This window comes from Streptomyces coerulescens (assembly GCF_042657965.1).
Taxonomy (GTDB): Bacteria; Actinomycetota; Actinomycetes; order Streptomycetales; family Streptomycetaceae; genus Streptomyces; species Streptomyces coerulescens.
Genome location: NZ_JBHSKM010000054.1, coordinates 1 through 55,737 on the forward strand (window position 1 = coordinate 1; position 55,737 = coordinate 55,737).

Genomic DNA, 55,737 nt, shown 5'->3' on the forward strand with positions numbered 1-55,737 from the left:
GTGAGGGTGGTGGGGGTGGGTGGTGCGTGGTGAGGGTGGTGGGGGTGGGTGGTGCGTGGTGAGGGTGGTGGGTGGTCACGGTGGTGGGCGTCGCGGTGGTGGGGGGACTGGTCGTGCGCGTGGCAGTGGTGTTCCCGGCGGAGCGCCTAGCGTGGGCGGCATGACTTCTGCTGACGTGCACGACGTACGGGATCCGGAACTGCCGGGGCGGCTGCTGGTCGTCGAGCGGGATGCGCTGGTGCCGCTGTTGCGGGGGCGGCCGGCGGCGGACTTCGCGTTGCCGACGGTGGCGTGTCCGGGGTGGTCGGTGCGGGATGTGCTGGCGCACTGCTCGGCCGCGTTGATGCGGGTGGTGGAGAGCCGGTTGGAGGAGGGTGTGTTCTCGCCCGAGGCCAACGACCGGGACATCGCCGAGCGGGCCGACTGGAGTGAGGGGCGGATCGTCGACGAGTTGGAGCGGGGGATGACCGAGGCGGGGCCGGTGATCGCCCGGGCGGGCGGGGCGCTGGACGGCATCGCGCTGGGGGAGTGGGTGCATGCCGGGGATGTGCGGGAGGTGCTGGGGGCGCCGGGGGCGTATGCGGGGGCGGGGTTGCCGGATGCGCTGCGGCTTCTGGCGTGGCTGACTCGGGATCGGCGGCATGTTCCGCTGCATGCGGATCTGGACGATGTCGATGAGCCGGTGCGGTTCGGTGACCTGGCGGCGGGGCGGCCTCCGGCCCGGTACATCGGGGATGGGGCGACGTTGGTGCGGCTGTATGCGGGGCGGTCGGTGGAGGGGGCGGCGGGGTTTGAGCTGGTGGGGGTGGGGCCGAGGGAGCTGAATATTTTCGGGTGAGGAGGGGGTCGGGGCGCGGGGGGTGGCGCCGGCACGTGTTCGTCTGCGGGTGGGTGGGGGTTGGTCGCGCAGTTCCCCGCGCCCCTGGGGGGCTGCAGGTCCGTCGGCCGATTGCTCAGGGTCGGGGGCGGCGCGGATGAGTTCTCGCTGCGGGTGGGTGGGGGTTGGTCGCGCAGTTCCCCGCGCCCCTAGGGGGTTGTCGTCCCGTGGGCTTCATTGGCTGGACTGGGTGTGGGCCGATCTTTGGTGGGCGGCGTAGGGTGGGATTGGACTAGACCTGTTTGGGCTAGACCTTTAGCGTCGTCGAATGCCGAGGAATGGGGTCCCATGAGCAAGCGTGCAGTCCTGGAGGTGATCGCCCTCGGTGTCGAGGACGCGGTCGCCGCCCAGGCCGGAGGTGCGGATCGGCTCGAACTGGTCACCGACATGGCGGCCGACGGGCTGACCCCGCCGGTGGAGACGTTCGCCGGCATCCGTGCCGCCGTCGACATCGACCTGCGCGTGATGCTGCGACTGGCGGACGGGTTCGAGGTGGGAGACGTCGAGCGAGTGGCGCGGACGGCGCGCGCGATGCGGGACGCCGGAGCCGAAGAGTTCGTGCTCGGGTTCCTCGATGCCGACGGCAGGGTCGATCTGGAGGCCGTCGAGCGGGTGGTGGCCGTGCTGGACGGGTGCCGGTGGACCTTCCACCGCGCCATCGACCGGGCCGCCGACCGGGACGCGCTGCGCAAGCAGCTGGACGGGATGCCGGGGCTGGACACCTACCTCACGGCCGGGTCGGCGGAGGGCGTGGACGACGGTCTGCCCACTCTGCTCGCCGAGGCGGAGAGGAGCGGGGAGCCGGGGTACGAGCAGCGGATTCTGGTCGGCGGAGGACTGCGCCTCGACCACGTCCCGACCCTCCTGAACGCCGGCATCAACGCCTTCCACATCGGCGGCGCGGCCAGACCGGAAGGCTGGAACGGCCCGGTATCGGTGACGGCGGTGGCGAAGTGGCGAGCAGCCCTGGACGGCGTCGCGTAGGGGGAGGGAGGAGGCCTGGTCGACCGGGCCCGCCTGCACCCCCTAAGGGGCGCGGGGAACTGCGCGACCAGCCCCCACCTACCCGCGGCCAGAACTCATCCGTGCCACCCCCAGAGCCTGAGCAATCGGCCGACGGGACGACAACCCCCTCAGGGGTGCGGGGAACTGCGCGACCAGCCCCCACTCGCCCGCAGCGAGAACTCATCCGTGCCACCCCCAGAGCCTGAGCAATCGGCCGACGGGACGACAACCCCCTCAGGGGCGCGGGGAACTGCGCGATCAGCCCCCACCTACCCGCGGCCAGAACTCATCCGCGCCACCCCCGACCTACCTACCCTCACCCCAACTGCCCCGGCAACCCCGCCGCATGCGCCACCACCAACCCCGACACCGCCCTCGTCAGCGCGACATACAACCGGCGCAATCCCGTCCGTTCGTCCGGCTCTCCGTCCACCACCGCCTGGGGCTCGTCCAGGACCACGTAGTCGTACTCCAGACCCTTCGCGAGGGACGCGGGGACCAGGGTCAGGCGGGTCTGGTGGGTCGTCTCCTCGCCGGGGGAGAGGTACGTGAGGCCCGCCTCGGTCAGGGCCTCCGACAGCGCCGGAACCCGCGCATCCGCGGCGATCAGGCCGACCGACCCCTCCCGCCGCAGCAACTCCCCGCACGCGTCGACCACTTCGGCCGCCCCCGACACCCCACGGACCTCGAAGAACCCCGGGTTCTCCCGGATCGACGCCACCGGAGCCAGCCCCGGCGCGATGTGAGGAAGGAGACGGGAGGCGTACGCGATCACGTCCGTCGGGACACGGAACCCGGCCGTCAGCTCCTCGATGACCCCCTCCGACTTGCCGAGATGCGCCAGCGCCTCGTCCCAACTGCGCGTCGCCCACGGCGTCGTACCCTGCGCCAGGTCACCGAGGACCGTCGCCGAACCGGTCGTACAGCGCCGTCCCACCGCCCGGTACTGCATGGGGGACAGGTCCTGCGCCTCGTCCAGGACGACATGCCCGAGCGAGGGCGTCCGGGAGACCAGGTCGGTCACCTCGTCGATCAGTACCGCGTCCGCCGCCGACCACTTCGCCGATTTCACCGACCGCACCGGCTTCGCCCACAGGATCGTCTTCTGCTCGTCCCCGGACAGGATCCCGGCGGCGTGTTCGGCCAGGAAGTCCGAGTCCGTCAGCAGCCGCAGCACCAGCTTCGCCGGATCCACCGGCGGCCAGATCGCCTTCACCGCCGCCTTCACCGCACTGTTGCGGGCCACCGCGTCCTGCACCCGGTCGTCCGGCGCCTCCCCCGACCGCTCCATCTGCACCAGCACGGCATGCGCGACACGCTGCGGAAGCGCCTCGCGGGCGGCGCCGTACCGGATGTCCCGGTCCAGCAACTCCCGTACGGTCTCTTCGAGTTCGTACGCCGGAACCCGCCACCGCCGCGATCCCCGTACGACGACCACCGGCTCCGTCGGCATGCTCACATGCGCATAGACCGCGCGCCGCAGCACCTCCGCCATCCTCGCGTCGCCCTTGACGATCGCGGCGGCCGCGTCGTCCGCGCCGCGCACCTCGACATGGGCGACCAGGTCGTCGACCGTGGCCTGGCGGACCGTCAACTCGCCGAGCGCCGGCAGCACCTGCTCGATGTAGTGCAGGAAGGACTTGTTCGGGCCGATGACCAGCGTGCCGGTGCGGGCGAGGCGCTCGCGGTGGGCGTAGAGGAGATAGGCGACCCGGTGGAGGCCGACAGCCGTCTTTCCGGTGCCCGGACCGCCCTGCACGCACACCGTCCCGCCGAGCCCGGACCGTACGATCTCGTCCTGCTCGGGCTGGATCGTCGCCACGATGTCGCGCATCGGGCCGACGCGCGGACGCTCGATCTCCTGCTGGAGCAGCTTGCTGGTGCGGGCCTCCCCGGCGGAGCCGGACAGTGTCACAGCCGCCGGGTCGGAGAGGTGCTCGTCCTCGTACGCCGTGAGATCGCCGCCGGTGTAGCCGAAGCGGCGGCGCAGCGCGATGTCCATCGGGTCCTTCTTGGACGCCCGGTAGAACGGCTGCGACACCGGTGCCCGCCAGTCGATGACCATCGGGTCGCCCTCGGCGTCGTGCACATGCCGGCGCCCGATGTAGAAGCGCTCGCCCTCGGCCCCTTCGGCCTGCTCGGCACCGGGTGCGTGTAGGTAGTCGAGGCGGCCGAAGAACAGCGGGGTGTCGCTGAGGTCGGCCAGCGCCTTGATGCGGTCCTCGATCTGGCGGGCCAGAACCTCGGCGTTGACCCAGTTCGCGGTGACGTCGCTGATGTCGAGGGACTCGACGTCCTCCCGCATGGCGCGCAGGGCGGCACGGGAGCCGGAGAGGTGGGAGCGCTCCCGGGAGAGCGGATCCAGGGGGTCGTCGACGGAAGTGGACAAGGGGGTGCCTCCGGAGGACCTGCGGGGGTGATCGAGAGAGCCGGCCGGTTTCCGTCCGGTCGGCAGCACTCCGTGAACGGAGGCGGGCAAGAGCGGAGATTTTAGGTGAGCGCACGAGACGGACGCCAACGAATTTTTCCCGTCACTTTCCCGCCGTGGACCTTCTCCTCCGACCCTTGGGGGATGCCGCCCTTCCCCTAGGGGACGCGGCCCTCCCCCTTGGGGGTACGCGGTCCGTCCCGAGACGTACGCGGACGGTGTGCGGCTTCGGCCCGCAGGCCGATGCGGCCTTTATGGCCGCGAACGCATCATGGAAGACATGAGCGCAGCAACCATTCACCCAGCCCCCGCGGCCCCCCGCGGAGCGACCGCGCTCCAGGGGAGCCACCGTCATCGCTTCGGCGAAGCCCTGCGCGCCGTCAGGGTGTTCGCAGGTGCGGCCTTCGACGTCATCGTCCTCGGCGAGTACGGAGAGGAAGCGGGCGTCCGCCGTAAGTGACGGCCCGCGTGCAAGTGCCGTCAGCCCGTAAGTGACCGTCCCGGGACGCCCGTCCCGCCCCGCTATCCCTCCGTGAGAATCTCGTCGGCGTCCACGATCCGGTACGCATAGCCCTGTTCCGCCAGGAAGCGCTGGCGGTGGGCGGCGAAGTCCTGGTCGATCGTGTCGCGGGCGACCACCGAGTAGAAGTGCGCCTGGTGGCCGTCGGCCTTGGGGCGCAGGACCCGGCCGAGGCGCTGTGCCTCCTCCTGGCGCGAGCCGAAGGTGCCCGAGACCTGGATGGCGACCGTGGCCTCCGGCAGGTCGATCGAGAAGTTCGCGACCTTGGACACCACGAGGACGCTGATCTCGCCCTCCCGGAACGCGTCGAAGAGCTTCTCGCGCTGCGCGTTGGACGTCTCGCCCTTGATCACGGGGGCGTTCAGATGCTCACCCAGCTCGTCGAGCTGGTCGATGTACTGGCCGATCACCAGGATCTGCTGCCCCGCGAACCGGCGGACGAGGGCCTCGGTGACCTTTCGCTTGGTGTCGGTCGTCGCGCAGAAGCGGTACTTCTCCTCCTGCTCGGCGGTGGCGTACGCCAGCCGCTCGGAGTCGGTGAGGTTGACGCGGACCTCGACGCAGTCGGCGGGCGCGATGTACCCCTGCGCCTCGATCTCCTTCCACGGCGCGTCGAACCGCTTGGGGCCGATGAGCGAGAAGACGTCGGACTCACGGCCGTCCTCACGGACCAGGGTCGCGGTCAGGCCGAGCCGGCGCCGGGCCTGGAGATCGGCGGTGAACTTGAAGACGGGCGCGGGCAGCAGGTGCACCTCGTCGTAAAGGATCAGGCCCCAGTCGCGGGAGTCGAAGAGCTCCAGGTGCGGGTAGACGCCCTTCCGCTTCGTCGTCAGTACCTGGTACGTCGCGATGGTGACGGGCCGGATCTCCTTGCGGGTGCCGCTGTACTCGCCGATCTCGTCCTCCGTCAGCGACGTCCGCTTCACCAGCTCGTGCTTCCACTGGCGGGCCGAGACGGTGTTCGTGACGAGGATGAGCGTGGTCGACTTCGCCTGCGCCATGGACCCGGCGCCGACGAGGGTCTTGCCCGCGCCGCAGGGCAGGACGACCACGCCGCTGCCGCCGTGCCAGAAGTTCTCCACGGCCTGCTTCTGGTAGGGCCGCAGCGCCCAGCCGTCCTCGTTCAGCTCGATCGGGTGCGCCTCGCCGTCGACGTACCCGGCGAGGTCCTCCGCCGGCCAGCCCAGCTTCAGCAGCGTCTGCTTGATCTGTCCGCGCTCGGAGGGGTGCACGGCCACGGTGTCCGGGTCGATCCGGGCCCCGACGAGCGGCGCGATCCGCTTCGAGCGCAGCACCTCCTCCAGCACCGGCCGGTCGGTGGTCGTCAGGACGAGGCCGTGCGTGGGGTGCTTGGAGAGCGTGAGGCGGCCGTAGCGGTCCATCGTGTCGGCGATGTCGACCAGCAGCGCGTGCGGCACGGGGTAGCGGCTGTACGTCACCAGCGCGTCCACGACCTGCTCGGCGTCGTGCCCGGCGGCGCGCGCGTTCCACAGCCCGAGCGGGGTGACCCGGTAGGTGTGGATGTGCTCGGGCGCCCGCTCCAGCTCCGCGAACGCCGCGATCGCCCGACGGCACGCGTCGGCCTGCTCGTGGTCGACCTCCAGGAGCAGGGTCTTGTCCGACTGGACGATCAGTGGTCCGTTCACGTGGGTCCGTCCTTCCGCTCACCACTCGACCAAACGTCCAGTGTGCCTGATCGTTCCCGATCGTTTCCCAAGCCCCGTAGGAGTCCTGCCGGAGTCCTAAAGGATGTCTTTTCATTCCTGTGAGTGGTGTGGTTTCACCTATACGGCGGCGGCTGCGAAGAATGCCGAGCGTGCAGGCCATCGATCGTGAACCGTCCCCGCCGACCACCACCCTCGGATACGCCCTGTTCGCCACCCGCTGGTTGCAGGCGCCGCTCTACTTCGGCCTCGTGGCCGCGCAGGGGGTGTACGTCTACAAATTCTTCAACGAACTCTGGGCCTTAATTCTCCGCTGTGTGACCGGGCAGGCCACCGAGAACTACGTCATGCTCGCCGTGCTCAAGCTCGTCGACGTCGTCATGATCGCGAACCTGCTGATCATGGTGATCGTCGGCGGCTATGAGACCTTCGTCTCCCGCATCGGCCTCCAGGGCCACCGTGACCAGCCCGAATGGCTCTCGCACGTCAACTCCAACGTGCTCAAGGTCAAGCTCGCCACCGCCATCGTGGGCATCTCCTCCGTCCATCTGCTCCAGATGTTCGTGGACGTCCACCGCACCTCGCAGCACTCGCTGCTGTGGGGCACGGTGATCCACATGGCGTTCATCGCGTCCGCGGCGATCCTGGCGTACATGTCCGGGCCGATGGCCGCGCATGCCGAGCGGGCCCATCAGCAGACGCACCACCAGGAGCCCGTCCCCGAGGCGCCCGCCGCGAAGGTCTTCGTGCCGGCGCAGTCCGGCCCGCGCGAGGACGAACCGAGCGCGGAGGAGCGGCTGCGGGCCGCCGGGTTCCCCGCCCGCAAGCTGCTGGAGGACTTCGACTCCGAGCACCCGCGCTCCTTCGACCGCGAGACCGTCGCCCGGCTCGGCAAGCTGGACTTCGTCACCGCCGGACGCAACGTGGTCTTCGTGGGACCGCCCGGCACCGGCAAGACGCATCTCGCCGTCGGGCTCGGGGTGCGGGCCTGCCAGGCCGGGCACTCGGTGCTGTTCGCGAGCGCCGCGCAGTGGGCCGCCCGGCTGGCCGCCGCCCGCGACGCCGGACGGCTCGCGCGGGAGCTGGCCGCGCTCGACGCGCACGCCCTGCTGATCGTCGACGAGGTCGGCTACACGCCCTTCGACCCGGAGACCGCCGCGCTCTTCTTCCAGCTGGTCGCGCACCGCTACGAGCGGGCCTCGCTGATCGTGACCAGCGACCGTCCGCTCGCCCGCTGGGACGAGGTCTTCGGCGGCCCCTCGGCCCTGGCGATGGCGGACCGGCTGGCCCACCACGCCGAGCTCGTACGGATCGAGGGCGAGAGCTACCGGATGCGCCGCGCTACTTCAGCGTGGGCAGACTGACGTTGTTGATCAGCGGTCCTTCGATGGTGAGTCCCTCGGTGACCAGGGACTCCCCGCCGGCCGCCGGGAGCGGCAGCGGCAGTGAAGGGGCCGCGGCGGCCGTCGGCGCGAGGACCGTGACCAGGGCCGCGGCCGCGGCCGCCGAGAGTGCGGCGACGGACAGGGCGGTACGGGTGCGGGCGGTGCGCTCGGAACGCATGGGGCCTCAGAGCCTTTCGGATGGGGGGAGGGCGGGCCGGCCCTGGTTCGCCGGGACCGGCCCCTTGCGGTGCGTCGGACCTGGGGTGCTTCAGACCTGGGGGGTCTCGACGACCAGCCCGGCGATGTCGACGCTGACCGCGGCGGCCTGCGTGGTGAAGCCGCCGATCATCAGGGCCGCGGCGGCCAGGACGGTGGCGAGACGACGCGCTGTGCGCATGGGACAACTACCTCTCTGTTGCGCTCACTTGAGCGTGATCAGGACATCGGGTGGCTGCCCTTCGCCGCGCGACGCAATGCGGAAAGATCCGGAAGGTCCCTCAAGAGTTGGAAAAGCCCGGCGTGGCGTGCATGAGTCGCCGCGTACGCCCGAACGAGTGAGACGCGGGAGGCGGCGAACCTCCGGAGCCGACAGGTCCTGGAGCGGACAGGTCCTGGAGCCGACAGGCCCTAGTCGTCCGCGAGCTCGGCGACGCCGGTGATCCGGTGCAGCGGGTACGTCCGCACCTCGTCCGCGGTGTGGTCGTACGCCGTCACGAAGCCGCCCTCGACCCGCACCGGCGCGATCACCCGCTGACTCGCGGAGCCCTCGGCGTTGACGTACCCGATCCACAGCGATTCGCCGGTCAGGACGGCGGCCTGCATGGTGGCGAGGGTCTCGGCGGACGTGGTGCGGGGCAGGTCGGTCCCGGTCCTCGCGGGGGCCGCCCCGCTCGGCTTGCGTGGTGTCGTGGAGGCGAGGTCGCCCGCGCGGATGGCGCGGATCGCGGCGGCCAGCAGGGTGGCGTCCGGCGTCGGAGGGCCGTCCGGGACCGGCTCGGGGGCGGTGCGCGGCGGGGTGCGGTGGGCGTCGGCGCGGGTGATCAGGACATCGCCCTCGGCCGACTCGGCGGCCGGCGCGAAGCCCATCGCGCGCAGGCCCTCCAGCAGCCCGGCAGGGTCCGCCTGGGCGGCCAGTACGGTCGGCGCGAGGCGGCGCAGCCGCAGTCCGGCGGCCCGCTTGTCGGCGAGGATCTCGTTCAGCACGGCGTCGTCGTCGCAGCGGACGTACGCCGACGCGGCGCCCACCCGCAGATGGCCGTGCTTACGGGCCACGTCGTCGATCAGATACGCCAGCGGCTGCGGCACCGGCGTGCGGGAGTGTTCGGCGAGGAAGGCGTGCAGGTCGGAGGCGCTGCGCCCGGCGTCAAGGGCGCGGCGCACCGAGCCGGGCGTGAACCGGTACACCGTCGCCCCGCCCTTCGACTCGACGTCCGCGAGCACCCCCAGCATGTCGGCGAGCGGCCGCCGCAACGGCCCCGGCGCCACGGCCGTGAGATCGGCCTGGAGCAGGACGTGATCCAGCGGCTCGGGCAGCAGCGGCGCGAGCAGCCGAGCGGCGGCAGCGGACGCGACGGCCTGCTCGGCGGGCGAGAGCGGCTCGGGCGGACCGGCCGGGCGGGGGTGCTCGTGATGGACGGGGAGCTTGTCGCCGGGGCCGGACGAGGTGGTGCCGGGTGGGGCGGAGTGTGTGGGGCTGGTGGTGTCGGGCGGGGGCGAGGCCGAGGGGCCGGCGGTGGACGCCGACGGTGCGCCGGGCGCGAGGGCGGTGTCGCGGGTCGCCGCGGTGGGGCCGGTGGCCGAGGGGCTGGTGGCCGGACCCTGACCGCCTGCGGCCGGGCCCTGACCTCCCGCGGCCGGGCCGGTGGCCGACGGGCCGGGCGCCCGGCCCCGGCCGCCCGCCTTCGCGGCCGACTCCGCGGTGGGTGCCCCCAGCAGCGCCCGCCCGTGCGCCGACAGCGCTCCCCGGCCCGTCACGCCCAGCAGCTCCGCCTCGGTCAGGGTCCACCGGGCGAGGCGGGTGCGCAGGTCGTCCTCGCGCTGGGGGCCGCGCAGCGGGCGCTCCCAGCGCAGCCGCGCCAGTACCGACTCGGCCGACGGGGACGCGCCCTGCGGCAGTCCGGCGAGCAGGGTGAGCACCCGGTGCCGCACCTCGGGCGCGGCGGAGCGGTCCAGGCCGGGGCCCAGCGCCGACAACGTACGGTCCTTGGCGTCCCGCCCGCCGACCACGCCCGCCGTCCGCGTCGCCGCCAGCCACGCGTCCGCCAGTCGGGCCCAGCGCTCGGCGGCGGGCTGTTCCCGCCACTCGTCGTAGGCGGGCGTCGCCGCGAACCGCTCGTCGGCCTCGCCGTCGGAGGCCAGCAGACCCGCCGCGTAGGCGAGTTCGGTCCAGAAGGCGGCGACGGGTTCGGGCACGTCGAGGGCGACGGCGGTCCGCTTCAGGTCACGCACGCTGAGGCCGCCCGCGCGCAGCACCGCGGGCCCGCCCTCGTCCCAGTCCTTCAGCAGCTCCTCGACGGTGGCCAGCGCGGTGTACGCCTGCCCGGCCGCGGTGGTGTCCACGACCCGTGGACTGTGCGTGGAGGCCGGCTCGACGGGCGGCGGCAGTGGATCGGTGGCCCGGTGGGCGCGGCCGGCCCGCAGATGCAGGGCCACTTCGCGGGGGAGTACGACCGTGCCGGGCGCCGTCGGAAGGAGGAGGCCGCGGTCGAGGAGCCAGCGCAGGCGGGCGGCCGGGTCGGCGGTGACCTGGCCGTACGGCGGCCCCCAGACCAGGCGGGCGAGGACCTCCCGGGACTCCTCAGGGGCGTCGGCGAGCAGGGCCGTCATACGCCGGCGGTCGGTGAACAGCGCGGTGAGCGCCGACACGGCGGACACCGCGTCGTGCGTCGAGGGCAGCCCGGCCGTGGTGACGATCTCCTGGATCCGGCCCGGCGACATCCCGGCCGTCGCCTCCTGCACGGTCGGCCCGAGGCCCGTCGGCGAGGGGTGCTGCGGGGACGGGGTGAGCAGCTCGCGTGCCGTGCGCACCAGGCGCAGCCGGTCGTCGGTGCCCCACACCAGGGCCTGCTCGCGCAGGGTGCCGAGCGCGTGCGGCAGCGCCGCGGTGACCGCCGCGTCGCCCTCGTCGCCGGCCATCAGGGCGAGCAGTTCGTCGTACGTCGCCGGGTCCGCCGCCACGGCCAGCGCCTCCGCCGTCTGCAGTGCGAAACGGTCCAGCCGCTCCAGGGCGCGTACCACGGAGGCCCGGGTACCGGCGCGGGTCGCCAGCTGGGTGAGGTCGGTCGGGACGGGGGTGATGAGGTCGGGCCGGCTGCGCAGAAGCACGGTCAGCGAGGCGTCGTCCCGCACGCGGAGATCCTCCGCGAGGGAACGGGGCGGTGTGGCCGGGTCGCTCATCCTGCCCACGTTAGCGGGTCGCCTCCGGCGGCCGGGCCCATGACTGCGGGGTCGGATCGGGCCCCCCGGGCGAACAGAACGTTTCGCAGATGGCCCCGGGATGAACATCGTCCGGAGGATTCCGGTGCCCCTGGCAACACCTCGCCCCCACTGGTCACCCTGGGCTCCCGGTCAACTACTTCACGGCTCAAGGGAATTGGGGGAGGCCATGAGCGAGCAGGCCGAGCAGTGGATCGCGATCCTGAGTCTGGCGTTTCCCGTCGCCGCGTTCCTGTGGGAGTTCGCCATCGTCGGCCGCAAGCGGCTCGGCTACCGGGTGCAGATGGACACGCTCGCCGCGGACGCCGCCGACAAGCCGTACGCCGATGTGCTCGGAGACATGCGGCACGACGGCCACCAGCTCAAGGATCCCTCGTTCGTCCTGCTGCGGATCGAGAACGCCGGCTCGACCAAGATCGTCTCCGACGACTACCTCGCGGACCCGGCCGACCCCTACGGCATCAAGGTCACCTTCCGCGACCGCCGCGTCGCCGCCGTGGTCCTCACCGACCCGAGCAACAACGCGCTGCGCGACTTCTTCTTCGAGGAGATGACGGAAGGCGACAGCGTCCGCACCGTCGCCAAGCCCGGCTTCCGCCGCAACAACAACGCGGGGGACCGCACCGGCGTCATCCGGCTGCCGAAGGTGACGCTGCCCCGAGGCGCCGAGTACAAGGTGCTCGTCGTGCTGGAACGCTGGCCCGAGGACATGAGTACCGACCCCTTCCCGGACCCCGTCGTCCAGGGCACCGACGGACAGGAGCGCTGGTACGACCCGCTGATGCGGCTGCTGAGGCTGAAGGCGACCAGGACCGAGAGCCATGTCTTCGCCTCCCGGCCCGCCTGGTGGGTCATCTGGATCCTGATCGCGGCCGTCGCCGTACAGGCCAACTTCACGCTCTTCGTCCGCGACGACAAGCGGCCCCCGCTGGACTGCGTCGAGGGCACCCTGCGTCTGCACGGCTCCACCGCCTTCGCCCCCGCGGTCAGGGCCGCCGCCGAGGACTACCTCAAGCGGTGCGACGGCGCCGATGTGCACATCCCGCTCGCCGACGACACCTTCAAGGGCAGCACCGACGGTGTCACCGACCTCGACAAGGCCGGCCGGGAGGCCGGGGTCCCGGTCGGCGAGGGCCTGCGCGACCACATCGCCTTCACCGACGGCCTCGCCTCCGACGGCCACCCCCGGCTGATCCCCAAACCCGTCGCGCTCTCCGTCTTCACCCTCGTCGTCAACAAGGACGCGGGCGTGGAGAACCTGAAACTCGACCAGATTCGGGACGTCTTCGCGGGCCGCGTCCAGAACTGGTCCGATGTCGGCGGCAACGACGTACCGGTCCACCTCGTCAACCGCGACCCCGGCTCGGGCACCCGCAGCACCCTCGTCGCCAAGGTCCTCGGCGGCAAGGAACCGCCCCAGTTCACCGAGACCGACTGTGCCGCCCTCGACCCGAAGCGGTACGGGCGCTGCGAGGTCACCAGCACGGACACCATGCTGAACACCACCGCCTCGACCCCCGGCGCCGTCGGCTACAGCGAGGCCACCGCCGTGGACGGCCACGGGGCCGCCGACGGGCTGGTCAAGGTCACGATCGACGGCAGGCGACCGACCGCCGAGGGCGTCGGGGACGCCAACTATCCGTACTGGCAGACCGAGTTCGCCTACACCTACCGCGAGGCCCCGGCCGGCTCCGTCGCCGCGGCCTTCCTGAACTTCCTCACCCAGCAGAGCGGCCGCGACATCCTCCGCGATCATGGCCACGGCCTGTGCTCCGAAGTGCAGAACTCGGGCGAGTGCCGCCCCGCCTGACCCACCTCACCTGTCCTGTCCTGCGCTAACGTCGTCCCACCGGGCATCCAACGCACCCACCCCGGAGGGGACTTCGTGGGGATCGAGAGCGACCAGGTCGTCTACGAGTATCTGAGCCGCGTCGGCGACGTGGCGCAGCAACGGCAGCTGCCGTCGTCCACCCGCATGCGCCTGGTGAACGAACTGCGCGGCGAGATCGACCGGCGGCGTGCCAAGGCCCCGGTCGACAGCCCCGCCGCCGTCCGCCGCATCATCGCCCGCCTCGGCACCCCGGACGAGGTCGTCACGGCCGCCGGGGGCACCGCCTCCGGGGGAGGCACCGCCCCCGTCCCGCAGGCGCCGGTGGCCCCCGTGCCCGCACAGCCCACGGGCCGGGACGCGGAGGCCGACGAGCGGCGCCGCAAGGGCCTGCGCCGGATCGTGCCGCGCCCGCGCCCCGCCGAGCCCCCGGCCCGCGACGACGCGCCCCCGCCGCCCCATCTCGCCAGTACCGCGGACCTCGGCGACAGCGCGCTCCAGCCGGACTGGTGGCGGGTCGACAGCAGCTCCTTCGGCCCCGGCGAGGACGTGCCGGGATTCGTCGGCGGCATCGAGATCCCGGAGATGCTCAGGCGCCCGCCCGCGAAGGACGAGGCGGGGCTCCGCAAGAAGAAGCCCGCCGAGGAGCCGGACCCGGCCGCGGTCGAGCAGGCCGAGGAGGAGGCCGAGCCGAAAACCCGCCGCCGCCTCGCCCTCCCCTCCGGCCGCTGGAGCAACCCCCTCCTGCTCATCGCCGCCGCCCTGCTCGTCGCCGGCGCGGTCCTCGGCAACCTCCTCGCCCTGCTCTTCGGCTGGCTCATCGCCTGGGGCTCGCGCCGGCTGACCGACACCGAGACCAAATGGGCGGTGATCATCCTCCCCGCCCTCTCCCTCACCGCCGGCGTGGTCTGGCTCTGGGGCCGCACCAACGACCGCTGGGGCACCCCCATCCCCGAGGGCCACACGAACGCGGCCATCGCCGAGACCTGGCCCTGGGTACTACGGGGCGCGGCGCTGGCATCGGCGTTGTTCATCGTCTGGCGGTCCCAGAAGCAGCGGTAACTCCCGGCCGTGGCGAGGCGGCCCACCTGAGGGGCGCGGACCGTGTCGATGTGCGGGCTCCGCCGGAAGCGCCCTGAAGGGGCGCGGGGAACTGCGCGACAAGCCACGCATCACCCGCAGCCGCCGTACGACGAGCAGCCCCGAGCCACTGGGCGCACATCACACCCACCCGGCGTCTGCCCGCAGACCGACCTGGGCACAATGGCCCATATGGCATTCACCGTCGGCTTCGACCTGGACATGACCCTCATCGACTCCCGCCCCGGCATCCACGCCTGCTACACGGCGCTGGCCGAGCTGACGGGCACGTACATCGACGCCGACCTGGCGATCACCCGCCTCGGCCCACCGCTGGAGGAGGAGCTGATCAACTGGTTCCCGGCGGAGCAGGTCGCGGGGATCGCCGACCGGTACCGCGAGATGTACCCGACGATCGCCATCGCCGCGACCCCCGCCCTGCCCGGCGCCCGCGAGGCGATAGCCGCCGTGCGCGAGGCGGGCGGCCGCGCGATCGTCGTCACCGCCAAGTACGAGCCGAACGCCAAGCTGCACCTGGAGCACCTCGGCATCGCCCCGGACGCGGTCATCGGCAACCTCTGGGCGGAGCAGAAGGCGGAGGCCCTGCGCGAGTACGGCGCGCGCGTCTACGTCGGCGACCACCAGGGCGACATCCGCGCCGCCCGTGCCGCCGGCACCCTGGCCGTCACCGTGGCGACCGGGCCGTACAGCGCCGATGAACTCGGCGCGCTCGGCGCCGACGTGGTCCTCGCGGATCTCACGGAGTTCCCGGACTGGCTCACCGGCTACCTCGAGGCGCCGCGCGCCTGACGCCTTCCGGCCGCGATCGAACGGAACACTCCGGCACCGGCCACGAGGAATCCGACGCCCATCAACATGCTCAGTCCGAACATGTAGGTAGGAAATGGCGTCGTGCCGAGCAGGAACGGGGCCACTGTGACCAGAGTGGCCACAGCACCGATGAAGAACACGACCGCACCGGCACGGATCAGTCGGTCGCCGGGAGCGGCGGAATTCGTTTGGGTTTTGTCAGGCACCGGACCAGGGTAGTTCCCTGCGCGAGGGAACTACCGGGCGACGTCTTGTCACCCGCCCGGGGACCATTAGCCTTGGTACCGGCGGGTCGTGGTCGACCCGCTGTAGTGCTATCAAGAGCCGTTTTCAGAAGCAGTTTTCCGACGAGTACGAGGACGAGGACAGACGTGCCTACCGGCAAGGTCAAGTGGTTCAACAGTGAGAAGGGCTTCGGCTTTCTCTCCCGCGACGACGGCGGTGACGTCTTCGTCCATTCCTCGGTCCTCCCCGCCGGAGTAGACGGACTCAAGCCGGGACAGCGGGTGGAGTTCGGCGTCGTCGCCGGTCAGCGCGGTGACCAGGCGCTGTCGGTCGTCATTCTCGATCCGACCCCGTCCGTGGCGGCCGCCCAGCGCAAGAAGCCGGACGAGCTGGCGTCCATCGTCCAGGATCTGACGACCCTCCTCGAGAACATCACGCCGATGCTGGAGCGGGGCCGCTATCCCGAGAAGACCGCCGGCAAGAAGATCGCCGGTCTGCTGCGCGCGGTCGCCGACCAGCTCGACGTATAGAGCGAGGATCCGCCGGGAACCTGGCGGATCCCCGGTATTCCTAGAGGAAATCCAGTGCACCCGGGCCGAGGGGCGGTACCAGTCCCTCGGCCGCCGCACGCGTGAGCAGTCCGCGTACGGCCGCATAGCCGTCCTCGCCGAGGCCGGCCGTGAACTCGTTGACGTACAGGCCGATGTGCTGGTCCGCGACGGCCGGGTCCATCTCCTGGGCGTGCTCCATGACGTAGGGGCGGGAGGCCTCGGGGTCGTCCCAGGCGGCGCGCACCGACGTACGGATGGCGTCCGCGAGCCCCCGCAGTGTCGCGGCGCCCAGCGACCGCTTGGCGATGATCGCCCCGAGCGGGATCGGCAGTCCGGTGGTGTCCTCCCAGTGCTCGCCCATGTCGGCGAGCTTATGGAGCCCGTAGTTCCGGTACGTGAACCGCGCCTCGTGGATGACGAGTCCCGCGTCGACCTTCCCGTCCCGCACCGCGGGCATGATCTCGTGGAACGGCAGCACCACGATCTCGCCGACCCCGCCGGGGACGGTGTCCGCCGCCCACAGCCGGAACAGCAGATACGCCGTCGACCGCTCGCTCGGCACCGCGACCGTGCGGCCCGTCAGATCGACCCCCGCCTCCCGCGTCAGCACCAGCGGCCCGCACCCCCGGCCCAGCGCGCCGCCGCAGGGCAGCAGCGTGTACTCGTCGAGGACGTACGGCAGCACGGCGTACGACACCTTCAGTACGTCGAACTCGCCGCGCTCGGCCATGCCGTTGGTGATGTCGATGTCCGCGAAGGTGACGTCGAGCGCGGGGGCGCCGGGGACGCGGCCGTGGGCGAGGGCGTCGAAGACGAAGGTGTCGTTCGGGCAGGGGGAGTACGCGATCTTCAACGGCTCACCGGTCATGTGGGTTCCAACTCTCCAGTACGGGCGCGAGCTTCCCGAATCCGTCCGCCAGGGCGGCCAGCGCGTCGCCGATGCGCCACGCGGCGCGGTCGCGGGGGCCCACCGGGTTGGAGATCGCGCGCAGTTCCAGCACCGGCGTGCGGTGCGCGGCGGCGGCCTCGGCGACGCCGAAGCCCTCCATGGCCTCGGCCAGGGCGGTGGGATGGCGCTCCCGCAGCCACGCTGCGCGCACAGCCGTACCGGTCACGGTGGAGACGGTCAGTACGGCGCCGGGGCGCCCGCCGGTGGCGGCCGCGACCTCTCGTACGAGTGCTTCCGGCGGACGGTGGGTGACGGTGCCGAAGCCCAGCTCGGTGACCGCCAGGAAGCCGTCGGGGGTCTCGGCGCCGAGGTCGGCGGCCGTGATCTCGTCGGCGACGACGAGGGAGCCGACGGGGGCGTCGGGGCCGAAGCCGCCCGCGATGCCGGCCGAGACGACAAGGTCGTAGGGGGTGCCTTCGAGGGCGGCCCTGGTGAGGGCCGAGGCCGTGGTGGCGGCGGCGAGCGCGGGGCCGACGCCGGCGGCGATCACCTCGGCGCCGGGCGGTGCGAACGCGCCGGCCACCGCGTCCCGCTCGGCGGGGACCGCGGTGGCCACGAGGACACGTACGACAGACGTGGTCAGCTGTCCTTTTCCAGCTTGAAGGACCACAGACCCGTCACGTTCTGCTCGCCCTCCTTGATGGAGACCAGCGTGGAGTCGCCGCTGGCGCCGTACTGGGCGTTGAAGAACACGCTGCCCGGGACGGTCCGGTAGGTCTTGGTGCTGGAGTCGGTGAGCGGCTGGCCGTTCATCAGGATCGTCCAGCCCTCGTCGGCGATGTCCGGGTCGACACCGAAGCGCACGGTGTCGTCGGGGTCCACCTTGATGGACTCGATGTCCTTGTTCTTCAGGCACTCGGCCAGGTCCGTGGTCTTCAGGGGTTCACCCTCACCACCGCAGGTGGCCTCCGAGTGCACGGAGGAGGTGCCGACGGTGACCGTGGCCAGCGGCGTCGGCTTGTCGCAGGCCGACAGGACGAGCAGTCCGGCGGAAACGGCGCCGGCGGCGGCGAGCGCGCGGCGGCGTCGCACAACGGATTGCAGCGTGGTCATGGGCGAAGGCTATCGGGCGCGTGTGACGGTCCGACTACGTGGGGGGCGGCGTGCCGTACGTCACGAGGGTGCCGGGACGTACGTCACGAGGACGCCGGGGGGTATGCCGGGAATGCGCCTGAACGGGTCAGGTCACCCGTGGGCGCGCATGGCCGCCGTGCCGGGCCGAGCCGAGCAGGCCCTTGACGGTGGTCAGCCAGCCCGTGGCGACGATCGCGGCGCCGACCAGCAGCCCCAGCGAGCCGCGCAGCGGCAGCACGATGCCGATGGCGCCGCCGAGCACCCAGCACACCTGGAGCAGCGTCTCGGAGCGCGCGAAGGCCGACGTACGCACCAGCTCCGGCACGTCCCGCTGGATCAGCGCGTCCAGCGACAGCTTGGCCAGCGCCTGCGCGAACCCGGCGACCGCGGCCAGGCCCGCCACCATGACGGCGCCGAAGAAGGCCGCGGCCGTGATGGCCACGGCCAGCACGAAGCCGACGACGGTCACGATGATGATCTCCGGTGCCCGGGACCTCAGCCACGCCCCGACGGCCGTACCCAGCGCGTTGCCCGTGCCGGCCGCGACCGCGACTATGCCCAGCGACACGGCTGCGCTCTGGCCGGACATCGGGTGCTCGCGGAGCAGGAACGCGAGGAAGAAGATCAGGAAGCCGGTGAGGCAGCGGATGGAGCAGTTGGCGGCGAGGGCGTGGGTGACGGCGATGCCGACCGTGCGCAGCCCGGGCCGCTTGACCGGCCGGCGGTGCGGCCCGTGCAGATGCTGCTCGTCCGCCGCGAGCAGCGCGGTGTCCTCGCCCTTGGCCACGTCGACCTTGTGCGGCAGCGTGAACGACAGGAACGTACCGGCGATGAAGATCACGAAGGCGCCGTACAGCGGCCAGCGCGGCCCGATCGCCTGGAGCCCCGCGCCGATGGGCGCGGCGATGCCGGTGGCGAGGAGGCCGCCCAGGGTGACCCGGGAGTTCGCCTTCACCAGGGAGAAGCGGGGTGGCAGCAAACGGGGGACCACGGCGCTTCTGACCACGCCGTACGCCTTCGAGGCGACCAGCACCCCGAGCGCTGCCGGATAGAGCTGGAGATCGCCGCTGACGACGGCGCTGGACAGGACCAGGGCGAGCAGCGCCCTGGCCAGCATCGCGCCCGCCATGGCCGCGCGGCGGCCGTGCGGGAGACGGTCCAGGAGTGGGCCGATCACGGGGGCGAGGAGCGTGAAGGGCGCCATCGTGATGCCGAGGTAGAGCGCGACGCGCCCGCGGGCCTCGTCGGTGGGGACCGAGAAGAACACGGTGGAGGCGAGCGCGACGGTGATCATCATGTCCCCGGCGCCGTTCACGCCGTGGAGCTCGATCAGCTTGCCGAGGCCGGACTCGCCCGCGCCCTGCGCGTGCGTGGCCTTGCGGATGCCGCGCGCCGGACCGGTGAGCGGGAAGTGCAGGGCACGGCCCACCGCGCGGAGGGAGCCGCCCATCCGGCCCGTTCCGCCACCTCGACCCCGGCCGCCCTTGGCCCCACCGACACCGGTGGCTCCTTGGGGCGGCCTCGCGGTTGCCACGACGCAATAGTGCCCCGAGATGGGGGTGCGTAGTGCGGTTACGGCGCGTATGGAGGGCAAGCTCTCATGGTCTGCGGGCAGCGCGGAGCGCCGAGAAGCAACGTCGGTGTAGGCCCAGCGCCCGCGAACAGGTAGCGTGCGTATCTCAGCCATCCCGCACAATGGATGACGTAGGTGCGCCCGAGCGCGATTCGGACGCGGACGTCGACGCGGCCCACAGGTCCGCTCCGTTCGCTCCGCCGCCTTCAGGCAGCCGCACCCGAGAGACGGCGTAGGAGAGAAGCGATACCTGTGAGCGCAGCGACAACGCGAAGCCGCACCCCCGACCGTCTGTGCGCCGAGGCGGTCGACCTCGCCCGCAGTGCCGCCGAGGAGGCCGCCGCGCCCGGCGTGGTGGGTGAGCACGCGGGCCTGCTGTCCGAAGGCGACCGGGTTGTCACGCACTACTTCGAGTGCAAGGAACTCGGGTACCGCGGCTGGCGCTGGGCGGTGACGGTGGCGCGGGCGTCGCGGGCGAAGTTCGTGACCCTGGACGAGGTGGTCCTGCTCCCCGGCCCCGACGCCCTCCTCGCCCCCGAGTGGGTGCCCTGGAGCGAGCGCCTGCGGCCCGGCGACATGGGCCCCGGCGACCTGCTGCCCACGGACGCCGAGGACCTGCGCCTGGAGCCCGGCTACTCCGGCGAGGACGAGCCGGTGCCGAACTCGCCCGTCTCGCACGAGATGGCGGAACTGGTCGAGGCGGAGGACGCGGAGGTCACCGCGGGCGCCCCCGCGAACCTGCCGGTGGCCCCCTCCCGCGGCTCGATCACGTCGGTGGCGGAAGAACTCGGCATGCGCCGGGCCCGCGTCCTGTCCCGCTACGGCCTGCACGTCGCCGCGGACCGCTGGGAGGAGTCCTACGGCGCCAAGACCCCCATGGCCCAGGCGGCCCCGGCGTCCTGTGTGACGTGCGGCTTCCTGACCCCCATCGGCGGCTCCCTCGGCCAGGCCTTCGGCGTCTGCGCCAATGAGTTCTCCCCGGCGGACGGCCGGGTCGTGTCCCTGACGTACGGCTGCGGCGGCCACTCGGAGGCCGCGGTCATGCCCAAACCGCCCCGCCCTGCTCCGCCGGTGATCGACGAGACCCGGGTGGACCCGTTCCCGCTGCGACCGGCGGCGGACTCGGGCTCGGTGTCGCTGGGCGCGGACGAGGACTCGGCGGAGCTGGGGCACTCGTAGAGGTCGTAGAGGTCAGGGCACGAGGTTCCTGAGGTCGATGTCGGCCGAGAAGGGGACGGCGACCTTCAGGCGCTCACGGTGAATTCCGGTGGCCACATACGCGCCGGTCATGGTGTCGAGTTCGTAGGTGTGGACGGTGGGGAGGCCGGCCTCGTCCTCGACGCGCCAGAAGTGGGGGATCCTGGCCTGTGCGTACTTGAAGGGCTTCAGGGACCGGTCGCGGTCCACGGACTCCTCCGAGACGACCTCGATGACCAGGGCGACGTCGGCGGGTGCGTACCAGGTGCGGTCGGGGTCGTATGCGGCGGTGGTGACCAGGATGTCGGGCTCCGGGCGGCTCTTCTTGTCGAGCCGGACGGTCATCTCGCGCTCGACCTCGAACCCGGTCGGTGTTGCTTGTTCCAGGGCGAGAGTAAGCCTCTGCACGAGCCGGGAGTGCCAGGACCGCTGCGGCGACATCATGAAGATCAGGGCTCCGTCGATGAGTTCGGTGTGCCGCGGTGCCTGCGGGAGGTGGTCGAGGTCGTCCGCTTCCCAGCCGCTCGGCCTGGGCGGGATCATCCAGTCGGGGAGTTCGGCGGTCACGGCTTCCTCCAGGCGCTTCCAGGGAGCGGCGGTCTGGGGCCTTGATCCCGGATCACGGACACGGCCCGAACACCTGGCGTCAGCGTAATTGATGGTGGTTCCCCGAGCGGGGCCTGATACCCGGCCGTCGGGAACGGGCTCAGGTGGCGGTGGCAAGGGCAGTGCGGCAGTCACGGCAGGGTCCCGGGGTGGGTGAGCGGAAGGGGCGGTCGCAGCCGTCGCAGTCCTGGAAGGGGTGCCGGACGGCCGGCGGTGGTGCGGGGGCGCGGAACGGGGGCGGTGTCGGCAGCTGGGCGGTCAGGCGGTGGGCCAGGAGGGCCGCCGGGCGGCACAGGGGCTCGGGTGGCAGGTCGGTGGTCAGGACGTGGCGCACGGCGGTGCGGGTGACGTCCCGTTCCAGCCAGGCGGCGACGCCGGGGGCCAGGTGGGCCGTGTCCTGCTCGCTGAGCAGCAGGCGGGTGTCGTGGCGGCGGAGGTCCGCGAGTAGCTCCGTGGCTGTCTGGAGGAGCGCGGGAGCCGGGTAGGCGGGCTGCGGTACGGCGGGGAGGGGCTTGCGGGGTCCCGGGGTTCGCCTGTTCCGGGTCGGTGCGGCCTGGTGGTCCTGCGTAGGGCGGTGACCTGGCTGGTTGCACGAGATCGTGCGGGTGACGATGCGGCCGCCGGGGACGCGCTCGCGCTCACGGCGCAGGTAGCCGTGGGCCTCCAGCTCGCGCAGGGCGGCGGCGATACGGGTCGTGCCCTCGGGGAAGCGGGCGGCGAGGGTCTTGATGTCGGCGCGGGCGCCGGTGGGAAGGGACTGGATGTGGACGGCCAGTCCGATGGCGAGGGCCGACAGCTCCGGGTGCTGAGCGAGGTGGTTGCCGATCACTGTGAAGCGGGTGGCGTGGCGGGCGTTGTCGTGGCTGAGGCCGCCCGCGTGGGGGTGGTTTTTGCCCGGGATACGGGACTGGGCGCGCGAGGGAGCGCTAGGGTTTTGGGTGTCCATCGGGAAGGTCGTTTCTTCCTTGGTGGTCAGGCCCTCGCACTGGGATTGCCGTCCCGGCGAGGGCCGTCGTATGTCTGCGGTTGTGTTGCGGCGAGCGTAAGGCCGGCAACCTGCCCCGAATCCAGCCGAGTTGGTGATGTTCACCCGGTTGGGTGAGTTTGCGCCCTGGGCGGGAAGGGTGGGGCTTGGTGAGGTTCTTTCACTGGTTCGTTCCTTGAGGGAGACCGCCCGCGTCACCGGAGACCGGGCTTCCGGGTTCCGGTGAAAGGGCGACCTCGGCCCAGACCGTCTTGCGTGGCGGCAGCCCCGGTGACGTGCCCCAGCGGTCGGCCAACGCCTCGACGATGGCGAGCCCGCGGCCGGACTCCGCCTCGGGGGTGGGGCGTTGTGGGTGTGGGAGTCGGTCGCCGCAGGTGTTGGTGATTTCGATACGGAGGGTGCCGCCGACGACGTACAGGAGCAGCAGGAAGTCCCGACCGGGGACGCGGCCGTGTGTGGCCGCGTTGTTCGCCAGCTCGGCCACGATGAGCGCCGCCGGGTCCAGCGGCAGGCCCCAGCTGCGGAGTTGCTCGGTGGTGAGGAGACGGGCGAGGCGGGCGCCGCGTGGTGTGGGGGACAGCTGCACGCTGAAGTCGCGGATGGGGGTGGTGAGTTCGGGGGATTTCTGCGTCACGTCACTCAGCGTGGCGGTGCGTGCTTACCGTGAACAGTGACTCGGCGGGTGCGTACGGTGACTGTCCGGAGCTTGTCCGGTCGTGTCCGGGCTGTCGGGACGTTGAGTGCGGGTAGGGCGCTGCTGCACTGCGGCGGTACGACGGAGGGGTACGGCATGACGGTCGAGGCGGACACCGGGCGGCTCAAGACGGAGGCGGACGAGCCGGGTTGGGAGGTGGATCCGGACGACGAGTGGGGGATCGCGGTCATCGCGACCGTCGGGCGGCAGTTGAAGCTGCGGCGGGAGGCGGTGGGGATGCGGGCCGCCGAGTTCGGGGTGGCGGTGGGGTACGGGGAGGACCTGGTCTACAAGATCGAGGGCGGGAAGCGGATTCCTCGGCAGGAGTATCTGGTCAAGGCGGATGAGGTGTTGGGGGCGGGTGGGCTTGTCGCGGCGACGTGGGAGGACGTGAAGAAGGTCCGGTACCCGAAGAAGGTTCGGGCGCTGGGGGAGATGGAGGCCAAGGCGGTCGAGCTCCAGCTCTACGATCCGCTCAACGTTCATGGCCTGTTGCAGACGCCGGAGTACGCACGGGGGCTTCTCTTGATGCGGCGCCCCGCGTACACAGGGGACGAGGTGGAGCGGTTCATCGCAGCGCGTGTGGCCCGCAAGGCCGTGTTCGAGCGCGATCCGGCACCCGAACTCAGCTTCGTCCTGGAGGAGTGGACGCTGCGGCGTCCGCTCGGAGGCAGGGTGGCGTTGCGCCGCCAGCTTGAGCATCTGCTGGAGGTGGGGCAGTTGAGGAACGTTGAGCTTCAGGTGATGCCGATGGATCGGGAGGAGCACGCTGGCGTTGACGGTGGCATCGAGGTGCTGAAGTTCACCGACGGTTCAGCTGTGGGGCGTTCGCCGGTCGTGGCCAGCGGCCGACCGGTGTCCGAGCCCAGGCAGCTCCGTATCCTTGAACTGCGGTATGGCATCATCCGGGCGCAGGCTCTCACACCGCGTGAGTCGACTGCCTTCATCGAGCGACTGCTGGGGGAAACATGATCCGCAACACCTCGCACGAGAAGGCCTCCGAGCCGGCGTGGTTCAAGAGCAGCTACAGCAGTGGCAGCGAGGGCGATTCCTGCGTCGAGATCGCGATAGCACCCCGCACGATCCACGTCCGCGACTCCAAGTATCGCCACACCAGCCCCCGCCTGGCGCTCGCCCCGCAGGCCTGGGCCGACTTCGTGTCGTACGCGGCCAGCGCCTGAAAAGCGAGTGCACGCGTTCGAGCCGGTGGGATACGTTCCTGCCTGTTCGAAGGGGGACGTCGTGGCGAAGTTGAATCAGATCATCGCTGTCGAAAAGGGTGTCAAGAGCAAGTCGCTCCAGGACATCACCGCGGCGCATCACAAGGTGCAGAAGCCCGCGCTGCTGGCTGGAATCTCGCGTACGTACCAGCCGAAGGACGAGGAGGGCGAGCAGCTGCCGCCGGAGTCCACGCGCGTGCAGGTGCAGGCGGAGGACGTGCTGCGGGAGATGTCCGCGTCGCTGACCCGGCTGTTCGACGTGACCGCCACGAAGGACTGGGCCAACTGCTCGGCGCGCGCCGATGTCACGGTCGACGGGCGGACGGTCGTCGCCGACGTGCCGGTCAGCTACCTGCTCTTCCTGGAGAAGCAGCTCACCGACCTGCACACCTTCGTCAAGAAGCTTCCGACGCTCGATGCCGCCGAGTCCTGGTCGCACGACCCGTCGACGGACTGGTGGAAGACGGACCCGGTCCGCACGATCCGTACGAAGAAGGTCCCGCGCAACCACGTCAAGGCGGAGGCGACCGAGAAGCACCCGGCGCAGGTCGAGGTGTACTACGAGGACGTGCCCATCGGGTACTGGACGACCGTGAAGTTCTCCGGGGCGCTCCCGGCGCGGCGGGTCAATGAACTGGTGGAGCGGGTCGAGAAGCTCCAGCAGGCCGTGAAGTTCGCCCGCGAGGAGGCAAACGGTGCCGAGGTCACCGACCAGCGGGTCGGCGACGCGGTGTTCGGCTACCTGTTCGGCTGACGCCGGACACAGGTAGCCTCCATGATCGCCCCCGCGTGCGAGCGCGGGGGTGCGCGACAGGCGCGGGCCGGGATTGAGGACCGGTTCGCGTGATGAGCGCAAGCTGAAGCTGAAGTTCAGCCTGAAGAAGCGGAAGCAAAACGCTGCCGCTGTCAATCTCAGACTCTCGCTCCAGTCTCAGCATCGCCGCCGATCGCCGGATCGACCGAGGCCGGACGAACGCCGTCGGATGCGAGTTCGACTCTCGCCTGCAGCTCTTTCCTGCTGCGGTAGTTCAAAGGAAGAACACGACGGCCTGATGACTGATCCGACCTCTTAAACGCCGCCGGCGTGCGCAATTGGGTGGCATCCCCAGGGGCCCGGGAGCTGGATACGACTCCCGGGCTCCGCCACGCGCGGTGCCCTAACGCACATACAGGATCGCCGGGATCAGGCACACCGGCAGGGTGACGACGAACTGGAGAACCCAGGGGGTGTCCGGGCCCTCGCTGTCCGGCTTGCCGGGGTTCTCCGCGCGCCAGGTCATGAAGGTGCGCATGGCCTTCCAGTGGCCCACCACGCAGAGGGTGCAGGCGATGAGAACGGCGCTGTAGACGGGGAGCCACTCGGTGACGGACTCGTCGTAGACCGCGGCGAAGCCCAGAAGGACCAGGAACGTGAACGCGGGGCCCATGGAGACGAAGATCTTCTGGCGCCGGTTGACCATGCCAGGGAGCATCGCGGCGATGAAGGCGGCCGCGCTGAGCGCCGCGAAGATCCACCACAGCGGTGAGGTCGTGTCCAGCATCTTTGCCCTTTCTTTGGCTTCCTATCGTAGATAGGGCGTGTGGTGCGGCCGGACGAAGGGGGCGTCGCGGTACACCGAGGGGCGGTGAGGCGAACACTCGCTGCCCACGGCCCTCGCCGAGTCACGGTTCCTTCCGCGCGCGGTACCTTCGTCGTCACGCCGACGAGGAGAGTGATCGTGAGCAAGTTCGTGCGGCCCGCGGCCGAGGGTGCCGACCCGTTCGGTACGGCCCGTCTGCGTCGCGGCGTGCTGGATGCCTGGGCCACCAGCCCCGCCCGGTTCCGGGAGGACGCCAACGCCGAGGAGGATCTCGTCCTCGGCGGGTACCGGGACCGGCTCGTCGTCGAGCTCGCTCAGAACGCCGCCGACGCCGCAGCCCGGGCGGGCGTCGCGGGGCGGCTGCGGCTCACCCTCCGGGAAGGGGTGCTCGTCGCCGCCAACACCGGCGCCCCGCTGGACGCCGCCGGTGTCGAGTCGCTGTCCACCCTGCGTGCCTCCGCCAAGCGGGACACGGCCGCCGTCGGCCGGTTCGGCGTCGGGTTCGCCGCCGTTCTCGCCGTCACCGACGAGCCCGCCGTCGTCGGCCGGCACGGCGGTGTGCGGTGGGCGCTCGCCGAGGCCCGCGAGCTGGCTCAGCAGACCGCCCGGCACAGCCCGGGGCTGGGGGACGAGATCCGCCGGCGGGACGGACATGTGCCGCTGCTCCGGCTTCCCTTCGCCGCCGAGGGCACCGCCCCCGATCCGTATGACACGGCCGTCATCCTCGCCCTGCGCGACAGCGCCGCCGCCGGCCTCGCCGAGCGCCTGCTGCACGCCGTCGACGACGCGCTGCTGCTCGCCCTGCCCGGTCTGGAAGAGGTCGTCATCGAGGTGGGCGACAGCGAGCCGCGCACCCTGCGCCGCCGCACCGACGGCCCCTTCACCGTCGTGGAGGACTCCCGCGACGGCGTCACCCACTGGCGTACGTCCGCCGCGCACGGGCCGCTGACGCCGGAACTCCTCGCCGACCGGCCCGTCGAGGAGCGGCTGCGCCCCCACTGGTCGCTCACCTGGGCCGTGCCCGTCAACGCCGCCGACAGCACCCCCGCCCGCCCCCGCACCGCCCCCGTCGTGCACGCCCCCACGCCCAGCGACGAGGCCCTCGGCGTCCCCGCCCTCCTCATCGCCTCCTTCCCCCTCGACACCACCCGCCGGCACGCGGCGCCCGGCCCCCTCACCGACTTCCTGGTGCAGCGGGCCGCGGACGCGTACGCCGAGCTGCTCGCGGACTGGCGGCCGGTGGGCGAGGGCATCATCGGGCTCGTGCCAGGGCCGCTGGGCAAGGGCGAGCTGGACGGCAACCTGCGCCAGGCCATCCTGGAGCGGCTGCCGCGCACGTCCTTCCTGCCGCCCGCCGTCGAGCCGCGCGAGCACGACTCCGATCTGCCCGAGTCCCTCAGGCCCCGTGACGCCGAGGTCGTCGAGGGCGCCGGCGGCGACACCGTCCGTGTCCTGGCCGAGGTGCTGCCCACCCTCCTCCCCGCCGGGCTCGAACGACGCGTCGAGCTGCGCACCCTGGGCGTCGCCCGCGTCCCGCTCACCGACGCGATCGACCGCCTCGCCGGGCTGGAGAAGGAGCCCGGCTGGTGGCGGCGGCTCTACGACAGCCTCGCCGGCGTCGACCCGGACCGGCTGTCCGGGCTGCCCGTGCCGCTCGCCGACGGGCGTACCACCATCGGCCCGCGCCAGATCCTGCTGCCCACCCCCGACACCGCCCGCGTCGACCCCGAGACCCTGGCCCGCCTCGGCCTCAAGGTCGCCCACCCGGACGCCGCGCACCCGCTCCTGGAGAAGCTCGGCGCCCTGCCGGCCACACCCCGCGCGGTGCTCACCACACCCCAGGTGCGCGCCGCCGTCGCCGCCTCCCTCGACGACGAGGGCGGCGCGAACTGGGAGGAGGACGCGCCCGACGCCGAGGAGCTGGCCGACACCGTGCTCGCGCTGGTGCGGGACGCGGGCCTGGAGCCCGGTGACGAGCCCTGGCTCGGCGCGCTCGCCCTGCCCGACGAGGAGGGGGAGCTCGTGCCCGCCGGTGAGCTGGTGCTGCCCGGCAGCCCCTTCGCCGAGGTCATGCGGGAGGACGAACTCGCCGCCGTCGACGCCGAGCTGGCCGAGAAGTGGGGCGAGCAGCCGCTCGCCGCGTGTGGCGTCCTCGCCAACTTCGCCCTGGTGCGCGCCACGGACGTCGTCCTCGACCCGGATGAACTGGAGCCACGCGAAGGGGACTTCGCCGAGCCCGACGACGCCGGTCTGCTGGACGCCGTGGACGTCTGGTGCGAGGACATCCTCGACCGGTTCCCGGACTCGCCCGTACCGCCGGTCGCCACCGAGCTGATCGCCGTACGCGATCTGGACCTGGTGGACGACGACAAGTGGCCCCGGGCCCTCGCCCTGCTCGCCCAGCCGCCGCTGCGGGACGCCCTCACCCAGCAGGTGCGGATCCTGTTGCCCGACGGCACCCATGAAGTCGTACGGCCGTACACGGCATGGTGGCTGCGGGGCAACCCGGTGTTGGACGGCCGCCGCCCCGCGGGCCTGCTCGCCTCGGGCGGCGATCCGCTGCTGCGGGGTCTGTACGACGAGGCCGACGCGACCGGCTTCGACGACGAGCAGGTGCTGCGGGCGCTCGGCGTGCGGACTTCCGTGGCCGCGCTGCTGGACGAGCCGGGCGGCGCCGCCGAGCTGCTGGAACGGCTCGCCGACCCGGAGCGTGCCGTTACCGCCGCCCAGCTGCATGCCCTGTACGGCGCCCTGGCCGACCTGGACCCCGAGCAGGTGACCCTGCCGGACGAGCTGCGGGCCGTCGTGGACGGCCGGGTCGAGGTCGTGGACGCGGCGGACGCCGTGGTCGTCGACTCGCCCGACCTGCTGCCGTTCACCGAGGGCGTCCCGCTGCTCCCGGTCCGGCCGGCGCGCGCCGCCGAGCTGGCCGAGCTGTTCCAGGTGCGGCGGCTGAGCGAGTCCGTCACCGGTGACGTGGACTCCGAGGGCACCGAGCACGACGTACCGGAGTCGGTACGGGTGCTGCTGGGGGCGCGCACTCCCGGGTCGTACGTCGAGCACGAGGAGCTCGTCGTGGACGGCGTGGAGATCGACTGGCGGCTCACCGACGACGGCGTCCTGCACGCGGCGACGCTGGAGGGCGTCGCCGCGGGGCTCGCCTGGGCCGCGGGGCAGTGGCCCCGGCGGTTCGAGGTCGCGGCGCTCCTTGAGGATCCGTCGCGGACGGGGGAGCTGGCGCGCGACCGCTGGTTCGACTGACGCGGAGGGGAGCGGGCCCTCGTCGCGGGGCCCGTTCGCATTTTCTTCACCTCTCGTACAACCTTTCGTGGCCGTCGCCGATCTGATCACCCGAGCCAACTGGCTCGACGATCACTTGGGCCCGGCCGGCGACGAGCCGTAGGGAACGACCACGACCGGGCCCCCTTCTCCTCCTGGGGAACGCATGCGCATTCGAGCCACCGTGGCCGCCGTCTCCGGTGCCCTGGCCCTCTCCGCCCTCGCCGTGCCCGCCGCGCAGGCCGACGCGAGCGTGGGCGACACGACGATCACCAAGGTCGTCGTCGACGGCGACAACATGGTGTCCGTGGGCACCTCGGTCGCGAAGAGCATCAAGGTGAGCGTCACGGCCCGGGACGACTCCGGCATCAAGAGTGCCGAGGAGTTCTCGCTGTTCGGCCCGGACTACGGCTTCCTCACCACCGGCAAGCCGACCTGCACGGCGAGCAGCGCCACCACCTCCACCTGCAGCGCCTCGGTCCTGGTGGACCCGAAGGTCGACTACCTCACCAACGCCTCGGCCGGCATCTGGTACGTCGACGCGCTGGTCGACGCCAAGGACGACGACTTCATCTGGAAGGAGAAGGCCGGGTCCTTCAAGTTCCAGCGCGCCTCGAAGCTGACGGTCAACGCCTCGCCGGAGCCGGTGAAGAAGGGCAGGACCATCACCGTCACCGGCAAGCTCTCCCGGGCCAACTGGGAGACCCTCAAGTACGCCGGTTACACCAACCAGTCGGTGAAGCTGCAGTTCCGCAAGAAGGGCAGCAGCACCTACACCACGGTGAAGACCATCAAGTCCAACTCGACGGGCGATCTGAAGACGACCGTCACCGCCTCCACCGACGGCTACTTCCGCTACAGCTTCGCGGGCACCACGACCACCCCGGCGGTCAACGCCACGGGTGACTTCGTCGACGTGCAGTAGACGGTCCCGTCATCGGGCTCTGTCGTCACGAACTCCCGGGCGCCGTCCGGGGGTTCGTGACGAAGGTCACGAAGATTCTCCGTCGGCTAGACAACCGCCAACCCCGGGCGCGTATCTGATCACATGGGTCAACAGGCCCCGCGATCACCCGGGCCCCGACACGACCAGCGGGGCCCCTTTCCGTACCAGGGGAACGCATGCGCATCAGAGCCACCGTGGCCGCCGTCTCCGGCGCACTGGCCCTCTCCGCCCTCGCCGTCCCGGCCGCCCAGGCCGACGACTCCGCCGCCTCCCGCGCGGACGTCGCGAAGGTGCGCCAGGCCGCGCACGCCGCGTCCGCCAGGGCAGCGGGCAAGCCGTACGCCCTGAACGTCTCCTTCTCCAACTTCAAGATCGCCAAGGCGGTCAAGGCCGGCACGACCAACCACGTCGCCACCACGGTCACCTACACGCTGACCCACGGCGCGGACGTCGACATCACCGCCCGCGACTTCGTCACGGACCCGATCATCTACCGGGGTTCCTTCACCCGCCCGGACAGCATGCTCTACGGCAACAAGCCGGCCAAGTGCACCGCGACGAACGCGACCACCGCCACCTGCAAGGGCACCATCGACGTCTACCCGGGCGACCACGAGCTGCGCAACACCGACGCCGGCACCTGGCGGGCCGCCGCCGAGGCCACCGCGTTCAACGGCCAGGACCCGGCGGGCGAGACCTTCGACATCACCAAGGTCGGCTACAAGGGTCAGAGCGGGCTCGGCAGCACGCTGATGCAGCGCTTCTCGAAGCTGACGGTGGATGCCTCGCCGGAGCCGGTGAAGAAGGGCAAGCCCATCACCGTCACGGGCAAGCTGTCCCGCGCCAACTGGGACCGCGGCACGTACAACGGCTATGTCGAGCAGCCCGTGAACCTTCAGTTCCGCAAGAACGGCAGCACCACGTACACCACGGTCAAGACCGTGAAGACCAACGCGACGGGCAACCTCAAGACGACCGTCACCGCCACCCAGGACGGCTACTTCCGCTTCACCTTCGCGGGCACGACGACGACCCCGTCGGCCACGGCGAAGGGCGACTTCGTCGACGTGCGCTGATCGCCGCCTAGACGGGGAAGCGGCGGTCCACCCATCTCCACGCGAACTCCAGGGCGACCGCCGCCCCCGCCGAGATGCCCACCGCGATCCACGGCATCGTCATCCCGACCAGCTTCAGCGCGAAGAACTCCTGGAGCCAGGGCACCACCAGCACCAGCAGGAACCCGAGCCCCATCGCGGCCACCAGGACGACGCGCCACCAGGTGTAGGGCCGGGCGATGATGGCCAGCACCCACATCGAGATCAGGAAGAGCGTCAGCGTGGCGACGCTCGTCTCGGCGTCCAGCGAGCCCTCGCCCGTGTAGTAGTGCCGGGCGATCAGATACGTCCCGAAGGTCGCCACCGCGGCCACCACACCGCCCGGGATCGAGTACCGCATGACCCGCCGAACGAAGTGGGGCCGCGCGCGTTCCTTGTTGGGCGCGAGGGCCAGGAAGAACGCGGGGACGCCGATGGTCAGGGTGGACAGCAGGGTCAGATGGCGCGGCAGGAACGGGTACTCCACCTGCCAGAACACCACCATCAGCGCCAGCAGCACCGAGTAGACCGTCTTGACCAGGAACAACGTCGCCACGCGCGTGATGTTGCCGATGACCCGGCGCCCCTCGGCCACCACCGACGGCAGGGTGGCGAAGCTGTTGTTCAGCAGCACGATCTGCGCCACGGCCCGGGTCGCCTCCGACCCCGAGCCCATCGCCACGCCGATGTCGGCGTCCTTCAGGGCGAGCACGTCGTTCACACCGTCGCCGGTCATGGCGACGGTGTGCCCGTGGGACTGGAGCGCGCCCACCATGTCCTGCTTCTGCTGCGGGGTGACCCGCCCGAAGACGGTGCCCTCGTCCAGGGCGGTGGCCATGCCGTCCTTGTCGCGGGGCAGCGTGCGGGCGTCGACGGTGGTGCCGCTCAGCCCCAGCTTGCTCGCCACGGCGCCGACGGACACCGCGTTGTCCCCGGAGATCACCTTGGCCCGGACGTTCTGGTCCGCGAAGTAGCGCAGGGTGTCGGCGGCGTCGGGCCGCAGCCGCTGTTCCAGTACGACGAGGGCGGCCGGCTCGGCGCCCTCGGCCACGCCGGGATCGCTCAGGTCGCGGTCGGCCCGGGCCAGCAGCAGCACCCGCAGCCCCTGCTCGTTGAGGCGATCGGTTTCGGCCAGGGCGGGGTCGGCGTCGGGCAGCAGCACATCGGGGGCGCCCAGCAGCCAGGTGCCGGCCTCGCCGTCGCCCCCGCTGAAGGTGGCGCCGCTGTACTTGCGGGCGGAGGAAAAGGGCAGCGCCTCGGTGCAGCGCCAGTCCTCGGCGTCCGGGTAGGCGTCGATGATGGCCTTCAGGGAGGCGTTCGGGCGGGGGTCGGACTCGCCGAGGGCGCCGAGCACCTTGGCGACGTACGTCTTGTCGTGGCCGTTCAGGGTCCGCAGCTCGGTGACGTCCATGCCGCCCTCGGTGAGGGTGCCGGTCTTGTCCAGACAGACGGTGTCGACGCGGGCGAGGCCCTCGATGGCGGGCAGCTCCTGGACCAGGCACTGCTGGCGGCCGAGGCGGATGACGCCGATCGCGAAGGCCACCGAGGTGAGCAGCACAAGCCCCTCGGGGACCATGGGCACGATGCCGCCGACGGTCCGGGCGATGGAGTCGTCGAGGTCCTTGTTCTTCACCACGAGCTGGGTGACGATCAGGCCGATCGCGGCCGGGACCATCATCCACGTCACGTACTTGAGGATGGTGGAGATGCCGGAGCGCAGTTCGGACTGGACGAGGGTGAAGCGGGACGCCTCTTCGGCGAGTTGGGCGGCGTAGGCCTCGCGGCCGACCTTGGTGGCCTGGAAGGCGCCGCCGCCCGCGACGACGAAGCTGCCGGACAGGACCGGGTCGCCGGGCCGTTTGACGACCGGGTCGGCCTCGCCGGTGAGCAGCGACTCGTCGATCTCCAGACCGTCGGTCTCGACGCACACGCCGTCCACCACGGCCTTGTCGCCGGGCCCGATCTCGATCAGGTCGTCCAGCACGATGTCCGAGGTGCCGACCTGGGCGGCGACGCCGTCGCGCCGCACGGTGGGTCTGGCCTCACCGATCACCGCGAGGGAGTCGAGGGTCTTCTTCGCCCGCCACTCCTGGATGATCCCGATGCCGGTGTTGGCGAGGATCACGAAGCCGAACAGGCTGTCCTGGATCGGCGCGACGAACAGCATGATCAGCCAGAGCACGCCGATGATCGCGTTGAACCGGGTGAAGACGTTGGCCCGGACGATCTCGGCCATCGAGCGGCTGGAGCGCACGGGCAGGTCGTTGATCTCGCCCCGCGCGACCCGCTCGGCCACCTCTGCGGCGGTCAGTCCGCCCGACGCCACCGGGACGGCGGCAGGGTGCACGGGGTTGCCCACTTCGGTGCCCGCGTCGGCATGCGTCATGCATTCGACGGTACGTGCGGATTTACGCCTTCACCCGCCGAGTGAGCGGAAGTTCCGACTTGGGGAGGATCGGGAATCGTGCCCTGGTTGTAGGGCGCGGTGCGTCAGGACGACTGGGGTTCGCCGGTCGTTTCCGTGGGCTCCGTGAGAGCGGCGGCCCGCTTGAGAGCCGCGTCGCGCCTGCGGACGTACCAGATGCCGATCAGTCCGAGTCCGCCGCCGGCCAGGCAGGTCCACACCCACCAGGTGTGGCCGTGGTCGTCGAACCAGCCGTAGAAGGGGAGCTGCACGAGGAAGAGGGCGAACCACAGGATCGTGCCGCCGACGATGGTGGGGACCACCGGCCCCTCCAGGGGCTCCGGCGCCTCGTGCTTGATGGGTCCCGTGAAAAATCCGGCCATGGAGGACAGCTTACGAGGCGATCAGATCTACGCGCGGAGATGGCCGATCGCGGCGCTATATGTTCATACTGAAACGGTTTGTGTCTGACCACTTCTCTTCGTAGGAAACACCAAAAGCATGCCCACCTCGGCTCCTGCCAAGGCCCCCACCCCAGAACAGCCGGGAGCCGGGCCCGCCTACGGCGCACTCGACCGTTTCTTCAAGATCTCCGAACGCGGCAGCACCCTGCCCCGTGAGATCCGCGGCGGTCTCGCCACCTTCTTCGCGATGGCGTACATCATCGTGCTGAACCCGATCATCCTCGGCAGCGCGAAGGACATGTACGGCCATCAGCTGGACAACGGCCAGCTGGTCACCGCGACCGCGGTGACGGCGGCGTTCACCACGCTGCTGATGGGCGTCATCGGCAATGTGCCGATCGCGCTGGCGGCCGGTCTCGGCGTGAACTCGGTCGTCGCGCTCCAGCTCGCGCCCCGGATGTCCTGGCCGGACGCCATGGGCATGGTGGTCCTGGCCGGCTTCGTGGTCATGCTGCTGGTCGCCACCGGTCTGCGCGAGCGCGTCATGAACGCCGTGCCCTACAGCCTGCGCAAGGCCATCTCCATCGGTATCGGCCTGTTCATCATGCTGATCGGTCTCGTGGACTCCGGTTTCGTCTCGCGCATCCCGGACGCCGCCCAGACCACGGTCCCGCTGCAGCTCGGCGCCGACGGCCATCTCAACGGCTGGCCGGTCCTCGTCTTCATCCTCGGCGCGCTGCTCACGCTCGCCCTGATCGTCCGCAAGGTCCCCGGCGCGATCCTCATCTCGATCGTCACGATGACCGTGCTGGCGGTCGTCATCGAGGCGGTCGCGGACGTCCCGTCCTGGGGCCTGACGACCCCGAAGTGGCCCGGCAACCCCTTCGACAGCCCCGACTTCGGTCTGATCGGCGAGGTCAGCCTGTTCGGCGGCTTCGAGAAGGTCGGCGCGCTGACCGGCGTCCTCTTCGTCTTCACGGTCCTGCTGTCCTGCTTCTTCGACGCCATGGGCACGATCATGGGCGTCAGCGACGAGGCGAAGCTGACCGACGCCCAGGGCCATATGCCGGGCATCAACAAGGTCCTGTTCGTCGACGGTGTCGCCGTCGCCGCGGGCGGTGCCAGCTCCTCCTCGGCGACCACGGCCTTCGTGGAGTCCACGGCCGGCGTCGGCGAGGGTGCCCGGACCGGCTTCGCGAACGTCGTCACCGGCGCCCTGTTCGCCCTGGCGCTGTTCCTCACGCCGGTCGCCACCATGGTCCCGTCCCAGGCGGCGACCCCGGCGCTGCTCGCGGTCGGGTTCCTGATCCTCGCGAACTCCGTCAAGGAGATCGACTGGGCCGACTACACGGTCGCGGTCCCGGCCTTCGTGACGATGGTGATGATGCCGTTCACCTACTCGATCACCAACGGCATCGGCATGGGCTTCATCACCTTCTCGGTGCTGCGTCTGGCCGCCGGGCGGGGCAGGGAGGTGCCGGTGGCGATGTACGTCGTCTCCGCCGTCTTCACCTTCTACTACCTGATGCCGGCGCTGGGCCTGACGTAGCAGTGCTCAGGTGAGGCCGTAGAACTTCTCGGTCTCGTCGACGGCGGTCTTGAACCGCTCGTCGAAGTCATCACGGATGAGCGTCCGGACCACATAGTCCTGGACGCTCATTCCTCTTTTCGCCGCATGCTCTTTGAGTCGTTCGAGCAGCTCGTGGTCTATCCGCAGGCTGAGCACGCTGGTCCCCATGAACACGAGGGTTGCGGCATACCTCGGGTCGCCGTGTCACGTTCCGCCACTGGATCACCCATATGAGTGACCCCGTACCGAGTGGTCTTTAGTCAGGGTAATGAGTTATGCTAAAGAACATGTCGGACCTTACCCATGGCGACGACGCTGCCGCCGTGAACTCCCTGCGCTCCGCCGTGATGCGACTGTCGCGCCGGCTCAAGCACCAGCGGGTCGACGAGTCGCTGAGCCCCACCGAGATGTCGGTGCTGGGCACCCTCTCCCTCTGCGGCCAGGCCACCCCCGGTGAGCTCGCCCGCAAGGAGCACGTCCAGCCGCCGTCGATGACCCGCATCGTCGCGCTGCTGGAGTCCAAGGGCCTGGTCCGGCTGGAGCCGCACCCGGAGGACCGGCGCCAGAAGGTCGTCACGAAGACGGAACAGGCCGAGGCGATGCTCGAGGAGAGCCGCCGCAAGCGCAACGCCTTCCTGGCCACCCTGGTCGAGGGCCTGGACGAGGACGAGTGGGCGAAACTGCGCGCCGCCGCCCCCGTGCTGGAGAAGCTCGCGCATCTGTAAGCAAGCCGTCGCAAGGAGGCGAACCCTTTTGAGTTCGGGACCCGGAGCACCTTCCGCACCCGCACCGACCGCACCTACCACCACCTCCGGCCCCCGCAAGTCCTCGATGTTCAGCTCGCTGAAGGTCCGGAACTACCGGCTGTTCTTCCTCGGCCAGGTCGTCTCCAACACCGGCACCTGGATGCAGCGCATCGCCCAGGACTGGCTGGTGCTCAGCCTCACCGGCTCCGCCACGGCCGTCGGCATCACGACGGCCCTCCAGTTCCTGCCGATGCTGCTCTTCGGCCTCTACGGCGGCGTCCTGGTCGACCGGCTGCCCAAGCGCCGTACGCTGCTCTTCACCCAGTCGGCGATGGCCGTCACCGGTATCGCGCTCGCCGTCCTCACCCTCACCGGACATGTCCAGGTCTGGCACGTCTACCTGGCCGCCTTCGCCGTCGGCCTCGCGACCGTCCTGGACAACCCGGCCCGGCAGTCCTTCGTCTCCGAGATGGTCGGCCCGGACCAGCTCCAGAACGCGGTCAGCCTGAACTCCGCGAACTTCCAGTCGGCCCGGCTCGTCGGCCCCGCCGTGGCCGGCCTGATGATCACCGGCGTCGGCACGGGCTGGGCGTTCCTCGCCAACGGCCTGTCCTTCATCGCTCCGCTGGCCGGCCTGCTGATGATGCGCTCGCGCGAGCTGCATGTCGTCCAGCGGGCACCGCGCGGCAAGGGGCAGCTGCGGGAGGGGCTGCGGTATGTCGCCGGGCGCCCGGAACTGATCTGGACCATCGTCCTCGCCGGTTTCGTCAGCACCTTCGGCTTCAACTTCCCCGTCTATCTGTCCGCCTTCGCCGACGACGTCTTCCACGCGGGCGCCGGCTCCTACAGCCTCTTCAACACGCTGATGGCGGTCGGCTCGCTGGCCGGCGCCCTGCTCGCGGCGCGGCGCGGTACGGCCCGGATGCGGGTGCTGGTCGCGGGGGCGGTGGCCTTCGGCACGATGGAGATCGTCGCCGCGTTCGCGCCCTCGCTGTGGCTGTTCGCCCTGCTCATGGCGCCCATAGGGATGTTCGGCATGACGGTGAACGTCACCGCCAACAGCAGCATCCAGATGGCCACCGACCCGAGCATGCGGGGCCGGGTGATGGCCCTGTACATGATGGTGTTCATGGGCGGAGCGCCGCTGGGCGCGCCGATCGCCGGCTGGATCACGGATGCGTACGGCGTCCGGGCGGGGCTGGCGGTGGGGGGCGCGATCACGGCGGCCGCGGCCTTCGTCATCGCCCTGGTCCTGGCCCGCGTCGGCGGACTGCGACTGTCGGTGGGCTGGAACCAGGGGCATCCGCGGGCTCGGTTCGTTCCGCGGGAGGAACGGGAGGAGGAACTGGCTACGGCGGCGTAGTCAGTCGCGGGGGAACTCGTCGGTCTTGAGGGTGAGGCCGAGGAGGGTGGTGGTCATGTCGACGTCCGCGCCGTACATGATCGACGCGTCGCTCATGTAGTCGCCGTCCTTGGGCTGAGTGAACAGGTGGCACTTGCCCTGGTAGGGATCGGCGATGAGGTAGACAGGGACTTCGGCGAGGGCGTACGCGGTCTTCTTGGGGCCGTAGTCCTTCGTGGCCGTGTCTTTGGAGATGACCTCGGCGACGAACTCCACGTCCTCGTGACGCCAGCGGCCCTCGGCATCCATCTCGGCGCCGTCGCGCAGCTTCGCCACGTCCGGGGCGAGACCGTTTTTGTGCCCGGGGAAGTCGATGCGGACGTCTGACAATGCGTTCACGTCCACGCCGAAGGTGTCCTCCAGCGCTCGGACGATTCGGCGAATGGTGTGCCAGTGAACGTCCCGCTGCGGCGACATGTAGATGGTCCCCTCGACGATCTCGACCTTGTATCCCTCGGGGACGGGCATCTTCTCGAGTCGATCGAACATGTTGTCGAGCCAGGACGTGTCGTCGCTCTGGGCCATCGCGATCCTGTCTTCAAGGACGGTCATCGTGGCGCTCCTCCCCGGCTGTCGCTCGGAGACGGACAACCGCGCGGTACAACGATACGCACGGTGACCGGGTCACGTGTGGTGATCATCACTCCCACGTCCCCAAGCCGACTAGACCCGCCGCGCCAACACCTGCCCCGGCCACCCGTCCCTCCCCGCATACGTCTCGGTCCGGACGAAGCCGTTGCTCTCGTAGAAGCGGACCAGCTTGCCGTCGTCGCCCGCGTAGCAGTCCACCCGCAGCAGCGAGACGCCCGCCCGACGGGTCACCTCGGCGGCGTGGGCGAGGAGGGCGCTGCCCGCGCCGTGGCCCTTGAAGCGGCGGTCGGAGGCGAGCCAGTGGATATAGCGCTCAGGTTCGCCGGGCGACGGGAGATGGGACAGAGAGGGGCCGGGGGAGTCGGTGAGGGTGAGGGAGGCGGCCGGCACGCCGTCGATCTCGGCGACGAACAGGCTGCCCTCGTCCACGTTCCGGGTGACCGACTCCACGGTTCTCGGGTTCCGCGACAGCGGCTGCGTCCCCCACTGCCCCGTGCGGCCCTGCCCGACCAGCCACTCCACGCAGCTGTCGAGCATGCCGAGTATCACGGGGATGTCGCCGGGCCCGCCTTCTCTGATGGTGATCGACATCCCCCCATGGTGCCAGGCTGGACCCATGAGACTCTTCGCGGCCGTACTGCCGCCGCCGGATGTGACCAGTGAACTGGCCGCCGAGGTCGCCGAGTTGAGGGGACTGCCCGGCGCCGACGGGCTGCGCTGGACTGGCCGCCCCGGCTGGCACTTCACCCTCGCCTTCTACGGCGAGGTCGACGACGACCTCGTCCCCGACCTGTCGGAGCGGCTGACGCGGGCCGCCCGGCGCACCGCCCCCTTCCCGCTCGCCCTGCGCGGCGGCGGGCAGTTCGGGCACGGTCGGGCACTGTGGGCGGGCGCGGAGGGCGACCTGGAGACTCTGCGGCTGCTCGCGGACCGCAGCGAGGCCGCGGCGCGCAAGGCCGGGGTCCCGATGGGCGAGCACCGCCGCTACAAACCGCACCTCACGGTGGCCAGGAGCCGGTCGGCGGTGGACGTACGCCCGTATCTGACCGCCCTCGACGGGTTCACGAGCCGCACCTGGACGGTGGACGAGCTGGTGCTGATGCGCAGCAGCCTGCCGACGTCCGGCGTCCCGGGCGAGCAGCCCCGCTACGAGGCGGTCGCCCGCCGGCCGCTCGGGGGCGCCGGTTAGGCTCGACGGCGTGGACCCGAAAACCCGGAACCGGATCATGGCCGGTGCGCTCGTGCTGATGTTCGTACTGGTGGCGCTGGCGGCGGCCCTCGGCAAGTGACCGAGCGCCCCCGCCGCGCCCGTGCACACTCCTACCAGGCGAACGCCTCCGGAGAGGGCCCCGGACCGGGGAAGATCTCGTCCAGCCCCGCCAGCAGCTCGTCGCCCAGCTCCAGCTCGACCGCCCGCAGCGCGGACTCCAGCTGCCCCGCGGTGCGCGGGCCGACGATCGGCCCCGTCACGCCCGGCCGGGTGAGCAGCCAGGCCAGCGCGGCCTCGCCGGGCTCCACGCCGTGCTTGTCGAGCAGGTCCTCGTACGCCTGGATCTTCGCGCGTACGGCCGGGTCGGCCAGCGAGTCGGCGGCCCGACCGGAGCCGCGGCGCCCGCCCTCGACCTCCTTCTTGAGCATGCCGCCGAGCAGTCCGCCGTGCAGCGGCGACCAGGGGATGACTCCGAGGCCGTACTCCTGCGCGGCGGGGATGACCTCCATCTCGGCGCGGCGCTCGAAGAGGTTGTAGAGGCACTGCTCGCTGACCAGGCCGATGGTGCCGCCGCGCCGGGCGGCGGTCTCGTTGGCCTGGGCGATCTTGTAGCCGGGGAAGTTGCTGGAGCCCGCGTAGAGGATCTTGCCCTGCTGGACCAGGACGTTGATCGCCTGCCAGATCTCCTCGAAGCCGGTCGCCCGGTCGATGTGGTGGAACTGGTAGAGGTCGATGTGGTCGGTCTGCAGCCGCTGGAGCGAGGCGTCCACGGCACGGCGGATGTTCACCGCCGACAGCTTGTCGTGGTTGGGCCATGCGGCGCTGCCGTCCGGGGCCATGTTGCCGTACACCTTGGTCGCGAGGACGACCTTGTCGCGCCGGTCGCCGCCCTTCGCGAACCAGTTGCCGATGATCGTCTCGGTACGGCCCTTGTTCTCGCCCCAGCCGTACACGTTCGCCGTGTCGAAGAAGTTGATGCCGGCGTCCAGCGCCGCGTCCATGATCGCGTGACTGTCCGCCTCGTCCGTCTGCGGACCGAAGTTCATGGTGCCGAGGACGAGCCGGCTGACCTTGAGTCCCGTGCGTCCGAGCTGCGTGTACTTCATGAAGTGCACGCTAGCCAGGTGGAGTGCGCTCTAGGCAAGGGGGCGCTCCCCCGGCTGCCGCTCGGTCACCGGCCGGGCCCCTCGGCCGTCAGACCGAGTCGTCCTCGTACGGCTCGCCCAGCCCCCACGCCTGATACATCGCCTCCGCGAAGCCCTGCGCGATCTTGTGTTCGCCGCTCGCGTTGGGGTGGGTGCCGTCGTAGGTGTCGAGATGGATGTCGTACGAGGGCGGCGGGGACGCGAGGAGCAGCGGTGAGCGGGGCTCGTCCAGGTCCGCGACCGCCTTCGCCAGCAGTTCGTTGAAGCGGGCGACCTCGGCGGCGAAGGGCGCGTCCGACTCGGCGCGCACGTTCGGGATCACCGGCATGACCACGATCCGCAGCCGCGGGTTCGCCGCACGGGCCGCGGCCACGAAGTCCCGCGCGTTGTCCGCCGTCTGCTCGGCGTTGGTGTAGAAGCCCAGGTCGATCAGGCCCAGCGAGACCAGCAGCACATCGGCCCGGCACGAGCGCACCGCCCCGCCGATCAGCGGCGCCATGTGCAGCCAGCCCTCGCCCCAACCGGCCAGATGGGCGCGGGGGAAGGCCGGATCGCAGTCGGCGTACTCGTACGACGTGGGCGCGTCCGCCGCCTTGTCGTACAGCGTCTCGCGCGGCCCGACGAGGGCGAAGGGGCCGCCGTAGGTGTCGCGCAGGTGCTGCCACATGCGGTAGCGCCACGTGTGTTCGCCGGCGCTGCCGATGGTCATGGAGTCGCCGACGGGCATGAACCTGAGCATCCGCTCATGATGAACGATCGCTACCTGTCGGTAGGGGTGGGCGGGGTGTGAAGCCTGCCACGCCGCCCGAACGGTCGGAGCGGATGGCAGGCTTGGGGCATGCGCCGACCGCTCGCCATTCTCGCCGGGGTCCTGCTCACGGGGGCTTTCACCCTGCCCGCCTCAGCCGCCGCCGGTGACGAGGACTTCACGATCAAGGACCCCCGCATCACGGAGTCCAGCGGCCTGGCCGCCTCACGCCAACACCCGGGCATCTACTGGACGCACAACGACCAGGACACCGGCGCCTACCTCTACGCCGTCGACAGCAGCACCGGCGAGACCGTCGCGACGATCACCATGACGGGCGTCGGCACCCCGCGCGACGTGGAGGCGATCTCCATGGGCCCGGACAACCAGCTCTACGTCGGCGACATCGGCGACAACGACGGTGTGCAGTGGCCCTACGTCTGGATCTACCGCCTGCCCGAGCCCAAGACGCTCAAGGACCAGACGATCCGGGCCACGCAGTACGTCGTGAAGTACACGGACGGCACCCGCGACGCCGAGTCGATGGTCGTGCACCCCAAGACCGGCCGGGTCTACATCATCGACAAGCACGAGGACGGCGGGCACCTGTACGAGGGTCCGGCCGAACTCTCCCCCTCCGGCACGAACGTCTTCAAGCCCACCGTCCCGGTCGACATGTGGGCCACCGACGCCGCGTTCTCCCCGGACGGCCGCACGCTCGCCGTACGCGGATACCTCGGCGGCATCGCGTACGACTGGAACGACGGCAAGCTCAAGCGGCTGGAGCGCATCAGCGTGCCCCTGGGCCAGGGCGAGTCCGCCAGCTACTCGCCCGACGGCACCAGACTCATGCTCGGCATGGAGGGCGCCGGCAGCACGGTCGTCGCCGAGGACGCCCCCGGCGCCGCCGGCTCCTCCGACTCCGCCACGGGCAGCGGAAGTTCAGCCTCCGCCGACGATTCCAACAGCGCCACCAGCAACCTCAAGGTCGGCGCCCTCGGCCTGGCCGCCGCCTGTGCCGTACTGCTGGTGCTGCGGCGGTTGTTGCGACGGAGGTGAGGCGGGTCCTGAGCTGGATCGCTATGGTTGCGCGGCCGATGCAGCCGATGCAGCCGATGCAGCCGATGCAGCCGATGCAGCCGATGCAGCCGAAGCAGGCGACGCGGCCGACGTCGTAGGGTCAGTCGGTAGGTCGCAGTCGTAGGTCTATGTCTCGTTCGCGGGGTGGGTCTCCTCCGCGGGATGGGTCTCGTTCGCGCGGCCCGCGACGAAGACCTCCAGGCCGTCCAGGATCCGTTGCAGCCCGAATTCGAAGTGGTCGAAGTCGGGGCCCCAGGTGTTCTCGTCCAGGGACGCCATGAGGGGGTAGCGGCCGGACGCCAGGACCTTCTCCAGCATCGGGGTCTGGGCCTTCCAGAACTCCACGTCCGTCAGGCCGGTGCGGCGCTCCGCCTCCAGTTGGTACAGCTGGGTGCGCGCGGCCCCGACGACGTATCCGTCGATCATGATGATCGCCGAGACGAGCTCGGGGTCGGACAGGCCCATCGGCTTGATACGGGTGAGCACCTTCTCCATGCCGTCGAGGGCGCTCGGGCCGAGGATCGGGCGGGACTGGTTGACCTGGAGCAGCCAGGGGTGGCGCTGGTACAGGGCGAGGGTCGCGCGACCCATGGCCGCCAGCGCCGAGCGCCAGCTGCCGTCGCCGAGGTCGGCCGGGTTCTCGGAGGGCCGCTGGACGCGGTCCAGCATCAGGTCGAGCAACTCGGCCTTGCCGGGGAGATAGCGGTACAGCGACATCGTGCCGGTGCCCAGTTCGGCGGCGACCCGGCGCATGGACACCGACTCCAGCCCCTCGGCGTCCGCGACCCCGACGGCCGCCTCCACGATCTGGTCCAGCGTGAGCGCCGGCTTGGGCCCGCGGCTCGGGCGCCGGCCGGTGTCCCACAGCAGCTCCAACGTGCGGACGATGTCGCCGCTGCCGCTGGTCTCCGTACCGCTGGTGCCGCCCTTGCCGCTCGTCATGCACTTCAGCTTAAGTCCTTCCGAAAAAATTGAGTACGGTGTACGCGCAATCGGGTACGCTGTACTCAGTTACCGAAAGGGGGACCCATGGGCGACGGGCACGACGACGGATACGCGGTACGGGCCGAGGGGTTGGAGAAGCGCTACGGCGACAAACGCGCCCTGGACGGCTTCGATCTGACCGTCCGCGCGGGCACGGTGCACGGCCTGCTCGGCCCGAACGGCGCCGGCAAGACCACCGCCGTACGCATACTGTCCACACTGATCAGGCTGGACGGCGGCCGGGCGAGCGTGGCCGGACTCGACGTGGCCCGGCAGCCGCGCGAGGTCCGCGCACGCATCGGACTCACCGGCCAGTACGCGGCCGTGGACGAGGTGCTCACCGGCCGGCAGAACCTGGAGATGTTCGGCCGCCTCTTTCATCTGGGCGGCAGGCGGGCCAAGTTGCGCGCCACCGAGCTGCTGGAGCAGTTCGACCTGACCGACGCGGCCGACAAGGGCGTCGGCGGCTACAGCGGCGGTATGCGGCGCCGCCTCGACCTCGCCGCGTCGATGATCCTCGCGCCCGCCGTGCTCTTCCTGGACGAGCCGACGACCGGGCTCGACCCCCGCAGCCGGGGTGAGGTCTGGGAGTCCGTACGGGCGTTGGTGGCGAGCGGCACGACCGTACTGCTGACCACCCAGTATCTGGAGGAGGCCGACAAGCTGGCCTCCCACATCACCGTCATCGACCAGGGGCGGAGCATCGCCGACGACACCCCGGACGGGCTGAAGAACCTCGTCGGCGGCGACCGTATCGAGGTCGTGGTCGCGGAGCGGTCCGACATCCCGCACGTGGCGAAGGTCGTCGCCAGGGTCTCGGACGGCGAACCCGAGACGGAGGAGGGCGAGTTGCGGGTGCACGCCCCCGTGATCGACCGGGTGTCCGCCCTGACGGAGGTCGCCCGCACCCTTCAGGACGAGGGCGTCCAGGTCGAGGACATCGGGCTGCGCAGGCCGAGCCTGGACGACGTGTTCCTGCGGCTGACCGGGCACCGCGCCGAGAAGACCGAGTCGGACGAGAAGACCGGGTCCGTCGAGAAGGCCGAGTCCGCCGGGACGACCGAGTCCGCCGAGAAGGAGGCCGTCGCATGACCGCCGTAGACCTGACCGTCCCGGCCCGGCGCGGCCGCCTGTACTGGGCCCTGGCCGACGTCTGGAACATCGTCCGCCGCGGCCTCACCCACTACCAGCGCCAACCGGTCAACATCGCCTGGCAACTGGGCTTCCCGATCCTCTCCGTCCTGCTCTACGGCTATGTCTTCGGCAGCGCCATGAAGGTGCCCGGCGGCGGGGACTACAAGGACTTCCTGATGCCGGGCATGTTCGTGATGACCATGGCCTTCGGCTTCATCAACACCGCGACGGTGGTCGTCTACGACTCGACGAAGGGCGTCATCGACCGCTTCCGCTCGATGCCGATGTCGTCGTCCGCGGTGGTCGCCGGACGCGGGGTGACCGATCTGATCATCGCCTGCGCGGAGTTGGCCATCATGATGCTGACCGCCTTCGCGATGGGCTGGCGCCCGGACGGCGGGTTCGGCTTCCTGGGGGCGTTCGGGCTGCTGCTGTGGCTGCGGTTCGCGCTGATCTGGATCGGTGTGTGGCTGGGTCTGCTGGTGCCGAACCCGGAGGCGGCGGGCGGCCTGTTCGCCGTGGCCTTCCCGCTGACGATGATCTCCAGCATCTTCGTCGCGCCGCAGCTGATGCCCGACTGGCTCGGCTGGGTGGCGGCCTGGAACCCCATCTCGTCCACCGCGGCGGCCGCGCGTGAACTGTTCGGTACGCCGGTCGGGGGCGGGGACTCCTGGGTCGAGCAGCACGCGCTGCTGATGGCCGGGGTGTGGCCGGTGATCCTCACGGCGATCTTCCTGCCGCTGGCGGTACGGAGGTTCCAGAAGCTGAGCCGGTAACAGGACTTGACGTGTCCATGAGACCCGACTTCCATGGGAGGTGCGGGATGTGGGAGCGCTCCCACTCGTTCCGGACCCGCGCCTCCCGAGAGGAAGCAGCGACATGTTCGGCAGCTTGCGAAGAGCGCTGTGCGCCGTGGCGGCGGCGCTGTTGTTACCGCTGGCCGGAACCGGCGCGCAGCCGGCCCACGCGGCGGAGTCCGGCGCCGGCCACTGGCACACCAGCGGTCGGCAGATCCTGGACGCCGCCGGACAGCCGGTCCGGATCGCCGGGATCAACTGGTTCGGCTTCGAGACCGGCAACAACGTCGTGCACGGCCTCTGGTCACGCGACTACAAGAGCATGATCGACCAGATGAGGTCGCTGGGCTACAACACGATCCGTATCCCGTACAGCGACGACATCTTCAAGTCCGGGACCGTCCCCAACAGCATCGACTTCTCCGGTGGCAAGAACGCCGACCTGCTAGGACTCGGGTCGCTCGGCGTGCTCGACAGGATCGTGGCGTACGCCGGTCAGGCCGGCCTGAAGGTCGTCCTCGACCGGCACCGCCCGGACGCGGGCGGCCAGTCGGCGCTCTGGTACACGGCCGCGGTCCCCGAGTCGACCTGGATCGCCAACCTGAAGACCCTGGCGGCGCGTTACGAGGGCCAGGACACCGTCATCGGCATCGACCTGCACAACGAACCGCACGACCCGGCCTGCTGGGGCTGCGGCGACACCGCGCGTGACTGGCGCCTGGCGGCACAGCGAGCGGGCAACGCGGTCCTGTCCGCCAACCCCGACCTGCTGATCTTCGTCGAGGGCGTCCAGACCTTCAACGGCGTCTCCGGCTGGTGGGGCGGCAACCTCATGGGCGTCGCGCAGTACCCGGTGCACCTGGACGTGCCCGGACGGCTCGTGTACTCCGCCCACGACTACGCCACGAGCGTGGCCCAGCAGAGCTGGTTCAGCGATCCGACGTTCCCCGACAACATGCCGGGCATCTGGGACAAGTACTGGGGCTACATCTTCAAGCAGAACATCGCCCCCGTGTGGGTCGGCGAGTTCGGTACGACGCTCCAGTCGACGGTGGACCAGAAGTGGCTGGCGGCACTGGTGAACTACCTGCGGCCGACGTCGACGTACGGCGCCGACTCCTTCCACTGGACCTTCTGGTCCTGGAACCCCAACTCCGGTGACACGGGCGGCATCCTCAAGGACGACTGGTCGACGGTGGACACGGTGAAGGACGGCTACCTGGCGAGCGTCAAGGCGCCCGGGTTCCCGGGGGGTGGCGGGGGCGACCCCGACCCGGATCCCGACCCGGGCGGCGGCAATGCCACCTGCACGGCCGGCCACACGGTCACCAGCGACTGGGGCAGCGGCTTCAACGCCGAGGTGAAGGTCACCAACACGGGGACGACACCGCTCAACTCCTGGAAGGTGACCTGGACGTGGCCCGCCTCCCGGCAGATCACGTCCATGTGGAACGCGACTTACACACAGACCGGGGCATCGGTGACCGCGTCCAATGCCGACCACAACGGGGCGGTCACGGCGGGCGGTTCGGTGAGCTTCGGATTCGGTGGCGTGCCTGGGGGTGGGGGCGTGTCGATGGTGAGCTGTACGGCGGGTTGATCGCTCGATCTTCAACTGGTCCGACAGGAGCCGGATCTCTTAGCCCGTCTCATGCCGGAGACGGGCGTCAAGTTCCCCGAGTACAGCTCGATCGAGCCGCTCGACACGGATCTCACCGAGATCAGGCCGTTGGAGCGTCGGGTGGACAGCTTCTTCCGGGTCCGTACGGCCGACGACGAAGGCGGGTTTCTGCTCGCTGTCGAGTCGCAGACCAAGCCGGACCCGAACAAGCACAACAGCTGGACGTACTACTTGGCGCACATGTACGCCAAGTACCGGTTGCCGCCGATTCTGGTGGTGGTGTGCCGGGACAAGAAGACGGCGGCGTGGGCGGAGGAACCCATCAGTATCGGGCGCCGTTTCCACACGAGCATGAAGGTCTATCCACTTGTTCTGGGGCCGAAGAGCGTTCCTCCCGTCACCGACCCGCAGGAGGCCGCGAAGGATCTGGCCCTCACCACGTTTTCCGTGCTTGTGAACGCCAAGGAACCGGGCCTCCTTGCCATACTGGACTCGGTGGCGCCGGTGGTGGGGCCCAACGCGGACTGGGCGGAATTCATGGAAGCCGGTCTGGACGAAGGTCCGGCTCGTGATCACTGGAGGGAACTGATGGCCGTGTACACCCCGAACTTCCCCGGCTTCGGCAGCGTGATGGAGGAGGCGTGGATTCAGGTCCACTCCGACGGCGAGGCGAAGGGCAAGGCAGAAGGCAAGGCCGAGGCCATCCTTCGGGCTCTTGAGGTGCGGGGTATCGAGGTTTCCGACTCCGTTCGCGAGCGGGTCGTGGCCTGCGTCGACCTGGAGCTGCTGGGGGTCTGGTTCGACCGTTCCCTGACTGTCGAGAGTGCTGAGGAACTGTTCGCCGGGGAATGAGTCCTCGGACTTTGTACGACGAAGGGCGCCCGGTGACTGATCGCCGGGCGCCCTTCGTCGTCGTAGAGGCTGCTGTTACAGCTTCTCGATCACGTAGTCCACGCACTTCGTCAGTGCCTCGACGTCCGCCGGGTCGATCGCCGGGAACATCGCGACGCGGAGCTGGTTGCGGCCGAGCTTGCGGTAGGGCTCGGTGTCGACGATGCCGTTGGCGCGGAGCGTCTTGGCGACGGCTGCCGCGTCGATCTCGTCGGTGAAGTCGATCGTGCCGATGACCGCCGAGCGCTTGGCCGGGTCGGTGACGAACGGGTTGGCGTACTTGATGTCCTCGGCCCAGCCGTAGAGCGTGCGGGCGGAGGTGGCCGTGCGGCGGACCGCCCAGTCGAGGCCGCCCTGGCCGTTGATCCACTCCAGCTGCTGGTTGAGGAGGAAGAGGGTCGACAGGGCCGGCGTGTTGTACGTCTGGTTCTTGCGGGAGTTGTCGATCGCCGTGGGGAGGCTGAAGAACTCCGGGACGTGGCGGCCGGACGCGTGGATGCGCTCGGCGCGCTCGATCGCGGCCGGGGAGAAGACGCCGATCCACAGACCGCCGTCGGAGGCGAAGGACTTCTGTGGGGCGAAGTAGTAGACGTCCGTCTCGGAGACGTCGACCGGGAGACCGCCGGCGCCCGACGTGGCGTCGACCAGGACCAGCGCGCCCTCGTCGGCACCGGCCACGCGCTTGATCGGCATGGCGACACCGGTGGACGTCTCGTTGTGGGTGAAGGCGTAGACGTCGACGCCCGTCTCGGCGACCGGCTCCGGGTGCGTGCCCGGGTCGCTGGTGATGACGTCCGGCTCGGCCAGCCAGGGCGCCAGCTTGGCGGCCTTGGCGAACTTGGAGCTGAACTCACCGAAGGTGAGGTGCTGCGACCTGTTCTCGATCAGGCCGTGCGTCGCGATGTCCCAGAACGCGGTGGAGCCGCCGTTGCCGAGGACCACCTCGTAGCCGTCGGGGAGCTGGAACAGGTCGCGGATGCCCTCACGTACCTGGCCGACCAGGTTCTTCACCGGGGCCTGGCGGTGGGAGGTGCCGAGGAGGGAGGTACCGGTCGCGGCCAGCGCGTCCAGCGCTTCCGTCCGCACCTTGGAGGGGCCCGCGCCGAAACGTCCGTCGGCGGGCTTGATGTCAGCGGGAATCTGGATCTCAGCCACGGGGTGAGGTTAGCCGGTGGGGGAAACCTGGGCGAAACCTCGTCCGTCGGGTGAGACGGCGTTTCGGTGGCCGTCACCGGGGGCTGCCGCCCCCAGACCCCCGCTTCGGCCTGAACGGGCCTCGTCCTCAAACGCCGGACGGGGTGAGTGAGTGCCGGACAGGCCGAGTCAGTGCCGGACGGGCTGAGTGAGTGCCGGACGGGCTGATTGAGTGGACGTATGTCGGAACTTGAGGCAGAGCTGCGCAAGGCCGTCCGGGGCGAGGTCGGGTTCGACGTCACCTCTCGGGCGTTGACGACCATGGACGCCTCCAACTACCGGCGAGTCCCACTCGGTGTGGTCGCACCACATGACGCCGACGACGTCGCCGCCGTACTGGAGGTGTGTCGGGACCACATGGTGCCGGTGGTGGCACGGGGCGGCGGTACGTCGATCGCCGGACAGGCCACCGGCACCGGCATCGTCCTGGACTTCACCCGCCACATGAACCGGCTCGTGTCCCTGGACCCGGACACCCGCACCGCCGTCGTGCAGCCCGGCCTGGTACTCGACCGGCTCCAGGAGGCCGCCGCCCCGCACGGCCTGCGCTTCGGACCCGACCCCTCCACCCACAGCCGCTGCACCCTCGGCGGCATGATCGGCAACAACTCCTGCGGCTCGCACTCGGTGGCCTGGGGGACCACCGCCGACAGCGTGCGCGAGCTGGACGTCATCAGCGGGCGCGGTGAGCGGCTGCGGCTCGGGCAGGAGTGGGCCGGCGCGCCGGAGGGGCTGCGCGAGGTGGTGGACGGGGAACTGGCTCGGCTGCGGACGGGATTCCCCGAGCTGCCCCGCCGCATCTCCGGGTACGCGCTCGACGCGCTGCTGCCGGAGAAGGGCGCCGACGTCGCCCGTTCCTTCTGCGGCAGCGAGGGCACCCTCGGCATCGTCACCGAGGCGGTCGTACGGCTCGTCGAGGCGCCACGCGCGCGTGCGCTCGCCGTGCTGGGGTACGGCGACGAGAGCGCCGCCGCCGAAGCCGCTGCCGGGCTGCTGCCGTACGGGCCGCTGACCGTGGAGGGCATGGCGGCCGACCTCGTGCCTTCGGCGGACGTGCTGCCCAGGGGCGGCGCCTGGCTATTCGTCGAGACGGGTGGGGAGTCGCAGGACGAGGCACGCGCGCGTGCGGAGGCGATCGTGCGGGCCGCCGACGTCGTGGGGGCGGCGATCGTCACCGATCCGGGCGGGCAGCGGGCCCTGTGGCGCATCCGGGAGGACGCCAGCGGTACGGCGACCCGGATGCCCGACGGGAGCGAAGCCTGGCCCGGCTGGGAGGACTGCGCGGTGCCGCCGCAGCGGCTCGGGGCGTATCTGCGGGACTTCCGGGCGCTGCTGACCGCGCACGGGCTGCGCGGGACGCCGTACGGGCACTTCGGGGACGGCTGCATCCACGTCCGTATCGACTTCGACCTGCTGACGGAGCCGGGCGTCGCCCGCTTCCGGCGTTTTTCGGAGGAGCTCGCCGAGGTCGTCGTGGCGCACGGCGGCTCGCTGTCCGGGGAGCACGGGGACGGGCAGGCGCGGGCTGAACTGCTGCCAAGGATGTACGGCCCGGACATGGTCCGCCTCTTCGAGCGGGCCAAGGGGGTGTGGGACCCCGACGACCTGCTCAACCCGGGGATGCTGGTGCGTCCGGCACCGCTCGACACCAACCTCCGCTTCTCCGTCCTGCCCCGCCGGCCCGTGGACGTGGCCTTCGGCTACCCGGCCGACGGCGGTGACTTCTCGGCGGCCGTACGGCGCTGCGTCGGGGTCGCCAAGTGCCGTACGACATCGGTGTCCGGCCCGGCCGTCATGTGCCCGTCGTTCCGGGCGACCGGCGAGGAGGAGCACTCCACGCGCGGGCGTGCCCGGCTGCTGCACGAGATGCTCGCGGGGGAGGTCGTGACCGACGGATGGCGGTCGGAGGAGGTGCGGGAGGCGCTGGACCTGTGCCTGGCCTGCAAGGGCTGCCGGTCCGACTGCCCGGTCGAGGTCGATATGGCCACGTACAAGGCGGAGTTCCTGCACCACCACTACGAGGGCCGCAGGCGCCCGGCCGCACACCACAGCATGGGCCGGCTGCCGCAGTGGCTGCGGCTGGTGGCACGCACGCGTACCGCCTCGCTGGTCAACGCCCTCGCTGCGGTACCGCCCTTGGCGTGGGCGGCCAAACGGCTCGGCGGGATCGCGCCGGAGCGGGACATTCCGCGGCTGGCGGCACGGACGTTCAGCCGGTGGTGGGAGCGGCGGGAGAAGCCTCCCGTCGGCACGGGCGGCGACCTCGTCCTGCTGTGGCCGGACACCTTCACCGAGCATCTGTCGCCGTCCGTGGGACAGGCGGCCGTACGCGTCCTCGAGGCGGCCGGGCTGCGGGTGGCCCTGCCGCCGACGGTGCGGTGGAGGACCCCGTCCGGGGGCGGGGAGGGGGTGACGGTGGCGATGGACCCGGTGTCGCTGCTGCGCGGCCGGGAGCGGGTCTGCTGCGGCCTCACCTACGTCTCCACGGGCCAGCTCGACCGGGCCCGCGCGGTGCTGCGGCGCACGCTCGACCTGATGGAGCCGGTGCTCGGGACGGCCACCCCGGTCGTCGTCCTGGAGCCGAGCTGTGCCGCGGCCCTGCGCTCGGACCTGCCGGAACTGCTCCACGACGATCCGCGGGCCCGTCGGCTGGCCGACCGTGTCCTGACCTTCGCGGAGGCTCTGGAGCGGCTCGCGCCCGACTGGTCGCCGCCCCGCGTCGAACGGCGGGCGGTCGGCCAGACCCACTGCCATCAGCACGCGGTCCTCGGTGACGCACCCGACCGGCGACTGCGCGAGGCCGCGGGCCTGTCCGGCGAACTGAGCGGCGGCTGCTGCGGCCTCGCGGGCAACTTCGGCTTCGAGAAGGGGCACTACGAGGTGTCCGTGGCCTGCGCGGAGGAGCAGGTGCTGCCGGCGGTGCGGGGGGCGGGGGAGGAGACCGTGGTGCTGGCGGACGGGTTCTCCTGCCGGACCCAGCTGGAGCAACTGGCGGGGGTGCGGGGGCGGCATTTGGCGGAGGTGCTGGCGGAGGGGCTGGGGGCTTCTGAGTAGGTGGGGTGATGGGGCGTGACGGGGGCGATGGGGCGTGAGGGGGTTGTGGTGAGGTGACGAGGGTGGATGGGGGCGGTGACAGGGGTGACGGGGGTGGTCGGGGCGGTGACGAGGGTTGTGGTGGGGTGCGGGTGCGTGGGGGCTGGTCGCGCAGTTCCCCGCGCCCCTGGGGGGTGCAGGTCCGTTGGTTGGGTGTTCGGCTTTCGGCTGGGTGGGGGCTGGTCGCGCAGTTCCCCGCGCCCCTGGGGGGTGCATGGCCGTCGGCCAAAGGGCGTACGCCGATCGTGAGGGCGCCGGCGTACGAGGTGAGGCCGTGCGGGGGCCCGCATAGGCTGGATGATCACCAGCTCGTTCGACCTCTGAGGTCGCGGCCGTCGATCCCGGCCGCCTCGCCCGGCACCGACAGGAGCCCGCCCATGCCCCTCCTCCTCCGGCCCGTCACCCGCGACGAGCATCTGGCCTTCGTCGCGGCCCGCCCGTCCGCCAGCCATATGCAGCTCCCGTCCTGGGGCGATGTGAAGCCGGACTGGAGAGCGGAGAGCGTGGGCTGGTTCGACGGGGAGGGACGCATGGTGGGCGCCGGACTCGTGCTGTACCGGCCGCTGCCGAAGCTGAAGCGGTACCTGGCGTATCTGCCCGAGGGCCCGCTGATCGACTGGCACGCGCCCGACCTCGTGGAGCGGTGGCTGGAGCCGATGCTCGCGTATCTCAAGGGCAAGGGCGCCTTCTCCGTGAAGATGGGCCCGCCCGTCGTCGCCCGGCGCTGGAGCACCGAGGCGGTCAAGGCGGCCATCGCCGACCCGGCCGCCCGGCGGCTGCGGGACGCGGAGCCGACGTCGTACGAACCGGGCGCCCAGGACGTCGCCGACCGGCTGCGGCGCTCCGGCTGGCGGCAGACCGAGCCGGGCGGCGAGGAGGGCTTCGCCGCCGGGCAGCCGCGCTACGTCTGCCAGGTGCCGTTCGCCGGTCGCACGCCGGACGACATCCACCGCGGCCTCAACCAGCAGTGGCGGCGCAACATCAAGAAGGCCGAGAAGGCGGGCGTGAAGGTCGTGCAGGGCGGCTACGAGGACCTGCCCGTGTTCTACGACCTCTACGTCGAGACCGCCGAGCGCGACCGTTTCATCCCGCGCCCGCTGCCCTACTTCCAGCGCATGTGGACCGCCCTGACCGCCGAGCACCCCGACCGGATGCGGCTCTACCTCGCCCACCACGACGGGGACACCCTGGCCGCCGCCACCATGCTGAGCGTCGGCACACATGTGTGGTACTCCTACGGCGCCTCCACCAGCCGCAAGCGCGAGGTCCAGCCCAACAACGCCATGCAGTGGCGGATGATGACCGACGCCCATGAACTCGGCGCCGCCGTCTACGACTTCCGCGGCATCACCGACACGCTGGAGGAGTCCAACCACCTGCTGGGCCTGCTGCGGTTCAAGGTGGGCGCCGGGGGTGAGGCCGTCGAGTATCTGGGGGAGTGGGACTTCCCGCTGAACCGGATGCTGCACAAGGCGCTGGATCTGTACATGGCGCGGCGCTAGCCCGGATCCCCCGCGCCCGGAATCCCCCCTGCCCGGAATCCCCCCTGCCCGGAATCCCCCCTGCCCGGAATCCCCCCGCGCCCAGACTCCTCCGGCCACGGTCCTCCCAACCCCACCACCGGCAACCACCCCCTCCGGCAGCGACACTCCACCGGCCCACTCCTCCGTCCACACTCTGGGACAGTGGCATAACCGGTTCACACACCTGACGGAGTCCACTACTCTGGACTTGGAAGTGCAGCACGCTGAACGAACCCCGCCGAGCCCTTGGAACGCCCGTGAGCACCCCCGATGCCGTCACCACGTCCTCACCGACCCGCGCTGCCCGGACCGTCCCCGAGCCGACGGCCGGTGCCCCGCGGCGCTGGGGCGCGCTCGGTCCCGTCGGCCTGGTGCTCGCCGGAGGGATCTCGGTGCAGTTCGGCGGTGCGCTCGCGGTCAGCCTGATGCCGCGGGCCGGCGCGCTGGGCGTGGTGGCGCTGCGGCTGCTGGTGGCGGCGATCGTCCTGCTGGTGGTCTGCCGCCCCCGGCTGCGCGGTCACTCCCGCACCGACTGGGGCACCGTGATCGTCTTCGGTATCACGATGGCCGCTATGAACGGCCTCTTCTACCAGTCGGTCGCCCGCATCCCCCTGGGTCCCGCGGTCACCCTGGAGGTTCTCGGCCCGCTCGCGCTTTCCGTCCTGACGTCGCGCCGCGCCGTCAATGTCATCTGGGCCGGACTCGCCCTCGCCGGTGTCTTCCTCCTCGGCGGCGGAGGCTTCGACAGTCTTGATCCCATAGGTGTCGCCTTCGCCCTGGCTGCCGGCGCCATGTGGGCGGCCTACATAATCTTCAGCGCCCGTACGGGCCGACGCTTCCCCCAGGCCGACGGGCTCGCCCTCGCCATGGCGGTCGGGGCCGTACTGTTCCTGCCTCTGGGCATCGTCGAATCGGGTACGAAGCTCACCGACCCGGTGACCATCGCCCTGGGCGCGGCCGTGGCGATCCTGTCCTCGGTCCTCCCCTACACCCTCGAACTCCTCGCCCTGCGCCGCCTGCCCGCCGCTACCTTCGCCATCCTGATGAGCCTGGAACCGGCCGTCGCCGCCACCGCCGGCTTCCTCATCCTCGACCAGGCCCTCTCCGCCGTACAGGCCCTGGCCATCGCCCTGGTCATCGCGGCGAGCATGGGGGCGGTGCGGACCCAGGTGGGGCGGGGGCGGGCGAAGGCAGCCGTGACAAGCTGAGACGACAGCACTCCAAGGCGCGGCCTCGCGTCACGGCTCCAGGGCGCGGCCCGGTGCGTCACGGTTCCAGGTCGCGGTCTAGCGCTTCACGCGGTGGCGGAGGTGGACGACCCGCGCATTGAAGGTGCGGGTCTCGACCAGTTCGAGATCCACCCGGCGCTCGTTCCGGGGGAAGTACGGAATGCCACCGCCGAGCAGCACCGGGTAGACCATGGTCCGGTACTCGTCGATCAGACCCGCCGCGGCCGCCTCCGCGGCGAGAGTCGCGCCACCGATCGCGATTTCGCCTTCCCCCGGCTCGGCCCGCAACCGCTCGATCTCCTCCGCCACGCCGCCGGAGGCCAGCCGGGCATTGCCCTGCACCTCCGGCAGCGTGGTGGAGAACACCACCTTCGGGAGCGGGTTCCAGAGCGCGGCCCACTCCAACTCCGCCTCGCCCAGTGAGGGATCCTCGACGGCGGTCTCCCAGTACAGCATCGTCTCGTACAGCCGTCGTCCCATCAGGTGGACGCCGACGTCTCGAATCTCGTCGATCCAGAAGCGAAAGACATCCGCGTCGGGCGCGCCCCAGTCCATGTCGCCGTCCGGCCCGACGATGTAGCCGTCGAGTGAGACGTTCATCGAATACGTCACCCTGCGCATCAGGAGTCCTCCTCGCTACGGGGTTCGACAGTAAGACGGTCGGACGCCGTAGAACTCATCGCGACTCGCGGGGTGATTCAGCGCATCAGCACGTCCCGGACGGCCAATGCCACAGTCGCAGGAACGGACCGGGCGCCGGTTGCGGGAGCGGGTACGGCGGTTGGGGGTGGGGCGGGTACGGACCGGGCGACGGCGGACGCTCGGCTCGGCGGCCGGACGGCGGCCGTCGGGGCCGGTCGAGGATGGGCGATCCACCCGTTGCTCGAGCAACAGGCGCTGAGTGTATTGAGGGTGCGCCACACCGACACCCTGCCCACCGTGAAC

The 55,737-nt window shown here is 70.9% G+C and carries 51 protein-coding genes; 27 read left to right on the forward strand and 24 right to left on the reverse strand.

Annotated features, from left to right (window positions below; all coding sequences use genetic code 11):
- Window positions 1–160 precede the first annotated feature (160 nt).
- Window positions 161–838 (forward strand): maleylpyruvate isomerase family mycothiol-dependent enzyme, encoded by a 678-nt coding sequence (locus tag ACFPQ9_RS44205; RefSeq protein WP_380866094.1) that lies wholly within the window; start codon window positions 161–163, stop codon window positions 836–838.
- 327 nt (window positions 839–1,165) lie between these two features.
- Window positions 1,166–1,861, forward strand: a complete 696-nt coding sequence (locus tag ACFPQ9_RS44210; protein WP_380866095.1) for a copper homeostasis protein CutC — start codon at window positions 1,166–1,168, stop codon at window positions 1,859–1,861.
- A gap of 337 nt (window positions 1,862–2,198) precedes the next feature.
- Here the strand turns inward: ACFPQ9_RS44210 and ACFPQ9_RS44215 are convergent, their stop codons facing one another.
- Window positions 2,199–4,271, reverse strand: coding sequence for a HelD family protein (locus ACFPQ9_RS44215; RefSeq protein WP_380866096.1), 2,073 nt, complete (start codon window positions 4,269–4,271; stop codon window positions 2,199–2,201).
- Window positions 4,272–4,590: 319 nt separating this feature from the next.
- Here ACFPQ9_RS44215 and ACFPQ9_RS44220 point away from each other — a divergent pair, with 319 nt between their 5' ends.
- Window positions 4,591–4,770, forward strand: coding sequence for a hypothetical protein (locus tag ACFPQ9_RS44220; protein ID WP_380866098.1), 180 nt, complete (start codon window positions 4,591–4,593; stop codon window positions 4,768–4,770).
- A gap of 62 nt (window positions 4,771–4,832) precedes the next feature.
- On the opposite strand, the gene ACFPQ9_RS44225 is transcribed toward ACFPQ9_RS44220, so the two are convergent.
- Complete coding sequence (locus tag ACFPQ9_RS44225; protein ID WP_380866099.1) at window positions 4,833–6,476, reverse strand: DNA repair helicase XPB; 1,644 nt, start codon at window positions 6,474–6,476, stop codon at window positions 4,833–4,835.
- A 161-nt stretch (window positions 6,477–6,637) separates the two neighbouring features.
- Between ACFPQ9_RS44225 and istB the strand changes: the two genes are divergently transcribed.
- Window positions 6,638–7,858: an IS21-like element helper ATPase IstB gene (gene istB / locus ACFPQ9_RS44230; protein ID WP_380866101.1), complete on the forward strand. Its 1,221-nt coding sequence runs from the start codon at window positions 6,638–6,640 to the stop codon at window positions 7,856–7,858.
- Here istB and ACFPQ9_RS44235 read toward each other — a convergent pair.
- The 3 genes from ACFPQ9_RS44235 to ACFPQ9_RS44245 form a co-directional block, all read right to left on the reverse strand.
- The gene (locus tag ACFPQ9_RS44235) at window positions 7,836–8,057 is read right to left on the reverse strand and encodes a hypothetical protein (RefSeq protein WP_380866103.1); all 222 of its coding nucleotides are present in this window, start codon (window positions 8,055–8,057) and stop codon (window positions 7,836–7,838) included. The genes istB and ACFPQ9_RS44235 overlap by 23 nt on opposite strands.
- A gap of 90 nt (window positions 8,058–8,147) precedes the next feature.
- Window positions 8,148–8,276: a hypothetical protein gene (locus ACFPQ9_RS44240; protein WP_380866105.1), complete on the reverse strand. Its 129-nt coding sequence runs from the start codon at window positions 8,274–8,276 to the stop codon at window positions 8,148–8,150.
- A gap of 230 nt (window positions 8,277–8,506) precedes the next feature.
- Window positions 8,507–11,275, reverse strand: a complete 2,769-nt coding sequence (locus ACFPQ9_RS44245; RefSeq protein ID WP_380866106.1) for a helicase-associated domain-containing protein — start codon at window positions 11,273–11,275, stop codon at window positions 8,507–8,509.
- 208 nt (window positions 11,276–11,483) lie between these two features.
- On the opposite strand from ACFPQ9_RS44245, the gene ACFPQ9_RS44250 reads away from it, so the two are divergent.
- From ACFPQ9_RS44250 to ACFPQ9_RS44260, 3 genes are all read left to right on the forward strand, one after another.
- Window positions 11,484–13,124 (forward strand): substrate-binding domain-containing protein, encoded by a 1,641-nt coding sequence (locus ACFPQ9_RS44250; RefSeq protein WP_380866108.1) that lies wholly within the window; start codon window positions 11,484–11,486, stop codon window positions 13,122–13,124.
- Window positions 13,125–13,199: 75 nt separating this feature from the next.
- Window positions 13,200–14,204 (forward strand): hypothetical protein, encoded by a 1,005-nt coding sequence (locus ACFPQ9_RS44255; protein WP_380866110.1) that lies wholly within the window; start codon window positions 13,200–13,202, stop codon window positions 14,202–14,204.
- 201 nt (window positions 14,205–14,405) lie between these two features.
- Entirely contained in the window at window positions 14,406–15,032 is a 627-nt protein-coding gene (locus ACFPQ9_RS44260) for an HAD family hydrolase (RefSeq protein WP_380866112.1), read from the forward strand.
- Here the strand turns inward: ACFPQ9_RS44260 and ACFPQ9_RS44265 are convergent.
- Window positions 15,008–15,259: a hypothetical protein gene (locus ACFPQ9_RS44265; RefSeq protein ID WP_380866113.1), complete on the reverse strand. Its 252-nt coding sequence runs from the start codon at window positions 15,257–15,259 to the stop codon at window positions 15,008–15,010. The two genes, ACFPQ9_RS44260 and ACFPQ9_RS44265, sit on opposite strands and share 25 nt — an antisense overlap.
- Before the next feature lie 165 nt (window positions 15,260–15,424).
- Between ACFPQ9_RS44265 and ACFPQ9_RS44270 the strand changes: the two genes are divergently transcribed.
- Window positions 15,425–15,808 carry a cold-shock protein gene (locus ACFPQ9_RS44270; protein ID WP_107906050.1) on the forward strand — a complete coding sequence of 128 codons (384 nt, stop codon included), beginning with the start codon at window positions 15,425–15,427 and terminating at the stop codon, window positions 15,806–15,808.
- A 40-nt stretch (window positions 15,809–15,848) separates the two neighbouring features.
- Here the strand turns inward: ACFPQ9_RS44270 and ACFPQ9_RS44275 are convergent, their stop codons facing one another.
- From ACFPQ9_RS44275 to ACFPQ9_RS44290, 4 genes are all read right to left on the reverse strand, one after another.
- Window positions 15,849–16,697: a 1,4-dihydroxy-6-naphthoate synthase gene (locus tag ACFPQ9_RS44275; RefSeq protein ID WP_380866115.1), complete on the reverse strand. Its 849-nt coding sequence runs from the start codon at window positions 16,695–16,697 to the stop codon at window positions 15,849–15,851.
- Window positions 16,687–17,334, reverse strand: a complete 648-nt coding sequence (locus ACFPQ9_RS44280; RefSeq protein WP_380866117.1) for a futalosine hydrolase — start codon at window positions 17,332–17,334, stop codon at window positions 16,687–16,689. Before ACFPQ9_RS44280 ends, ACFPQ9_RS44275 begins: the two co-directional genes overlap by 11 nt.
- 23 nt (window positions 17,335–17,357) lie before the next feature.
- Entirely contained in the window at window positions 17,358–17,831 is a 474-nt protein-coding gene (locus tag ACFPQ9_RS44285; RefSeq protein WP_380866119.1) for a DUF2771 domain-containing protein, read from the reverse strand.
- Between the two features lie 127 nt (window positions 17,832–17,958).
- The gene (locus ACFPQ9_RS44290) at window positions 17,959–19,386 is read right to left on the reverse strand and encodes an MFS transporter (protein ID WP_380866121.1); all 1,428 of its coding nucleotides are present in this window, start codon (window positions 19,384–19,386) and stop codon (window positions 17,959–17,961) included.
- 291 nt (window positions 19,387–19,677) lie between these two features.
- Between ACFPQ9_RS44290 and ACFPQ9_RS44295 the strand changes: the two genes are divergently transcribed.
- Entirely contained in the window at window positions 19,678–20,604 is a 927-nt protein-coding gene (locus tag ACFPQ9_RS44295) for a DUF3027 domain-containing protein (RefSeq protein WP_380866122.1), read from the forward strand.
- A 12-nt stretch (window positions 20,605–20,616) separates the two neighbouring features.
- Here the strand turns inward: ACFPQ9_RS44295 and ACFPQ9_RS44300 are convergent, their stop codons facing one another.
- The 3 genes from ACFPQ9_RS44300 to ACFPQ9_RS44310 all read right to left on the reverse strand — a co-directional run bounded on the left by ACFPQ9_RS44300 (window position 20,617) and on the right by ACFPQ9_RS44310 (window position 22,847).
- The gene (locus ACFPQ9_RS44300) at window positions 20,617–21,165 is read right to left on the reverse strand and encodes a Uma2 family endonuclease (RefSeq protein ID WP_380866194.1); all 549 of its coding nucleotides are present in this window, start codon (window positions 21,163–21,165) and stop codon (window positions 20,617–20,619) included.
- 163 nt (window positions 21,166–21,328) lie between these two features.
- The gene (locus ACFPQ9_RS44305; protein WP_380866124.1) at window positions 21,329–22,174 is read right to left on the reverse strand and encodes a helix-turn-helix domain-containing protein; all 846 of its coding nucleotides are present in this window, start codon (window positions 22,172–22,174) and stop codon (window positions 21,329–21,331) included.
- A gap of 199 nt (window positions 22,175–22,373) precedes the next feature.
- A complete protein-coding gene (locus ACFPQ9_RS44310) occupies window positions 22,374–22,847 on the reverse strand; it encodes an ATP-binding protein (protein WP_380866126.1) in 474 nt (157 codons plus the stop codon).
- A 156-nt stretch (window positions 22,848–23,003) separates the two neighbouring features.
- Here ACFPQ9_RS44310 and ACFPQ9_RS44315 point away from each other — a divergent pair, with 156 nt between their 5' ends.
- The 3 genes from ACFPQ9_RS44315 to ACFPQ9_RS44325 all read left to right on the forward strand — a co-directional run bounded on the left by ACFPQ9_RS44315 (window position 23,004) and on the right by ACFPQ9_RS44325 (window position 24,881).
- Window positions 23,004–23,879, forward strand: a complete 876-nt coding sequence (locus tag ACFPQ9_RS44315) for a helix-turn-helix domain-containing protein (RefSeq protein WP_380866127.1) — start codon at window positions 23,004–23,006, stop codon at window positions 23,877–23,879.
- Window positions 23,876–24,088, forward strand: coding sequence for a DUF397 domain-containing protein (locus ACFPQ9_RS44320; protein ID WP_380866129.1), 213 nt, complete (start codon window positions 23,876–23,878; stop codon window positions 24,086–24,088). The genes ACFPQ9_RS44315 and ACFPQ9_RS44320 overlap by 4 nt, the downstream gene beginning before the upstream one ends.
- 61 nt (window positions 24,089–24,149) lie before the next feature.
- Window positions 24,150–24,881, forward strand: a complete 732-nt coding sequence (locus ACFPQ9_RS44325; protein WP_380866131.1) for a DUF7873 family protein — start codon at window positions 24,150–24,152, stop codon at window positions 24,879–24,881.
- Between the two features lie 403 nt (window positions 24,882–25,284).
- On the opposite strand, the gene ACFPQ9_RS44330 is transcribed toward ACFPQ9_RS44325, so the two are convergent.
- Window positions 25,285–25,668, reverse strand: a complete 384-nt coding sequence (locus ACFPQ9_RS44330; protein WP_380866132.1) for a hypothetical protein — start codon at window positions 25,666–25,668, stop codon at window positions 25,285–25,287.
- 177 nt (window positions 25,669–25,845) lie between these two features.
- Here ACFPQ9_RS44330 and ACFPQ9_RS44335 point away from each other — a divergent pair, with 177 nt between their 5' ends.
- The 3 genes from ACFPQ9_RS44335 (at window position 25,846) to ACFPQ9_RS44345 (ending at window position 31,008) form a co-directional block, all read left to right on the forward strand.
- A complete protein-coding gene (locus ACFPQ9_RS44335; RefSeq protein WP_380866133.1) occupies window positions 25,846–28,968 on the forward strand; it encodes a sacsin N-terminal ATP-binding-like domain-containing protein in 3,123 nt (1,040 codons plus the stop codon).
- A 184-nt stretch (window positions 28,969–29,152) separates the two neighbouring features.
- Window positions 29,153–29,911, forward strand: a complete 759-nt coding sequence (locus ACFPQ9_RS44340; RefSeq protein WP_380866135.1) for a calcium-binding protein — start codon at window positions 29,153–29,155, stop codon at window positions 29,909–29,911.
- A gap of 197 nt (window positions 29,912–30,108) precedes the next feature.
- On the forward strand, window positions 30,109–31,008 hold the full coding sequence (locus ACFPQ9_RS44345) for a hypothetical protein (protein ID WP_380866136.1): 900 nt from the start codon (window positions 30,109–30,111) through the stop codon (window positions 31,006–31,008).
- 7 nt (window positions 31,009–31,015) lie between these two features.
- Here the strand turns inward: ACFPQ9_RS44345 and ACFPQ9_RS44350 are convergent, their stop codons facing one another.
- Together ACFPQ9_RS44350 and ACFPQ9_RS44355 are read right to left on the reverse strand one after the other, a co-directional pair.
- The gene (locus ACFPQ9_RS44350) at window positions 31,016–33,412 is read right to left on the reverse strand and encodes a cation-translocating P-type ATPase (protein ID WP_380866138.1); all 2,397 of its coding nucleotides are present in this window, start codon (window positions 33,410–33,412) and stop codon (window positions 31,016–31,018) included.
- A gap of 104 nt (window positions 33,413–33,516) precedes the next feature.
- Window positions 33,517–33,813, reverse strand: a complete 297-nt coding sequence (locus ACFPQ9_RS44355; protein ID WP_380866140.1) for a DUF2530 domain-containing protein — start codon at window positions 33,811–33,813, stop codon at window positions 33,517–33,519.
- A 118-nt stretch (window positions 33,814–33,931) separates the two neighbouring features.
- On the opposite strand from ACFPQ9_RS44355, the gene ACFPQ9_RS44360 reads away from it, so the two are divergent.
- Window positions 33,932–35,383, forward strand: coding sequence for an NCS2 family permease (locus ACFPQ9_RS44360; RefSeq protein WP_380866142.1), 1,452 nt, complete (start codon window positions 33,932–33,934; stop codon window positions 35,381–35,383).
- Window positions 35,384–35,389: 6 nt separating this feature from the next.
- Here ACFPQ9_RS44360 and ACFPQ9_RS44365 read toward each other — a convergent pair whose 3' ends face one another.
- Window positions 35,390–35,572: a ribbon-helix-helix protein, CopG family gene (locus ACFPQ9_RS44365; RefSeq protein WP_380866143.1), complete on the reverse strand. Its 183-nt coding sequence runs from the start codon at window positions 35,570–35,572 to the stop codon at window positions 35,390–35,392.
- Between the two features lie 119 nt (window positions 35,573–35,691).
- Between ACFPQ9_RS44365 and ACFPQ9_RS44370 the strand changes: the two genes are divergently transcribed.
- Together ACFPQ9_RS44370 and ACFPQ9_RS44375 are read left to right on the forward strand one after the other, a co-directional pair.
- Window positions 35,692–36,129, forward strand: a complete 438-nt coding sequence (locus ACFPQ9_RS44370) for a MarR family winged helix-turn-helix transcriptional regulator (protein WP_380866145.1) — start codon at window positions 35,692–35,694, stop codon at window positions 36,127–36,129.
- 28 nt (window positions 36,130–36,157) lie between these two features.
- Window positions 36,158–37,513, forward strand: a complete 1,356-nt coding sequence (locus ACFPQ9_RS44375; RefSeq protein ID WP_380866147.1) for an MFS transporter — start codon at window positions 36,158–36,160, stop codon at window positions 37,511–37,513.
- Here ACFPQ9_RS44375 and ACFPQ9_RS44380 read toward each other — a convergent pair whose 3' ends face one another.
- Together ACFPQ9_RS44380 and ACFPQ9_RS44385 are read right to left on the reverse strand one after the other, a co-directional pair.
- Window positions 37,514–38,104 carry a Uma2 family endonuclease gene (locus ACFPQ9_RS44380; RefSeq protein WP_380866148.1) on the reverse strand — a complete coding sequence of 197 codons (591 nt, stop codon included), beginning with the start codon at window positions 38,102–38,104 and terminating at the stop codon, window positions 37,514–37,516.
- 111 nt (window positions 38,105–38,215) lie between these two features.
- A complete protein-coding gene (locus tag ACFPQ9_RS44385; protein WP_380866149.1) occupies window positions 38,216–38,734 on the reverse strand; it encodes a GNAT family N-acetyltransferase in 519 nt (172 codons plus the stop codon).
- A gap of 25 nt (window positions 38,735–38,759) precedes the next feature.
- On the opposite strand from ACFPQ9_RS44385, the gene thpR reads away from it, so the two are divergent.
- Entirely contained in the window at window positions 38,760–39,332 is a 573-nt protein-coding gene (gene thpR / locus ACFPQ9_RS44390; RefSeq protein WP_380866151.1) for an RNA 2',3'-cyclic phosphodiesterase, read from the forward strand.
- Window positions 39,333–39,463: 131 nt separating this feature from the next.
- Here thpR and ACFPQ9_RS44395 read toward each other — a convergent pair whose 3' ends face one another.
- Together ACFPQ9_RS44395 and ACFPQ9_RS44400 are read right to left on the reverse strand one after the other, a co-directional pair.
- A complete protein-coding gene (locus ACFPQ9_RS44395) occupies window positions 39,464–40,459 on the reverse strand; it encodes an aldo/keto reductase (RefSeq protein ID WP_380866152.1) in 996 nt (331 codons plus the stop codon).
- A gap of 88 nt (window positions 40,460–40,547) precedes the next feature.
- On the reverse strand, window positions 40,548–41,237 hold the full coding sequence (locus tag ACFPQ9_RS44400) for an SGNH/GDSL hydrolase family protein (protein WP_380866154.1): 690 nt from the start codon (window positions 41,235–41,237) through the stop codon (window positions 40,548–40,550).
- A 99-nt stretch (window positions 41,238–41,336) separates the two neighbouring features.
- Here ACFPQ9_RS44400 and ACFPQ9_RS44405 point away from each other — a divergent pair, with 99 nt between their 5' ends.
- Window positions 41,337–42,305 carry a lactonase family protein gene (locus ACFPQ9_RS44405; protein WP_380866155.1) on the forward strand — a complete coding sequence of 323 codons (969 nt, stop codon included), beginning with the start codon at window positions 41,337–41,339 and terminating at the stop codon, window positions 42,303–42,305.
- Between the two features lie 147 nt (window positions 42,306–42,452).
- On the opposite strand, the gene ACFPQ9_RS44410 is transcribed toward ACFPQ9_RS44405, so the two are convergent.
- Window positions 42,453–43,268: a TetR/AcrR family transcriptional regulator gene (locus ACFPQ9_RS44410; protein ID WP_380866157.1), complete on the reverse strand. Its 816-nt coding sequence runs from the start codon at window positions 43,266–43,268 to the stop codon at window positions 42,453–42,455.
- A gap of 87 nt (window positions 43,269–43,355) precedes the next feature.
- On the opposite strand from ACFPQ9_RS44410, the gene ACFPQ9_RS44415 reads away from it, so the two are divergent.
- The 4 genes from ACFPQ9_RS44415 (at window position 43,356) to ACFPQ9_RS44430 (ending at window position 47,714) form a co-directional block, all read left to right on the forward strand.
- Window positions 43,356–44,402 (forward strand): ATP-binding cassette domain-containing protein, encoded by a 1,047-nt coding sequence (locus ACFPQ9_RS44415; RefSeq protein WP_380866158.1) that lies wholly within the window; start codon window positions 43,356–43,358, stop codon window positions 44,400–44,402.
- On the forward strand, window positions 44,399–45,220 hold the full coding sequence (locus ACFPQ9_RS44420) for an ABC transporter permease (RefSeq protein ID WP_380866160.1): 822 nt from the start codon (window positions 44,399–44,401) through the stop codon (window positions 45,218–45,220). Before ACFPQ9_RS44415 ends, ACFPQ9_RS44420 begins: the two co-directional genes overlap by 4 nt.
- Window positions 45,221–45,323: 103 nt before the next feature.
- On the forward strand, window positions 45,324–46,841 hold the full coding sequence (locus tag ACFPQ9_RS44425) for a cellulase family glycosylhydrolase (protein WP_380866161.1): 1,518 nt from the start codon (window positions 45,324–45,326) through the stop codon (window positions 46,839–46,841).
- Window positions 46,842–46,982: 141 nt separating this feature from the next.
- Window positions 46,983–47,714 (forward strand): hypothetical protein, encoded by a 732-nt coding sequence (locus ACFPQ9_RS44430; protein WP_380866162.1) that lies wholly within the window; start codon window positions 46,983–46,985, stop codon window positions 47,712–47,714.
- 75 nt (window positions 47,715–47,789) lie between these two features.
- Here ACFPQ9_RS44430 and serC read toward each other — a convergent pair whose 3' ends face one another.
- A complete protein-coding gene (gene serC, locus ACFPQ9_RS44435) occupies window positions 47,790–48,908 on the reverse strand; it encodes a phosphoserine transaminase (protein ID WP_380866163.1) in 1,119 nt (372 codons plus the stop codon).
- Window positions 48,909–49,127: 219 nt separating this feature from the next.
- Here serC and ACFPQ9_RS44440 point away from each other — a divergent pair, with 219 nt between their 5' ends.
- The 3 genes from ACFPQ9_RS44440 (at window position 49,128) to ACFPQ9_RS44450 (ending at window position 54,771) form a co-directional block, all read left to right on the forward strand.
- Entirely contained in the window at window positions 49,128–52,001 is a 2,874-nt protein-coding gene (locus ACFPQ9_RS44440) for an FAD-binding and (Fe-S)-binding domain-containing protein (protein ID WP_380866164.1), read from the forward strand.
- Between the two features lie 416 nt (window positions 52,002–52,417).
- Complete coding sequence (locus ACFPQ9_RS44445; protein ID WP_380866166.1) at window positions 52,418–53,542, forward strand: lipid II:glycine glycyltransferase FemX; 1,125 nt, start codon at window positions 52,418–52,420, stop codon at window positions 53,540–53,542.
- 278 nt (window positions 53,543–53,820) lie between these two features.
- A complete protein-coding gene (locus tag ACFPQ9_RS44450) occupies window positions 53,821–54,771 on the forward strand; it encodes an EamA family transporter (RefSeq protein ID WP_380866168.1) in 951 nt (316 codons plus the stop codon).
- Between the two features lie 78 nt (window positions 54,772–54,849).
- On the opposite strand, the gene ACFPQ9_RS44455 is transcribed toward ACFPQ9_RS44450, so the two are convergent.
- Window positions 54,850–55,413, reverse strand: a complete 564-nt coding sequence (locus tag ACFPQ9_RS44455; protein ID WP_380866169.1) for a dihydrofolate reductase family protein — start codon at window positions 55,411–55,413, stop codon at window positions 54,850–54,852.
- Between the last annotated feature and the right edge of the window lie 324 nt (window positions 55,414–55,737).

What these genes read in the sequence shown, in the direction of transcription:
- ACFPQ9_RS44275 (WP_380866115.1), bottom strand. Translation starts at nt 16,697, where the DNA reads ATGACCGGTGAGCCGTTGAAGATCGCGTACTCCCCCTGCCCGAACGAC.
- ACFPQ9_RS44340 (WP_380866135.1), top strand. Translation starts at nt 29,153, where the DNA reads ATGCGCATTCGAGCCACCGTGGCCGCCGTCTCCGGTGCCCTGGCCCTC.
- istB (WP_380866101.1), top strand. Translation starts at nt 6,638, where the DNA reads ATGCCGAGCGTGCAGGCCATCGATCGTGAACCGTCCCCGCCGACCACC.
- ACFPQ9_RS44285 (WP_380866119.1), bottom strand. Translation starts at nt 17,831, where the DNA reads ATGACCACGCTGCAATCCGTTGTGCGACGCCGCCGCGCGCTCGCCGCC.
- ACFPQ9_RS44455 (WP_380866169.1), bottom strand. Translation starts at nt 55,413, where the DNA reads ATGCGCAGGGTGACGTATTCGATGAACGTCTCACTCGACGGCTACATC.
- ACFPQ9_RS44370 (WP_380866145.1), top strand. Translation starts at nt 35,692, where the DNA reads ATGTCGGACCTTACCCATGGCGACGACGCTGCCGCCGTGAACTCCCTG.
- ACFPQ9_RS44205 (WP_380866094.1), top strand. Translation starts at nt 161, where the DNA reads ATGACTTCTGCTGACGTGCACGACGTACGGGATCCGGAACTGCCGGGG.
- ACFPQ9_RS44420 (WP_380866160.1), top strand. Translation starts at nt 44,399, where the DNA reads ATGACCGCCGTAGACCTGACCGTCCCGGCCCGGCGCGGCCGCCTGTAC.
- ACFPQ9_RS44380 (WP_380866148.1), bottom strand. Translation starts at nt 38,104, where the DNA reads ATGACCGTCCTTGAAGACAGGATCGCGATGGCCCAGAGCGACGACACG.
- ACFPQ9_RS44415 (WP_380866158.1), top strand. Translation starts at nt 43,356, where the DNA reads ATGGGCGACGGGCACGACGACGGATACGCGGTACGGGCCGAGGGGTTG.
- ACFPQ9_RS44385 (WP_380866149.1), bottom strand. Translation starts at nt 38,734, where the DNA reads ATGTCGATCACCATCAGAGAAGGCGGGCCCGGCGACATCCCCGTGATA.
- ACFPQ9_RS44305 (WP_380866124.1), bottom strand. Translation starts at nt 22,174, where the DNA reads ATGGACACCCAAAACCCTAGCGCTCCCTCGCGCGCCCAGTCCCGTATC.
- thpR (WP_380866151.1), top strand. Translation starts at nt 38,760, where the DNA reads ATGAGACTCTTCGCGGCCGTACTGCCGCCGCCGGATGTGACCAGTGAA.
- ACFPQ9_RS44355 (WP_380866140.1), bottom strand. Translation starts at nt 33,813, where the DNA reads ATGGCCGGATTTTTCACGGGACCCATCAAGCACGAGGCGCCGGAGCCC.
- ACFPQ9_RS44240 (WP_380866105.1), bottom strand. Translation starts at nt 8,276, where the DNA reads ATGCGCACAGCGCGTCGTCTCGCCACCGTCCTGGCCGCCGCGGCCCTG.
- ACFPQ9_RS44220 (WP_380866098.1), top strand. Translation starts at nt 4,591, where the DNA reads ATGAGCGCAGCAACCATTCACCCAGCCCCCGCGGCCCCCCGCGGAGCG.
- ACFPQ9_RS44245 (WP_380866106.1), bottom strand. Translation starts at nt 11,275, where the DNA reads ATGAGCGACCCGGCCACACCGCCCCGTTCCCTCGCGGAGGATCTCCGC.
- ACFPQ9_RS44445 (WP_380866166.1), top strand. Translation starts at nt 52,418, where the DNA reads ATGCCCCTCCTCCTCCGGCCCGTCACCCGCGACGAGCATCTGGCCTTC.
- ACFPQ9_RS44365 (WP_380866143.1), bottom strand. Translation starts at nt 35,572, where the DNA reads ATGGGGACCAGCGTGCTCAGCCTGCGGATAGACCACGAGCTGCTCGAA.
- ACFPQ9_RS44330 (WP_380866132.1), bottom strand. Translation starts at nt 25,668, where the DNA reads ATGCTGGACACGACCTCACCGCTGTGGTGGATCTTCGCGGCGCTCAGC.
- ACFPQ9_RS44360 (WP_380866142.1), top strand. Translation starts at nt 33,932, where the DNA reads ATGCCCACCTCGGCTCCTGCCAAGGCCCCCACCCCAGAACAGCCGGGA.
- ACFPQ9_RS44260 (WP_380866112.1), top strand. Translation starts at nt 14,406, where the DNA reads ATGGCCCATATGGCATTCACCGTCGGCTTCGACCTGGACATGACCCTC.
- ACFPQ9_RS44235 (WP_380866103.1), bottom strand. Translation starts at nt 8,057, where the DNA reads ATGCGTTCCGAGCGCACCGCCCGCACCCGTACCGCCCTGTCCGTCGCC.
- ACFPQ9_RS44395 (WP_380866152.1), bottom strand. Translation starts at nt 40,459, where the DNA reads ATGAAGTACACGCAGCTCGGACGCACGGGACTCAAGGTCAGCCGGCTC.
- ACFPQ9_RS44315 (WP_380866127.1), top strand. Translation starts at nt 23,004, where the DNA reads ATGACGGTCGAGGCGGACACCGGGCGGCTCAAGACGGAGGCGGACGAG.
- ACFPQ9_RS44210 (WP_380866095.1), top strand. Translation starts at nt 1,166, where the DNA reads ATGAGCAAGCGTGCAGTCCTGGAGGTGATCGCCCTCGGTGTCGAGGAC.
- ACFPQ9_RS44410 (WP_380866157.1), bottom strand. Translation starts at nt 43,268, where the DNA reads ATGACGAGCGGCAAGGGCGGCACCAGCGGTACGGAGACCAGCGGCAGC.
- ACFPQ9_RS44345 (WP_380866136.1), top strand. Translation starts at nt 30,109, where the DNA reads ATGCGCATCAGAGCCACCGTGGCCGCCGTCTCCGGCGCACTGGCCCTC.
- ACFPQ9_RS44405 (WP_380866155.1), top strand. Translation starts at nt 41,337, where the DNA reads ATGCGCCGACCGCTCGCCATTCTCGCCGGGGTCCTGCTCACGGGGGCT.
- ACFPQ9_RS44350 (WP_380866138.1), bottom strand. Translation starts at nt 33,412, where the DNA reads ATGACGCATGCCGACGCGGGCACCGAAGTGGGCAACCCCGTGCACCCT.
- ACFPQ9_RS44250 (WP_380866108.1), top strand. Translation starts at nt 11,484, where the DNA reads ATGAGCGAGCAGGCCGAGCAGTGGATCGCGATCCTGAGTCTGGCGTTT.
- ACFPQ9_RS44425 (WP_380866161.1), top strand. Translation starts at nt 45,324, where the DNA reads ATGTTCGGCAGCTTGCGAAGAGCGCTGTGCGCCGTGGCGGCGGCGCTG.
- ACFPQ9_RS44440 (WP_380866164.1), top strand. Translation starts at nt 49,128, where the DNA reads ATGTCGGAACTTGAGGCAGAGCTGCGCAAGGCCGTCCGGGGCGAGGTC.
- ACFPQ9_RS44300 (WP_380866194.1), bottom strand. Translation starts at nt 21,165, where the DNA reads ATGATCCCGCCCAGGCCGAGCGGCTGGGAAGCGGACGACCTCGACCAC.
- ACFPQ9_RS44320 (WP_380866129.1), top strand. Translation starts at nt 23,876, where the DNA reads ATGATCCGCAACACCTCGCACGAGAAGGCCTCCGAGCCGGCGTGGTTC.
- ACFPQ9_RS44400 (WP_380866154.1), bottom strand. Translation starts at nt 41,237, where the DNA reads ATGCTCAGGTTCATGCCCGTCGGCGACTCCATGACCATCGGCAGCGCC.